This window comes from Haladaptatus sp. T7 (assembly GCF_026008575.1).
Taxonomy (GTDB): Archaea; Halobacteriota; Halobacteria; order Halobacteriales; family Haladaptataceae; genus Haladaptatus; species Haladaptatus paucihalophilus.
The window spans coordinates 674,856-728,191 of sequence record NZ_BROP01000001.1 but is presented as its reverse complement, the minus strand read 5'-3'; the positions used below and the strand labels follow the sequence as shown (position 1 = coordinate 728,191).

Sequence of the window (53,336 nt, the reverse complement as noted above, 5' to 3'; positions counted from 1 at the left end):
TGTTGTCAACTCCTCGACTGCTCTATCACCGGCTACAAGGCCGGAAACTGCGTCACGACGACGAGCGGGTGCTGTATCCACGAAGGCTGTGACTCCTTCTGCTGACGAACTCGGTCGTCAGCGGCGGTCTTTTTTGTGCGAGTTATCGTCGCGTTAGTCGTAATCGCGTCCTGTTCCCGTTGTAGGTGCTGTCTACTCCCGAAACGATGGTTCAATTATAACAGCAAGAGCGTCGAACCGGGGACGATGTTAGAACACCTCCAGCACGGCAAACGACGGCTCGCCGTGGAGATGGAGCGGCTACGGTTACGGCCGGACGCACAACCCAGGGACACGGCCGACACTGTGCGAACACTTCCACCCGAACCCGCGGTCCTCTTCCTCTGTCTCGGAAACATCTGCCGAAGCCCGATGGCCGAGCGCTATCTCCGGGACCGCCTGCAGGAAGCGGAGTACGACTGTTCCGCGGTTCGCTCCGCCGGGTTCATCGAAAAGGAAGGGCGGTCGAGTCCCGACGCCGCCGTGACCGTCGCGTCCGAGTTCGGCGTGGATTTGACCGACCATCGCTCGCAGTGCGTGGACGAGGACCTCCTCCGGGAGAGCGACCTCGTGTTGCTGATGGACGCGTGGAACTACTGGTACCTGAAGCGAAACCACCCCGATTCGCTCGGGAAGGCGTGTTTCGTCAGGTCGTTCGACGCGTCCCCGGAGTACGAAATCGAGGACCCGTACGACGCCGACGAGGACACCTTCCGCCGCGTGTACGGCGAAGTCACGGACGCGGTGGACGCGTTCCTGTCCGCGGTGGAGGACGAATGAGCGTCGTCGTCCCGGCCATCGCGGCGGGCAGCAGCCTCGCGTGCATCCGGTCGCTCGGCCGCAAGCGGATTCCGGTCATCGGGGCGGGCGAATCCCCCGACTCCCCCGCGTTCGCGTCGAAATACGTCACCGAGCGCGCCTCCCTCCCCGCGCCGAACGAAGACCTCGACGGCTACCGGGACGGCCTGCTCTCGCTCGCCGAGCGCCCGGACGTGGAGACCATCGTCCCGCTCCGGGAACCCGAGAGTTACGTCCTCTCCGAGAACCGGGCGGCGTTCGCCGAACACGTCGCAACGCCGTGGCCCGACGCCGAGACGATGGCGTCCGCCCGCGACCGAAGTCGGCTGTTCCGACGGGCGGAGGAAGTCGGCGTTCCCACCCCGAAAACGGCCCTGCTCACGGAGTGGGACGACTGGGACGACGAAACGGTCGTCAAATCCCGCTACACGGTGTGCGTGGAGGACGGCAAAACCGCGTACCCCGGCGTGCGCTTCCTCTCCGAGGAACCCGACGCGGACCGCATCGCCGACGAGATGGGACACGTCCCCATCGCACAGGAGTGCATCCCGGACGGGACCGAGTACGGCTTTTTCGCCCTGTTCGACCACGGCGAACCGGTCGTCACGTTCCAGCACCGGCGGATTCGAAGCTACACCTACTCCGGCGGGGCGAGCGTCTTCCGCGAATCCGTGTCGAAGCAGAAGCTCCGCGAGCACGGCGTCCGGCTCCTGTCGGCGCTCGACTGGCACGGCCCGGCCATGGTCGAGTTCCGGCGCGACCCGCGCGACCAGCGGTTCAAACTGCTCGAAGTGAATCCGCGCTTCTGGGGGTCGCTCCAACTCGCGGTGCACGCGGGCGTGGACTTCCCGTACCGCTACTACCAACTGGCGAACGGCGTTCGAAACCCCGACTACGGCTACACGGTCGGCACGGGCAGTCACATCCTCCGGGGGGAACTCGTCTACCTCGTCAGCCTCCTCCGCGACGACTACGAACACGTCGAGCGCCCGTCGGTCCCGCTGGAAGTCGCTCGCGTCCTCCGTTCGCTGCTCACCGACCCCAACTTCGACTACCTCTCGACGGACGACCCGGACCCGTTCCGGCGCGACGTCTCGAATCTCGTCTCGGAGTTCGCGCCGTCGGGGGCGAAGCCGGTTCGACGGGCGGTGTCGGCGGCCCTCGGAAAATAGCTCAGAACTGGTCGAGTCCCGCCTGCTCGCGGGCGGCCAGCGCGTCCTTGCTGGTCTGCCACGACGCCCGGGCACACTCCGGGAGTTCGCCGTGCGCTTCGACGTACTCGCGGAGGAACTCGCGGGTGTTTGGGTCGCTCGGATAGCCGCTGCCGACCCCGCCGTGTTGTTCGGCGAGTCGGGCGACGTGGGCGTCGCGCTCGACCTTGGCGACGATGCTCGCCGCGCCGACGATGGCGTGGGTTTCGTCCGCCCCGTGCTCCGCCTCGACCGTTATCTCGGGACCGACTGCCGCCGCGACACGCCGGGCGAACCGCGATTCGCTGGTGTCACAGGCGTCCACGATGCCCCGCTCGCCGCCGGAGACGATTCGGGAGATGGCCTTCCCGTGGGCCGCGACGGTCAGCGTGTTCATGTCCGTCTCCGGGTCGTCGATTCGCGTCGTCGTGATTTCCGCGACGCCGACCGCGACGGCCTCGTCCGCCCGGAGCGCCGCGGCCAATTCTTCCCGGCGCTCCGGCGAGAGGTTCTTCGAGTCGTCGATGCCGTCCGGCAGGTCGTCGGGGTCGTCGATGGCCACCGCCGCGGCGAACATCGACCCCAACACCGGCCCGCGTCCCGCTTCGTCTACCCCGAACACGCTCGGATGCTCGTCGTCGGGTCACATGGTCGTTACTACTCGGGGTCGGAACGTCGTGAAACGGCCGGACGATGGCGCGGAACGAGCGACAAAAACGCGGTTCGGCTCCCGTTCAGGGCCGATGCGGTCCCGACTGTCGCGGAACGAACGGCTTTCGCGGCTCGACGGAGATGCTGCTGACGGGCAAGCCCTGCTCGTCGAGGACGGCGTGAATCGAGCCGAGAAGCTCCTTGTCAACGTCGTCGGCGTCGATACCGCGGAACCGGAGGCCGACCTGTTTGATGGCGATACGCTTTTCCGAAGAAGGTTCGTTGTCGGACATGCTTCGTAGCTGACGAAGCAAACGGGGTCAGTGCCCTAACACTGGCCTTTCGGCCGATACCCCGATTTGCTTCATCCGACATATCAAACGGTAGGGAGTTAATTCTATTGGTTTGGTGGGTTGCGGATGAAAAGTTCGGTCGCCGGAATCGCAGACGTACGGCGTTACTCCAGCAAGAAATCGTCGTGGTCGAAGGGTTCGTCCTCGCCTTCCACCGCAACGACGTCCAGCGCGGTCACTTCCGCGCCGACGCCGAGCAGACCGGCCAAACTCGGTTCGGTTCGTCCCTCGTCGCCGCTGACGAGTTCCTTGATGTACAGGCCGCCCTGTCCGTGAATCTCGACTTCGCCGTGGCGCTCGTCGTCGAGGTGGCCGTCGATGTCGTACACCTCGCGGACGCGGGTGAGGCTGGCGCGGCGGTGGTCCACCCGGTTCGGGGTGAACTGTTCGACGGTCGCGCCGTCGAGTTCCGCCATCGCCTCCGCGAGGGCCGACTCCGTAACGGGGTCGTCGAACTCGACCTGCGCGCGGTAGGTCTTGCTGGCGTCGAGTTCCTTCACGCGCTCCACCATGTCGTGCGTGGCGAGGCGAAGCCCCTCGACTTCGGCTTTTCCGTCCGCGAACTCGTTGATTTCGCGTTCGAGTTCGTCCGTGTCCGGGTTCCGTCGCCGTGGCTTTTTCACCTCGATGGCGAACGGGCGACCCGTCCCGAGCATCAGCGCGTCCACGTCCTCCCGGCCAGCGCCGTGGAAGATGGCCTCCTTTCCCTCCATCGCGTCGAGGACCGGCGGGGTGGTGAGCTGTTCGACGCTCTCGTCGTAGAGGAAGCCGCTGCCGCCGCAGTAGTCACACGGCTCCTCGCCGCCGCCCTCGGCGAGTTGCTTGCCCGACCCGCCGCACTCCCGGCAGGGCCACTTCGTCTGGGGGATGTCCCGCTCCAGTTTGCGGTAGCGCCCGAAGACGAACGCCGGGTTCACCTGCACGTCCACGTCGCCGCGTTCGAGGTTGAGCAGCGCGAGCACGTCCGGGCGCTCGAAATCGACTTCCGTGTCCGTGAGCCGTCCGACGCGTTTGCCGACCTCGCGGTTGAACTCCGACTTGAACAGTTCGCCCGTGTCCTCGGGAAGGTCGGCCAACTCGCGGAGCAGGCGCTCGTTCTCCTCGACAAGCGGCGGTGCCCGCGTGCCGACTTGGTACGTCTCGAATCCGACGTCTGCAAGCGCCTCGGCGACCTGTTCCGCGTAGTCGTCGTACTCGTCGGTGAGGCCCTCACAGACCCAACACTCCTCGTCGGGGTCCTCGAAATCCTCGTCGTCTTCCAAGGCGACCGCGACCCGGAGGGAGCGCCCCCGTTCGTCGTTCGTCAACCCGAAACTCCGGTCCGCGAACTGCCGACCCAGACAGGCGTCGCACACCGGGTCCTCCGCGATGACCCGCCGCGCCGCCGAAAGTACGTCCATGTCTCACCCGTGGGAGTCACGCGGTAAACCGGTTTCCGATTCGAGCGGGCGGATACCGGACGTCTCGAACCCGACCCGTCGTCGTGTCACATCCCGCCAATACTTCTAGACTGATATAAATCCATCACGATGAACGTTCTCTCAAGGGCAAGAGTGTTGCAAACACATTTGTCAAGGCGTGTACGTTCGGTGTACGAGGAATCGAAGGGGCTATATGCGTGGTGACGCAGTGTGACGATATGCCTTTCGAGCCGCCGTCTGTCTCCGTTATCATTCCTGTCTACAACGACCCACGGGGCATTCGGATGACTCTCGACTCCGTTCTCGACCAGACGTATCCGGAGACGGACTACGAAGTGTTGGCCGTGGACAACGGCTCGACCGACGAGACGCGGGACGTCATCGGGACCTACTGCGAGGAGTATCCCGACCGCGTTCGGCTGTTGGTCGAGGACGAGATACAGGGTCCCGCCGCCGCCCGGAACAAGGGGGTCGCCGAGGCGAACGGCACGATTCTGGGGTTCATCGACGCCGACATGACCGTCGAGGAGACGTGGCTCGAACACGCGGTTCAGTCGATGGAATCCAACGACTGGAGCTACATGGGGTGTAACGTCGAGATATACGTCGAAGAGGACAAGGACACCCTCACCGCGACGTACAACCAGATATTCGGCTTTCCCATCCAGAAGTACATCGAGGAACAGCACTTCTCGGGAACCGGCTGTCTTTTCGTCCGTAGCGAGGTGTTCGACGAGGTGGGGAATTTCGACGACCGACTGTTCTCCGGCGAGGACCAGGAGTTCGGCAACCGGGTGTACGACGCCGGGTTCGACCAGCACTACCAGCCCGCGATAACGATGTATCACCCCGCCCGTTCGTCGCTCCCCGCGCTCCTGAAAAAGCACTTCCGTCACGGCCGCGGCCGAGCGCAGATGCAGCGCTATCACCCCAGTCGGGTACAGAAGCCGAGCGTTCTCAACCCGCGAAACTACCTTCCGCCCCATCCGATTCGATTCTACAAGAACGTCACCGACGTCGCGTCGCTCTCGTGGAGCGACATCATCCTCCTCTTTTTCATCGCGTACATGAAACGCCTCAGCGCCACGGCGGGCTGGGCCTACGAGCACTTCGGCGAAGGCGAATAGAGGTAAGCGGTGTCTCTCACCGAACCCCGGTTTCCCGTCGCTGTCACTACGGATATCCGCGGACCCTACGATTCATCGGACCCGTTCGACCCGCCCGAGCCGTCGCTCTCGTCGTCAGACTCGGTGACCGTCGGTCCGACCGGCTGGCCGTTTGCGGCGTACGTCGGGACCGACTGCGCTTCGAGTCCGACGTATCCGTCCGGACAGAGGTCCATGTCGTTGATGATGAAGGGCTGTCCGATCTCTATCTCCCCCTTCGACCCGTCCATGTAGAGGTCCGTCCGAACCGACTGCTGTGACGTGCTCTCCTTACCGATGTTGTCGACGAAGACGCCGTTGTACACCCAGGTTTCGTTCGCGCTCCAGTTCGGGAACTCGCAGGTCGTGACCGCATTCGGACTCGCCCGCTTCGTTTTCACGTCCGCGACGATGACGAACTGTCCGACGTAGTTGTTCTCGAATAACTTCGATTCGCGCGCGACCATCTGTCGCGTCGTCCTGTTCTGTGCCGTGTCACTGGTCGTTCGTGCCGATACTCCCGTCGATGCGAGGCCCGAACCGACGACCCCGCACGCGGCCGCGAGGTAGCCCCGTCTCGTGTATCGTGATTCCTCTGTCATGGTTTCCTCGAAAACGGCGGCGTAGATACCAAGGGAATCTAACAGGTAAACGCTGGGGCCGACGTGGACCACCCCGACGGTGCGAGCGGGCTGGCATCGGTGCGATTTCCGCCGCCGACGTTCAGAAGCGACTTACGCGCCCCGAAACGAGTGGGAGTATGCGACAGTTCATCGTTCTCGGTCACGACGCCCCGACGACGCCCGACTTCTCGCTGGACGACTTGGCGGGCGCGGCGGGGCGACTCGACGCCCTCTGTCGGTGCGTCAACAGCGCCTTCTTCCTCTCGCACGATTTCCGAAGCGACGTGCGCCTCTTTCTGGTCATGCAGGACGAACTGACGATTCGGTTCGAGGGGAGCGAACTCCGCCGTCTCAACCCGGACGAGCGAAGCACCGCGGCGCTCATCCGCAAAGCGCTGGAGGCGAAATCCGAAGCCATCGGCCACATGGAGGCCGAAAGCACGCCCGGCGTCTTCGTCTCGAAGCGCGACTTCGAGACTATCCTCGACGAGGCGAGTCGGCGGGCGACCGTGGTCGAACTCCACGAGGATGGAACCCCCGTGGTGGACCTCGAACCGCCGGAAGACCCGCTGTTCGTCCTCTCCGACCACGGCGACTTCACCGACGAGGAGGCCGACCTGCTGGCCGAGGCGTCCGACGAGCGGGTTCGACTCGGCCCGGCGCTCCTCCACGGCAATCACGCGATGACGGTTGCTCACAACTACCTCGATACGGACGGCTACACCGAGTATTGACGCCCCCGTTTCGCAACCGTTAAAGGGAGGTGTCTCCATCTTTCAATCGCGGGCCGGTGGGGTAGCCTGGTATCCTTCGGCCTTCGGGTGGCCGTAACCGCGATTCGAATTCGCGCCGGCCCATTCTTATCCCCACACTCAACCCCGACGAGCGGAGCGTTTTGCATGCGCTTACACACGAATTCGCGCTAAACCGTGTTCTACCGTTTCGATGCTCGAATACACACAAATGTCGGTCGCTTCAGCCGCTTGTCGTATGATCCCGGCTTTTTCTCCTCGAACGTCGCCGTCGGTGTGGGTTCGACCAGTTCATCCAGTTGAAAACCGGTTTCGACGAGCGGGTTGATGACCTCCGAGAACGGTCGGTGGTAGAACGGGACGTCGATGACCGTACCGGAGGCTGTCCACGTCATTCGCTCTCGTTCGGTTTCGAAGTAGTTCACGTCGTACGCGAGGTAGTCGTCGAGTGGATGATGGGCCGAAAACGCGAGGAACCCTCCCGGTCGGAGGAGACGGGAAAACTCCGTGAACGGTTGCCGCCAGTCCTCCACGTAATGGAGAGAAAGACCACTGACGATACCGTCGAACGTACCGTCGTCCGCGATGTCGAGAGGCCTCTCCAAATCGGCTTGGTGGACGGTCGCTCGGTCGCCGACTCGTTCTCTCGTTTGTTCGACCATGTTTTCGCTCGTATCGACGGCAACGACGTCCGCTCCGTTGTCGAGCAACCACTCCGTGTATCGACCGCAGCCACATCCCGCATCGAGGATTCGTTTTCCGTTCACCTCCGGAACGAGGTTTACCATCGCGGGGAATTCCAAATCCGTGCAGTATGGGTCGTCTTCGTGTTCCAGATACGCCTCCGCCAGTTCGTCGTATGCGTCCTCCGCGATGGGTTTCTCGTCGGATGGCATGGACACGATCGTTCGTTGTTTCTCACAGTAACTGTTCTGATTTATATTCGTTCGTGTTCACAGGTCGTCGAACGATACCGACGAGCGGGGCGGTTCGAACCACCGAGTCACCACGGTTAACCCTGCTCCATTCCTAACCCTACCAACATGACCGAGGGAATCGACTTCGAGGTCGCCGAAACCGAGGACATCGCCGGACAGCGGGACGAAGTTGTCGCGGCGGTCACGGACCACGCGGGGACCATCGCGCGCGAACTCGCGCTGTTACAGGGCGGTGATTACGGACAGGAGACGTTCAACACGAACGCCGGGGAGTGGACGCTCAAGTACGAGGCCGGGAACATCCAGTACCTTCGCTTCGAGGGGAAGGCGGGCGGCGAGACGTACGTCGTCTCCGCCAAGCAACCGCCGGACCCGGACGACCTCGCGGCGGCGATGCGGGATTACGACGCGTTCGTCGCGGCGTACAACGCACACGTCGAATCGAAGGAGGGCGTTCTGGACGACGTATCGACGGACTTCCCGGCGGTCGAATCGACCGATACCGTCGTCTCCGAGCGAAACCGCGTCGTCGGCCGGATTCGGGAGGTGTCGGACGTGATGGCGGGCGAACTGCACCGCTACGATGGGGTCGATTACGGCACGTTCACGGCCAGGGTCAACGGCAAGCGCTGGGAGCTGAAACGCGAGGAGAGCAGGGCGTCCTACCTCCGCGTCGGCGGACAGGGCGGCACGTACCTCGTCTCGCAGTACGAACCGCCGTCAGCGCCCGACGTGCGCGAACTCGCCGACGACTTCCGCGGGTTCGTCGAGGCGTTCAACGACTACGTGGACGAACTGGAAGCCGACCTCTCGAACGTCTCCCTCTAACGGTTCTCGCAACGCTTCTTTTTAATCCGCTTCCCCAACGCACAAATCCGTCGCCGGTGAGTATCGACTATGACCTCCGAAAAAGTGGCAATCGTGACCGCCGCCGGGCGCGGCATCGGCGAAGCGTGCGCACGACGACTCGCCGACGACGGGTACACGCCTGTCCTGCTCTCGAAATCGGGTGCCGCGGTCGACGTCGCCGAGGACCTCGGCGGCGTCGGGTTCGAAGGCTCCGTGACGGACACCGACGACCTCGCCGCGCTGGTCGAGGCGGCGACGGAGCGATACGGACGCATCGACGCGCTCGTGAACAACACCGGCCACCCCGCGACGGGCGACCTGCTCGACATCTCCGACGAGGAGTGGCACGCCGGACTCGACCTCGTGCTCCTGAACGCGGTTCGAACCGCGAGGCTCGTCACGCCGGTCATGCAGGAGCGAGGGCAGGGTTCCATCGTCAACATCTCCACCTTCTCGGCGTTCGAACCGAGCCACGAGTTCCCGGTCTCTTCCGTCCTCCGCGCCGGACTCGGCAGTTTCACGAAACTGTACGCCGACCGCTACGCCGCGGACGGTATCCGCATGAACGCGGTGCTCCCCGGCTTCGTGGACAGCTACGAAGTGGACGACGAGACGCGGGCGGAGATTCCGATGGACCGCCCCGCGGCCACGTCGGAAATCGCGGATACCGTCGCCTATCTCGTCTCGCCGTCGGCGAGCTACGTCACCGGGCAGAACATCCGCGTCGATGGCGGGTTGACGGATTCGGTCTGAGTTCGATTCGTTTCTGCTTCCGACAGCGACCCGTTTTACTCGCTTTCGTTGCCGCTCTCTCCGCTGCTCGTTCCGCTCGCTTCGCTCTCTCCCGTTCCTGCACCGCTCGTTCTACTTCCACTCCCGCTCGTCCCTCCTCCGCTCTCGCTCGACGTTCCACTCCCAGTGTCCGTCGCTTCGGCTGGGGTGTCGTTCGCCGTGCTCTCCTCCGGCGTGCTCGGTTCTCGTGACGTACGGGGTGCACCGTCGGTCGTCTCTCCCCGGTGCGCTGTCGTCGGTTCGGACGTCTGCCCGCTGGTCTCCGGTTCCCGCGTCGTTCTCCCCTGTGTTTCGGTCTCGGTCGTCTGACTCGTCGTTTCCGTCGTCTCGGTCGTTTCCGTCGTCGGACGAATCTTCCGGTTGCACGCTTCCGTGTTCGGGTTGCGCTTCGATATCGTCGGCTCGGCGCTCCCCGACTCGTAGGCGGCGATGGTGACGATGACGAACCCGGATTCCCCGATGTCGCCGACGTTCGACCTGTCGATTTGCGTCCGGCCGCTCACCGGACCGATTTCGTTGTACGAGGTGGCGAACCCGCCCGGCCCGTACCACGACGTATCGATAGTCACCCGTTCGAAGTCGCCCGTCACTACCGCCCGTTCGCAACCGAGGAATTCGATGCGCTTCGACGATTTTCCGTTCTTGTCGTCCATTTCGTTACCTCCCGTCTCGTCGCCGGTCCCGTTGTTTTCTCCACCGAGTTCGTCCGGGTTCACTCGCCGCCCGTTGAGGTAGACGGTCGCGTCGCCGTCGATTTCGAACGCGGTGATGTCGCCGGAGAATCGATAGGCGTCGCCACCCCCCGCGACCGCTCCACGGGCGCGGTTCCCGGACAGTTCGTCCTCCGCATCGACGGTGACGTAGCGGTCGGCGATGGGCGCGCCGTCGCTCCGCCCGCTCTTCCGTAGCCGACCGCTCACGGAGAACTGGTAGCGAACGGCGTTGCCCGGAGCCCCGCCGAAGATGACGAGGTGATTCGGCAGTTTCCCGTTCGGTGCTCCCGTCTCCCGACACCACGGTCCCGCGTACGGATTGTCCGCGGTGAACGTCGCCGGTTGCCCCGGCGTCTCCAGTTTCCGGGTGTCGAGGCTCACCGAGTCGATGGCGAACGGATAGGAGTCGTGTGCCGCCGCCGGATGCAGGACGGTGGTTCCGCTGATTGGACCCGGGAACAACCAGTTCGTGCCGAGTCCCGCCTCGTCCCAGAAGCTGGTGTGCATCCGAACCCCCCGGAACGTCCCGGTCACCCGCGCGGTGTTGCAGTCCAAAAACTCGACGGGCGTCTTGGCGGCGGGCGCATCGCCGAGTTCGTCCGGCCGAACCCGCCGACCGTCGAGATAAACCGAGACATCGTTCCGCCGGGCGGCCGAGAGGGAGACTCGAAATCGGGTGATGCGCCCGGTGAAGCGATACGCGTCGCCGCCGCCCGCGACGGCACCGCTGGCGTGCTGTCCCCGATTCGAGATGTCGTCCTCCCGGTCGACGGTGACGTACCGGTCGGCGATGGGTGCACCGCCGCTCCGCCCGCTCTTTTGTAGCCGACCGCTCACCGTGAGTCCGTATTCGATGACGTCGTTCGGACTCCCCCCGAAAATGACGATGTGGCTGATAGTTCCGTTTTGGTTCCCGTCCATTCCCGCCGCTTCGGCCGAGGATGTCGTCCGAACCGTTCCCGCCGTCCCGACCACTCCGGCCGTCGCCGCGAGTACCCCACGTCTGCTGACCCGCTCGAAATTCATGAATCCCCGAAAGAATTCGACGCCGAATCGAATAAAACACGACAACCGTTCTCTTCGGGATACGACGGCAACGACGGCTTAACGAGCGACCATCATGAAACCACAGTGAACTTTACAATATGTTGACGTTCGAAAACCGAAGTGCCTTTGCCGTCGCTCGAAACAACTCCGGTATGGCTCCCCAGAACGACTCCCTCGCGTGGGAGACGCTCGAATCAGGCGTCGCTTACTCGTGTCCGGGATTCGATGTCCGTAACGAAGACGTTCGACTGCCGGACGGCACCGAAACCGACTTCGACTACATCACGGAACCGGAGAGCGTGGTCGTCCTCCCCTTCACCGAAGACGGCGATGTCGTCATCATCGAGGAGTGGCGACAGGCGGTGTCGCGGGTTTCGCGGGGACTGCCGGTCGGCGGCGTCGAACCGGCCGACGACGATCTCGCGGCCGCGGCCCGGCGCGAACTCGTCGAGGAGACTGGCTACGAGGCGGCGCGGGTCAGCCACCTCACGACGGTCGAACCGGCGAACGGGTTCGCGGACAGCGTGCATCACTACTTCGTCGCGTACGACTGCGTGCCGACGGGCGAGCAGGAGTTGGACCACAACGAGACCATCCGACCAACGACGACGACCTTCGACGGCCTCCGCGAGGAAATCGCCGACGACGGCGTGTACGACGGTCGGACCGTGCTCGGCGTGCTCTACTACGAACTGCTCGGCGAATAGGGGCGCTGACACGAGCGGAGGGTTGAACAGGGAGGGCGCGGAACGAAACGGTATGTACAGCGTCGTGGGGTGTAACGGCTGTAGCAACCTGTGGATCGTCGACGGACGGCCCGAAACGACGCAGTGTCCGCGCTGTGGGAAACGCCGAACGTTCAAGAAGCTGAAGAAATTCGTCGAGACGGACGACGAGGATCACGCCCGCGAGATGCGCGCGTCCATGCTCGCCAACCGACAGGGCCACGGCGAGGCGTTCGCCGAACTCGACTCGTTCGCGGAGATGGATTCGCAAGCCGATTCGGCCGGAATGGACGACGAGGAGTTCCTCGACCGCTCCGGGGTCGATACCGAGGCGGTCAGCGCGGCCGCGAACCGCGATTCGAGCCAGAGCGCCAGCAAAAGCAAAAAACAGGTGGTTCTGGACGCGCTCGCAACCCTCGACAGGCCGACCGAAGCGGAAGTGGTCGGATACGCGGACGAGCGCGGGGTTTCGAGCGACTACGTGGAACGGGCACTCGACAAACTCGCTCGGCGCGGCGAGGTCAGCGAGAGTCGAGGACGCTACCGTCGCGTTTGAACCCACGGCCGATTTCGGGTCCGAAAGTCGGGGGGACGGTCCCGACTCAGGGGAGCGCACCGTTCAGCGCCTTCCAGACGGCGACGAGCAACGTGACGACGGTGAGCAACAGCTTCAGAAACTGGAGGACGTAATACGCTTGGGATTCCGTTATCGGTGCGTCCCCGTCGGAGGGTGATGTTGCCATCGGGAGTCACCATTGGGTGGCACGCCGCGGGGGGCGTCCCCGCGAGTGCCAACAAATAGTCGTCGTCCAGCATAATAAGTTTCCTACAAAAACAGTTTGGTCTTATGGACGAAATCGACACACCGATTTACAGCCGAGGACGGTTTACCGCCCCAGTTCCTCGTGCGCGCTGGAGAGGTGCCGGGACGCGAGGGCGGCGAGGAGGGAGAGTTCGCCCGCCAGCGCGCCGACCGTGATTATCTCCGCGAGCGCGTCGGCGTTGCTCCCGGCGGGGTCGCCGCCGCCGCGGAGTCCCAGCACGTCGAGCGCTTCCGCTTGCGTGGGCAGCTTCGTGCCGCCGCCGACGGTGCCGACTTCGAGGCTGGCGATGCTGACGCTGGCGTACAGTTCGTCTTCGCGGGCTTCGACGGTCGTGATGGCGTTGCTCCCCTCGACCACTTGCGCGGCGTCCTGGCCGGTCGCGAGGAAGGCGGCGGCGACGACGTTCGCCGCGTGGGCGTTGAACCCGAGTGCCCCGGCCTTCGCGCTGCCGACGAGGTTCTTTCGCGTGTTCGCCTCCTCGATGGCTTCCGGCGTCGTGTGGAGACGTTCCTCGACGACCTCGCGCGGAATCTTCACGTCGGCTGTGACGCTCCGGCCGCGGCCCTCGACCGCGTTGATGGCGGCCGGTTTCTTGTCGGAACAGAGGTTCCCCGACAGCGCGACGAGACTCGCGGGCGTCTCTTCCTCCACGAGCGAGGCCGCTTCGCGGGTGGCGATGGTCGCCATGTTCATCCCCATCGCGTCCTTGGTGTCGTAGACGAACCGCAGGAACACGGAGTCGCCGACGACGTAGGTCGTCACGTCCAGCAGTTCCCCGTGGTTGGTCGTGGATTCGGCGGTCTCGGCGAGCGCGTCACGGTTGTCTCGAACCCAGTTCACGACCTCCTCGGCCTCCGTGATTCCCTGCACGCGGAAGACGGGTGCGCGGGTCATCCCCTGTTTCGTCACCCGTACGTCCGCCCCACCCGCGGAATCGATGACGGAACAGCCACGGTTGACGCTGGCGAGGAGCGCCCCCTCCGTCGTGGCGAGCGGGAGGTAGTACTCGCCGTCGGCCGACCCGCCGCTGACGGCGACCGGCCCGGCCACGCCGAGCGGAACCTGAATGGTCCCGACCATGTTCTCGATGGCAGTCTCGGCGTCCTCGGCCGGGAAGGCGTACTGCCCGACGGTATCGAGCGTCGCATCCGTTTCCGATTCGAGGAGTTTCCGGCGCGCCGCCGCCGCCGTATCGTGGTCCGCGTGGTCTTCGAGTTCGTATAGGCGCAGGTCGCCCGCCAGTACCTGCTCTGCGAGGTCGTCTGCATCGGTCATGATTCGCCGGTTGTCGTCCCAACCCCTAACAGTTGCCCATTCGGTCGGGGCGGCCGCCGCCAGTCACCTGGCTCCCGAGCGTCCCCGAAAACTGGCCAGCAACCATTTTATTCGTCGTGGATGTTCTGTCCATATGGAAATCAGACCGGCGACGGTAGACGACGTGGACGACATCCGTCGTATCGTTCGTTCGGCGTGGGACCACACCTACGGCTTCCTCTCCGAACGGGAACAGGAGGTCGCGTTCGAAGAGTGGTACGGTTCCGACAGACTCGAAACGCAACTCAACGACGACGATGCGATATTCCTCGTTTCCGCCGCGGATAGTGAACCGGTCGGGTTCGCGTACGCCACCACCGACATCGACCCCGAACGCGTCGGAGAGAGTGAGATACGGAGCATCTACGTTGACCCCGACGAGTGGCGGACGGGCGTGGGAAGCGACCTCCTCACCGCGATAGAGGACGGCGTGAGCGACCGCGGGTTCACGCAGTTGTCGGCCCCCATCTTCACCGAGAACGAACGCGGACGCGCGTTCTTCGAGGCCAACGGGTTCGAACGAATCGAGGAGCGCGTCGTCGACCTGTTCACCGGCGGCACGTACGATGCAATCGTCTACTACCACCAGTTCTCGAAGTGACGAAAGCGAGTCGCTTCGGGTTCCCCCGGCGAACTCGTAGCGGCGAGAGGCTTAACACCCATCCACCCGTAGCGAAACCGTGCACAGGTCGCGTCTCTTGCTCGGCATTGCCGCCATCTTCGCCGGGATTACCGTTTCGATGGTTTCGTTGGGATTCGCGTACAACCTGGTTCTCGTCATCTTCGCCGTCCCGTTCGCCATCACGACCGGCATCCTCTGGTATCACGCTACGGGGCGACTCGCCAAGAAGGTCGAGCGGGAGGCGTACCGAGAATCGAGCCGCGGCTTCGGACCGTCTCCGGGTGCGGCACGCGAGCAGGCGCGACGGCAAGCGAGCGAGCGAGGGCGCTGGCAAGCCGCGGGACGACAGGAAGCGACCGGACAGGGCCGCGGACGAACCGGCGGTCGAGCGGCAGGCGGGCGCACTACCGTCAATGGGTCGTCCGGTCCGAGTCCGACGGAAGCCTACCGAATCCTCGGCGTCGATGCGGACGCCGACGAGGATGCGGTCCGGCAGGCGTACCGCGAGAAGGTAAAGCGCGTCCATCCCGACCGGGCGGACGGGAACGAGGAGGCGTTCAAGCGTGTCAACCGGGCGTACGAACGGGTTCGGAACGACCGCTGATTATCAGCCGCGGTACTGACGGACGAATTTATTACGGATGGTTCATAACACATCTCGTACTAAACCATGCCGACACTAACGCCACCGGCCATCAGGTCCCAGATGTGCCGGAATCTCGAACCTCACACCGAGAGGCCCATGTTCTGTCGTGAGGTTGTCAGCTGATGCGGGTCTCCAGAGCCGTTTCGCTGCTGGCCGTCACGGTCCTCCTCTGTTCGCTCGCCGTCGGTCCCATTTTGTCCGTCGGTGCGAGTAGCCAGAGCGCCAACTTCTCGTCGGATACGCCCTCGGACAATCGGGGAGATGTAATTCCGATAACCGTTCACGCCTCCAAATCGGCGACCGTCAACATCTGGTCGCCGGGACACGGATTTTGGGTCCAAGTCAACGTGACCGGGGGGACCACAACGCTCGACCTCAATACCTACCGGGCCGACGACCCGACCGAAGTCGTCTCGCTCGAAAAGGGTGGTATCAAGGGGTCACCGAAGGTCGCTCCGGCAGCGGGTCCGCTGCAACCCGGCGTCTACAACATGAACGTCACGGTAAACGGCGTCACGCAGGATATCAGTTCGTTCACGGTGGAAAAGCGTTCGACCGGGAACATGCGCACGTTCGTCCTTCCGGCGGCGACCGACGTCTCGACGTTCGAAACCCCGAAAGAACTGTCCAAAGCGGCGTCACCGGCGGAAAACGGGACGGTCGCGGAGGGCGACAAACTCGTGCTCGCGCTCAACGCGTCCGGCCTGTCTGGATTCCTGAAAAAGTCGATGCTCGACGGAAGCGATGAGAACGTCAGCATCCGTTTCCGTGAAACGAACGCCGAGCGGAACACCGTCCCGAACGAGTTCGACGGCGATACGGCGACGCGGTTGGTGATGGACGACGAGAACGACGTGCTCTATTTGGTCGTCGATACCGACGACCACGGAATCGAGGCGGGGGACAGGTACGAAGCGACGTTCGAAATCGGCGAGGAAAACGCGTTAGTTTCCAAACCGGAGCGAGCGACCACGAACGTCTCCGTCGAGAAACGCCGCGTCTCGCTCGATTACTCCGGTGACGTGCTTATCGTCGGGAAACATCCCACGATTGGTGGAACGACCAATCTCGCGCCGGGAACGACGGTCAACGTGACCGCGTACAAGGAGGGGTCCGGGTCGTTCTTCCAGCCGAAGACGCCGACGGTGACACAAGACCGGACGTTCGGTGCGACGTTCGATTTCGGCGGCGTCGAGCCGGGTACGTCGTTCTACGTCGAACTCCGCGACCAAGACACGACCGTTCCCGCCGTCGTCGCGTCGGCCCAGCCGCCGACGACAACGACGACCACGACGACCACGACGACGACCACCACTAACACGACCACAACGACCACCACTAACACGACCACCACGACCACAACGACGGCGACGAACGCGACGACGACCACGACGATGTCGCTTCCCTCCGTCGTGACAGAGCAGACCATCACCGCACAGTCGGTGTCCGAGGGCGGGCTGCCGGGATTCGGCGTTCCCGTCGCGCTCGTCGCGCTCGTGGCGACGGCCGTCCTCGTCCTCCGACGGGGCCGATAGACGTGTCCGATAATATTTATACGATGACTGAGCATACCTGCAGTAACCGGGAGCCCCGCTTCAGACCATGATACGACACATACCCGAGTCCGAATTTCCGGAGTTCGTCGCCGCCCTCTGGGGGAAACAGGGTTGGCAGACGACGGTGACGGAGAAATCCGGAAAGTCGTTCGTCGCCCTCCAACGCGACGGCGCGGAAGGGCTCATCTGGACCAAGCCGGGAACGGGGAACGCCGTTAGCGGACAGGAACTCCAGCAGTTCGTGGGAATCTGCAAGAAGTTCGGCGTCAACGAAGGTGCCGTGGTGACGCCGGGCACGTTCAGCGAGGACGCCGAGAAGCTCGGCTCACAGGCTGGCGTGCAGTTGGTGGACGGCGAGAAACTCCGGACCATCGTCGAGGCGCGCGAGCTCCACGACCTCGTGGAACGGTTCGCCGACGGCGGGGGCGACGAACCGGACTCCGACGAAGACGGCTTTTCCCTCCCGATTTCGATTCCGGAATCCGTTCCGCTCCCCGACGAGGTTCCCCGGAAAGCGGTGACCGTCGTCTTCGTCGCCATCCTCGCCATCGTGGCCGCGACGGTCGTCGCGCCGATGATCCTCGGCACCGGCGGTACGGTGCAGACGAACGGCGGATGGAACGTTACCGCGAACTCCACAGCCCCGACCGACGCGACAGGAGCGCTCGACGTGCGATGGAACGCGAAACGAGTCTCGAAGCTGAACCCGGAAAGCGGCGACGACGGTGTGTACAAGCCGGATGACGGTGAGGAGTTTCTGCTCGTTTCGATGAACGTCACGAACGCCGGGAGCGATTCGCTGGGTCTCAGACCACAGGCGTTCGCGCTCCGGTCGAACGGCACGCTTCACGGCCATCAGCCGCTCAAGAACGCGACCGGCTTTCAGCCGAGCGTCCTCGACGGCGGCGAATCGACGTCCGTGTGGCTCGTCTTCTCCATCGACGCCGACGCGCCGAACGCGACCATCGTTACGACGGGGCGGCTCCGACGTGACCACGTTCGAACCGAGTTCAGCCACGACGAGACGCTGACCGTCGAGACATAAATATAACTCCCGAGCGCATCGTATCGATTCGGTGCGAACCGGCCTGTAACGCGGGTAACCCTTTTGGCCTATCGTCCCTAATTCGCGCCCATGAGCGCCGACCGCGCCGCCTTACAGCGCGCTCTCGACCGGGGAGAGCAGGAGGGCGGCAGCGTGGAGTTCAAGGAACGACTCACGAGGGAAATCCACCTCGCCCACGGGCGGATGGAAAGTCTGGCCGCGCAACTACGACACCGCGTCCTTTCGGGCGACGGCGTGGCGACGTACGTCGTCGGAGTGACCGACGACGGCGGCTTGGCGGGTATCGACCCGGACGCCTTTTCCGAATCGATGGACGTGCTGTCGCTGCTCGCCGAGGAAGCGGGTGCGCACATCGAAGACGTACAGACGTGGGGTATCGACGAAAGCGAGACCAGCATTCGCGCTTCGACGCGGAACGGGAGCGGCGGGCTGGTCGGTGTCGCAACCATTCGGGAAGGGGCCGTCCTCGACATCGACAGCGAACACATCGTCGTCGGGACGGCGGGCCACGTGGACCACGGCAAGAGCACGCTGGTCGGTAGCCTCGTCACCGGGCAAGCGGACGACGGCGAAGGCGGAACGCGCGGCTATCTCGACGTCCAACCGCACGAAGTACAGCGCGGTCTCAGCGCCGACCTCTCCTACGCTGTGTACGGCTTCGACGACGATGACGGACCGGTTCGCATGGACAACCCGCATCGAAAGTCCGACCGTGCGCGGGTGGTCGAGGAGAGCGACCGCCTCGTCTCCTTCGTGGACACCGTGGGACACGAACCGTGGCTTCGAACCACGATTCGCGGCCTCGTCGGGCAGAAACTCGACTACGGCCTGTTGACAGTCGCGGCCGACGACGGCCCGACGAAGACGACGCGCGAACACCTCGGAATCCTGTTGGCGACCGAACTCCCGACCATCGTCGCCATCACGAAGACCGATGCAGTGAGCGAGGAGCGGGCCACGGAGGTCGAACGCGAAGTCGAACAGCTCCTCCGTGAGGTCGGCAAGGTACCGCTTCGCGTCGAACGCCACGGCGTCGACGTGGCAATCGAGGAAGTGGACGAGAACGTCGTCCCGATTCTGCTGACCAGCGCGGTCACGATGGACGGCCTCGACACGCTCGATACGATGTTCGAGCGGTTGCCGAAGACGACGGCCGACAGCGGCGAGTTCACGATGTACATCGACCGGAGCTACAGCGTGACCGGCGTCGGCGCGGTTGCCAGCGGCACCATCAACTCCGGGTCGGTCGAGGCTGGCGACGAACTACTCCTCGGCCCCATGTCGGACGGGCAGTTCAGGACCGTCGAAGTCCGTTCCATCGAGATGCACTATCACCGCGTGGACGAGGCCAAGGCGGGCCGAATCGTCGGCATCGCGCTGAAAGGAGTTCGAGAACCTGAAATCGAACGCGGGATGGTCCTGCTCCCGGCGGATTCCGACCCGGAACCCGTCCGCGAGTTCGAAGCCGAGGTGATGGTGCTCAACCATCCCACCCGAATCGGGACGGGCTACGAACCCGTCGTCCACCTCGAAACCATCAGCGAAACCGCCGTCTTCGAACCCGAGGGCGGCCACCTCTTGCCCGGAGATAAAGGCACGACGCGAGTCAGATTCAAGTTCCGCCCCTATCTCCTCGAGGAAGGCCAGCGGTTCGTCTTCCGCGAAGGACAGAGCAAGGGCGTCGGCACCGTGACCGACGTGAATCCGGGAAAGTAGGCTGTTTCGAATTCCCGGCGAAATCTACGGTGTCCGCCACGGGTGTTCCCCGAGCGGATGCAGCGTCTCGAACGCGAAATCCGGGGTCGGTTCCGGAGTCTCGTTCCGGTCGGCCGGAACCCACACCGTTCCGATTCCCGCCGATTTCGCGCCGGGAACGTCGGTCTCGAGCGAGTTACCGACGTGCAGGGTACGCTCGGATGTCGAGTCAAGTTCGGAGAGCGCGCGTTCGAACGGTTCGGGGTTCGGTTTCGCAGGCGTGTCGTGACCCGCAAACACGACCGTCTCTACGTACTGCCGGATACCAAGTGCGGCCATTTTCGTCCGTTGCATTTCGGGTGCCCCGTTCGTGACGATTCCCAGTGTGTACTCCCCAGTGAACGCTTCGAGCGTCTCCGAAGCCCCCGGTAGGTACCGTACCCGAGAGTGGTCCCGAACGTCGGCGAACGCGGTTGCGACCGCCCGTCCCGTTTCCTCGTCGTACCCCTCGTCTCGCGCAATCGCCGCGAAACAGTCGGCCCGCTGTTCATTGACGCTCAGTCCCGCTTGGAGAAACTCGTCGTAACGGTCGTGATACTCGGGAATATCGAAAAACGGGTCGATGCCAACACTATCGAACGACGCCGCGAGTACGTCCTCCGAGCGCTGTTCGTACTCCAACAGCGTGTCGTCCAAATCGAAGAGCAACGTGTCGATGGTCACTTTCCACTCTACGTATCGAGCGGGTAAAAGCGAACGTCTCGCGTACGCTTTCGACCCCGTGTTAGCAGGGTTACGAAATCGGTTCCTCGTGTTCCCGGCGCGAGAGACCCATCGACACCTGCTCTCCGCTCACCACTTCGGGGATTATCACCTCGTCGGCACCGGCCTGCCGAGCGAGGGCTTCGTACGTCTCGTCTCCGGCGCGGACGATGAGGTTCACCCCCGGTTCGAGTTGGATCGTGGCGATGATTATCTGGATGTTGACGTTGGAGTCGTCTATCGCGCCGACGACCGTCTCCGCTCGCTCGACGCCCGCCTCGGCGAGCACGGTTTCGCGCCGCGCATCGCCGTTGACCACCGAAAATCCGTCGTCGGTGGCCCGTTGACATCCCGTCTCCTTCGTTTCTATCACCACCACGTCGCGGTCCGCGTCGAGTCGGGCGGCGATGGTCTTTCCGAACGTTCCGTACCCACAGATGACGATGTGGTCTTCCAAGCGGTCGATTTCGCGTTGCATTTGCATGTGTCGTAGTTCCTCGTGTATCTGCCCGCCGAACGTCGCCGAAACGACCGTCTCGCCTATCCAGAGGCCGACGACGACGAGTCCCGAAAGGACGACGATGGCGTAGGATTTGACGAGGGTTTCCGGCCCCTCGTGCGTCTGAAAGTGAAGTTCGATGCTCGTGGGGTCCAACAACCAGAACAGCGCGTCCACGACGCCGACGCCGTGAACCATACTGAACCCCGCCACGCCCGCCACGACGAGAAACGCGAACGCCGCGACCGGTCGCAACAGTCGGCGCAACAGCGTTCTGTGAACGAACGCGCCGAGCGGAATGGACGTGGCCTTCATGACGCGTCGCCGGTGCTCTCGGGCGGACGCCCGACGGAATCCCCGGATTCGCCGGGCCGTCCTCCATCCGTGGCGGATTCGGCAGCGGGGACGGTCGTACCGATCTGGCCCAGTTTAATTCCAAATATGGATACTCTTGCCCAACTCTTCGGGACATTCGAACACTTATTCACGGTTTAGTTAGATGTATCGGATACATATAACGCTATTCGAAATAGTATTTGTATTCTATAACTGCGGTTAAACTGTATAATGTCGAACTCCTCGTTCGCCCCGTGATTTTATATACTAAATCGGGACCAATCCACGACATGACATACCTTCGTGACGCGGCGGCCGGACTCGCCGACGAAATCGTCGCGCCGGACGACGTTCTCGGTGTTCTGCTCCACGGTTCGGTCGCGCTCGGGCACGCGGACGACCACTCGGACGTCGAACTCCGCGTCGTCGCCACGCCGGACGCGGTTGCCGCCCGCGATAGCACCGGAGAAACGCGCCAACACGACGGCGTGTTCGTCGAACTCGACTGGACGACCCTCGACCGTATCGAAGCCGACCTCGCCGATTGGGACGACGACACCGCGCTGTACGTTCACGCGAACGCGGACGTGCTCGCCGACCCGACCGGTGTCGTGACCGACCTGCTCGGCCGATACGACGACTATCCGGCGACGGTGCGCGAGGAAAAGTGTTTCAGCTACTGGTATCACGCGACCGGCAACGCACCGTTGGATTCCGGATTGGCGTTCCGACGCGACGACCCACTGACGGCGGAACTGTCCCTCCGTCGGGCGGTCGAGGGGTACATGGCGCTCCCCTTCCTGCTCGACGGTCGATTCGTGCCCTACCGGAAGTGGCGACGCGCGGAACTTTCGACCCTCTCGTGGACGCCGACGGCGTTCGAATCTAGGCTCGAAACGGTCGTTCTGGGGGACGACGCGGAGGAAAAGCAAGCGGTGGTCTCGAAGCTCATGACCGACTTCGAACGTCGGTTACTCGATTTCGGCCTGTCGGAACGCCGCGTGCTGAAACCGTATCTGTTCGAACCGGAGTACGACCCCGTATGAGGACGACATCTGTCTCGCTCTCCGTCACGTCCGTCGATAGCCGTCCTCCGACCGCTCCGCGAGGCCCAACAGCACCGCCCACTCCAGCATGTTTCCGACGCGTTCGCGCCACACGTCCTCCACCCGCGTCGGGTCCTTGTACCGCTCCCACGTGGGAATCTCGTCGCTGAACCGCTCGAAGACGGCTTCGGATTCGAGCCACTCGTCCTCGGGAAGGACGTCGAGAACGGTCGAGACGCCGTACACGCGGGTTTGGAGTGCTTCGGCGAGCGCTTCCTCGTCCGGGTCGCGTCGAATACGGACGAATCCGCTGTCGGTCTCCTTTGCCAGTTCGAGCGCGCGCAAGAACGTGAGCCACGTTCGCGCGACGTCCCGGCTCTGGAACCCGATACGTCGCATCAACCGGGCACAGCAGTCGTCTTCCGTGCCGGGAATCAGCGGAACCGCACGCTGGACGTCGCTCACGAAGTCGAGGCCGTCGGGCGCTTCGGGGATGGGTTTGAACTTCACAGGTCGAAACTGGTCTTCAAGAGGTCGTCGTTCGTCTCCCCGAGGACGTGCGTCGGCCCGTTCACCACGTCCACCGTCACCTGTGCCGGGGCGAAGACGCTCTCCGGGATTTCCTCGAAGTTCCAGTCGGCGTCGTCGAAGAACGTCTCGAACGTCGTGCCGTACTCCTCGCTCGCGCTGGACGGCAGTTCGTCGAAGCGGTCGAACTCCTCGTTCACGGTGAGGTGGACTTTGCCGCCGTAGGCCAGCGCGTCGTTCGTCCGGCCGATGGCCGTCGCCTCGTCGTAACTGACGGGTGCGACCGGGGCGGACCCCATCGCCGACCGGATGTCGAGCGGGTCGTATCCGAGTTCCGTCAGGCGGAAGACGGCGAGTTCGGCGGCCCGCGACGCGACGGTGACGCTTCCCGCCATGCTCCCGGTTGCGAACGTCGGCAGGTAGACCGAGTTTGTTTTCACCTCCGCGAGGTCGGCGACGTGCTCCGCGACCTCCTCCGTCGGGAGCGTGTCGGATTCGACGGCGAGAACGGCGAAGTCGAACGCGTCCGTGTAGCCGACGCGGCGGTATTCGTCCTCTTCGGCGACCAGCGCGCGTGCGGGGCCGCTTCCGAGCCCCTCGAAGTCCTCGACGCCGAGTTCCCAGCCCGCCTTCTGCGAACAGAGCAGGGCGACCGCTGGGTTGTCGGTCGAGAGTTCGACGTGCGGAATCGGTGCACCCGCTACGTCGCCCATCCGGGTCTGTATCGTCGCCAGTCCGGCCGTCTGGAGTTCGGCGAGGAGGAGTCCCGCCTCCATTCCGCCGTTCGCTTCGACGCCGAAGTCGAGGACGGTTGCCTCGTTGTCCAGTTCGTACGCGGCGACGTTCAGTTCGTCCGCGAAGTCGATGGCCTCGTCAACGAGTTCGAGCGCCATCCGGTTGAGACTCTCCATATCACGGGATTGGTGGTCGTCCGGTAAACCGTTCCGGGTTCGGATCCGAATTCAGCGCTCGCGTTTCGCCTCCCGTCCCAGTTCGGCCTCGACGGCTTCGACCTTCTCGCGTGCGCGCTGGTCGCGGGCACGCTTATCGTCTATTTTAAGCACCGTACTCACGCGGTCGCCGTCAACGGCTTCGTGGGCGGCCTGTGCCGCCGCGAACAGTTCGTCCGTCGAATCGGCTTCGATAACGGTGCCCATCGGATTCGTCTCGTAGGAGACGTCGAAGTCGTCCAGCGCGGCCACCGCCTTTGAGACTTCGCTCGCCATGCTTCCCTCGATGACCGGTGCGACCGACAGCAGTGCGATTACCGTCATATGTCACGCGTCGGCTTCGATGCTCCTGTACGTGTGGGTTGCGCACCGAATGTATCCAGTTCCGCGTATTTGACCCGCTCGTTCCGGTCGTTCAGTCTTCGGACGGTACTTCCTTCCGACCCGACACCCGATTGGGAACGAGGCGGAACTGGTAGAACTCCACCTCCGAGGGCGGCTGTTCGAAGATATCCACGAGCGGAATCTTCACGCCCCACATTTGCTGGACAGCGGCCGAATCGTACGGCAAGTCGGCCACCTCTTCGAGTCGGCCGGTCGCGACGACGCTTCGATACCCCTCGTCCGTCTCCTCGTACGTGACGAACGACATGGGTCGGTCGATCCAATCCGTCTTTTCGCTGCTCGGCGGCACGGCGAGACGGAAGTAGAAATCGCCCGTCTCCCCGTAGTAGCCGTACGACACCGGCAGTGAGAACGGCGACTTCTCGTCCGCCGTCGAAAACGAAATGACGCCCGTTCCGCCGATTCCGAGGAAGTCGTTCAGCTCTTCGTCCGTCATCTGCACCCACCGAAGCCCCTGCATGCGAATCCGTACGACTCGATGGTAGAAAACGACTCGGCTGGATTTTCGCAGATAAGGTGGATGATGTTGCCCCGTCGCGCCGTGGATAGAATTCGTTCGCGCGAAATGGCAGTCACTTACGGGGTTGCGTCAGTGAAAAGTGGCGCTGGCTGGGATTGTGAACCGGGGCAAGACGGTCCGAGATGCTCACTTCCCTTCGGTCGTTGCGCTTCCGGGCGTGCGACTTGCAGGGTTCAAATCCAGTGCGATTTTTCTCACGGATGACTCGCACCGGAAGACGCTTTGCGTCTTCCGTGCTCTCGTTCGCGTTGCTCACGAGAACTGCCGCTCGTCATCATGAGTTCGAAAAATGCGCTGGCTGGGATTGTGAACGACGTCCAGACGGTCCTGCTCACCGTTCGCGGGCGTGCGTCTGGTCTACATTCAAATCCACAGAACGACTTTCGCACGCAGTCGAGCGAGAGGAACACCTCTCGCTCGACGTATTGTGCTCGGTAAAAGTGCGCTGGCTGGGATTTTGAACCCAGGTTGTGACCATGGCAAGGTCACGTGATACCACTACACTACCAGCGCGTTTCGTTCGTCGCCTGTTGCGACATTACAACCTTGCCACGGGTAGGTATAAATGCGTTACGCAAGCGAGGTGATAGGGTCGTCTCGGTCACACGATTTCGACGCGATAGGTCGTGCTTGACCGTGGGCAACACGATTCGGTGTCGATGCACCGCTTGCGCGACAGCAGTGGCTTGGAGAAGTGAGTCCGGTAAAAGTGCGCTGGCTGGGATTTGAACCCAGGTTGTGACCATGGCAAGGTCACGTGATACCACTACACTACCAGCGCAGGGTTGCTTGTACTTTTCCGTATTCCCGACTACTGTATAAGACTTGCGAGTCGGTGTGCCGTTCGTGTGAAACTCACTCACACACATCTCTTGATTCCGATGATTTGGGGCGTGTGAATACGTCACGCGCCCAAATACGAAGCGGCACTCTTTTAACCGTCACTACGAAAACTTCGCTACAGTCTAGTGATGAGGCGTCGAAGCGTAACGGTATGACCGTCAGCATACTCGTACCATCGTCCCTCGTCCGGGAAGCCGAAGACAAACGCGAGGCAACTCGCAAAATCGGCTACGTCGCCCGCGCGGCGACCGTATTCCGGGCGGACCGCTTGGTCGTCTTCCCCGACGGGGAAGGCGAACGCAAGTGGGGCGCTGGATTCGTCGAAACCATACTGAAGTACGCCGCCACACCGCCCTACCTTCGAAAGGAGGTATTCGGAAGGCGGGACGAATTGGAGTACGCGGGCATCCTACCGCCGCTCCGCGCCACATCACAGACCGGCTCCGAATCGGAGGGTTCGGGGTCGTTAAGACAGGGAATCGTGACCGAGGTCGGACCTGAAGGGCGCGTTCGGGTCAATTGCGGACTGCAACACCCGATCTCACTCGTCGTTCCGTCGCAAATGACGGTCGGCGAGGGAGAACGCGTTACCGTCAGGATCTCTTCGAGAAGACCGGTCCGTGCGAAGCTCGTGGACGCCCCCGTTCCGGGGCTCACAGTGACGCGCATGGACCTCTCGGCGGCCCTCGACCGCGACGATGCTGGCGTCAGAATCGCCACATCGCGTTACGGAGAACCGCTCTCCGTCGGACGGCTTGAAGAAGTCGTCACGCGAACGAACCGCGACGGAATGACCGTCGCGTTCGGTTCGCCGGGTCGAGGACTGCCGGAGATATTCGGGGTCCCCCCCGAAGGTATCTCCGCGGTCGAATCCGGCGTACCAGCCCGGTTCGACCTCTGGCTGAATACGGTTCCGAACCAAGGCAGCGAGGTCATACGAACTGAAGAAGCGATGTTCGCCTCCCTCGCAAGCCTTACCCTCAACATCGAGTGATACGATGCCAGAAACAAGCAGACCACGCAAAGGTTCGCTGGGCTTCGGCCCCCGTAAGCGCGCGACGAGCGAAGTTCCGCGCTTCAACTCGTGGCCCGACAGTGACGGTCAGCCGTCGCTGCAGGGATTCGCGGGTTACAAGGCTGGAATGACCCACGTGGTGATGGTCAACGACGAGGCAAACTCCCCCCGCGAAGGGATGGAGGAGACCGTGCCGGTCACCATCGTCGAAACGCCCCCGATGCGGGCCGTCGCTCTTCGAGCCTACGAAGACACGCCGTACGGGAAGAAACCAATGACGGAAGTGTGGGGTTCGGAGTTCCACGACGAACTCGACCGCACGCTCAACGTTCCGGAGAACCACGACGCCGACGCCGCGGAGGACGAACTCCGCGCGGCCATCGAGGCAGGCGACGTGGCTGACCTCCGGGTCATCACACACACCGTTCCCAGCGACCTCAAGAACGTGCCGAAGAAACGACCGGACGTCATGGAAACGCGAGTCGGCGGCGGCTCCATCTCGGACCGCGCCGATTTCGCCCTCGAACTACTCGAAGACGGCGGGGAACACGACATCACAGACGTGTTCCGCGCGGGCGAGTACCTCGATACCAGTGGCGTCACGAAAGGAAAAGGAACGCAGGGTCCCGTCAAGCGATGGGGCGTCCAGAAGCGGAAGGGCAAACACGCCCGCCAAGGCTGGAGACGCCGCATCGGTAACCTCGGCCCGTGGAATCCGTCGCGCGTTCGCTCGACGGTTCCGCAGCTGGGTCAGACCGGGTACCACCAGCGTACCGAACTCAACAAGCGTCTCATCTCCCTCGGCGACGACGACGAGGCCTCCGTCGATGGTGGCTTCGTCAACTACGGCGAGGTGGATGGTCCGTACGCGCTGATCAAGGGTTCGGTGCCGGGCCCGAACAAGCGCCTCGTGCGCTTCCGCCCTGCCGTTCGACCGACCGACCAACCGCGCCTCGACCCCGAGGTGCGCTACGTAAGTACGGAGTCCAACCAGGGATAATCCATGCAGGCAACAGTACGTGACCTGAACGGCGAGGACGCTGATACGGTCGACCTGCCGGACGTGTTCGACACGACCGTCCGCACCGACCTCATCAAGCGTGCCGTGCTCGCCGCACAGGCAAACCGGAAACAGGACTACGGTACCGACCCCCACGCCGGGATGCGTACGTCCGCCGAGTCGCCGGGAAGTGGCCGCGGTATGGCCCACATCCCGCGAACGAACGGCCGGGCCGCTCGTGTGCCCAGCGCCGTCGGTGGCCGACCCGCACACCCGCCGAAAGCGGAGAAAGACCGCTCCCTCTCCATCAACAAGAAGGAGCGCAAACTCGCAGTCCGCAGCGCCATCGCGGCGACCGCGGACGCGGAACTCGTCGCGGAGCGCGGACACGACTTCGACGAGGAGACGGAACTCCCCCTCGTCGTGAGCGACGACTTCGAAGACCTCGTGAAGACGCAAGAGGTCGTCTCCTTCCTCGAAGCGGTCGGCATCGACGCCGACATCGAACGCGCGGAGGAGAACAAGAAGGTTCGCGCCGGACGCGGGAAGACCCGTGGCCGCAAGTACAAGACGCCGAAGTCGATTCTGTTCGTCACCAGCGAGGAACCGTCGCGCGCAGCGCGGAACCTCGCCGGTGCCGACGTCGCGACGGCGCGTGAGGTCAACGCGGAAGACCTCGCCCCCGGGACGCAGGCAGGACGACTGACCGTCTGGACCGAGAGCGCACTCGAAGAGGTGGCAGACCGATGAGCGTCGTCGAATATCCGTGGGTTACGGAGAAAGCGATGAACGAGATGGACTTCGACAACAAGCTCCAGTTCATCGTCTCGCTCGACGCGACGAAGCCGGAAATCCGCGACGAGATCGAGGACCGCTACGATGTCACCATCGAGAAGATCAACACCCAAGTCACAATGAACGGGAACAAGAAGGCGACCGTCTCGTTGTCGGACGACGACGACGCACAGGACGTCGCCTCCCGAATCGGGGTGTTCTGATAATGGGACGCAGGATTCAGGGACAACGACGTGGCCGCGGTGGACCGACCTTCCGCGCACCGTCGCACCGATACAAGGCAGAACTGAGCCACAAGAACGCCGAAGACAGCGATCTGGTCACGGGAACGGTCGTCGGTATCGAACACGACCCCGCCCGCAGTGCACCGGTCGCGGCCATCGAGTTCGAGGACGGCGAGCAGCGTCTCGTCCTCGCACCCGAAGGCGTCGGCGTCGGAGAGGAAATTCAGGTCGGCGTTTCCGCCGAAATCAAGCCGGGCAACACGCTCCCGCTCGCCGAAATCCCGGAAGGGGTTCCGGTGTGCAACGTCGAGCGCCAGCCCGGAGACGGCGGCAAGTTCGCCCGCGCATCCGGCGTCGGCGCGAACCTCATCACGCACGACCGAGAGGCCGCCATCGTCGAACTCCCGAGCGGCGAAGTCCGACGACTTTCGCCCCAGTGCCGTGCCACCATCGGCGTCGTCGCCGGTGGCGGACGGACGGAGAAGCCGATGGTCAAGGCCGGTAACAAGTATCACAAAATGAAAGCGCGCGGCACGAAGTGGCCGAACGTGCGTGGTGTGGCGATGAACGCCGTGGACCACCCGTTCGGTGGCGGTGGCCGCCAGCACCCCGGACGCCCGAAGAGTGTCTCCCGAGACGCTCCGCCGGGACGAAAGGTCGGAGACATCGCGTCCAAGCGAACCGGACGTGGAGGTAACAAATGAGCGGAAGCGATTATCGAACAGGACGCGAGGGTGAGTTCACCTATCGCGGCTACGATCTCGACGAACTGCAGGACATGAGTCTTGAGGAAGTCGCGGAACTGCTGCCCGCACGAATGCGGCGAAGCATCCTTCGCGGGTTGACCGTCGAGCAGGAGAAACTGCTCGAAAAGGCCCGGAACACGACGGCACAAGAATCGGCGAACAGCCCGATTCGGACGCACCTGCGCGACATGCCGGTGCTCCCATCGTTCGTCGAAAAGACGTTCGCCGTCTACAACGGCAGCGACTTCGAGCGCGTGCGAATCGAGCCGGAGATGTTGGGACACTACCTCGGTGAGTTCCAGCTGACCCGTACCTCCGTCGAACACGGGCAAGCGGGAATCGGTGCGACCCGCTCCTCGAAGTTCGTGCCACTCAAATAAACCATGGGAATCAGCTACAGCGTCGATGCCGACCCGGAGACAACCGCCAAGGGGATGCTCCGAGATCGGCACATGAGCCACAAGCACAGCAAGGCGATTGCCCGCGAGATAAAGGGCAAGACCGCCGGGGACGCGAAAGCGTACCTCCAGCAGGTCGTGAACGAAGAGCGGTCGGTGCCGTTTAAGCAGCACAACAGCGGCGTCGGCCACCGTTCGGACATCGACGGCTGGGACGCGGGTCGCTACCCCGAGAAGGCGAGCAAGGCGTTCATCGAACTCATCGATAACGTCACCGCGAACGCGGACGCCCAAGGGTTCGACGGCGAATCGATGGAGATCATGCACGTCGCCGCCCACAAGGTCGGCGAAGTGCAGGGACGAAAACCCCGTGCGTTCGGCCGCGCATCCGCGTGGAACACGCCCGAGGTCGACGTCGAACTCATCCTTGAGGAGGTCGACAACTAATGGCAGACGAACATCAGTTCATCGAAGACGGGCTTCAGCGCTCGCAGATAGACGAGTTCTTCGCGGAAGAACTCGGCCGAGCGGGCTACGGCGGCATGGACGTCGCCAAGACGCCGATGGGGACCCAGATCGTCCTCAAGGCCGAAAAGCCCGGTATGGTCATCGGAAAGGGCGGGAAGAACATCCGGAAGATCACCCGAGAACTCGGTGAGCGGTTCAACCTCGACGACCCGCAGATCGACGTTCAAGAGGTCGACGAACCGGACCTGAACGCTCGTATCGTCGCGGATCGACTCGCCAACGCGCTCGAACGCGGATGGTACTTCCGCAAGGCGGGTCACACGACCATCGACCGAATCATGGACTCCGGCGCACTCGGCGCCGAAATCGTCCTCTCCGGGAAGGTCACTGGTGCACGCTCGCGCGTTGAGAAGTTCAACCGCGGCTACATCAAGCACAACGGCGAACCCGCCCAGACCATCGTGGACCACGGGCAGGGCGTCGCGGTGATGAAACTCGGCACCATCGGTGTCGACGTAAAGATCATCCCGCCGGGAGCGGACCTGCCGGACGACTTCCAGATCGAAGAGGGTGCGAACCCCGAAGAACTCGTTCCCGATGCCGTCGAGGCCAACGAGGCCGCCGACCTCATCGAGGAACCGAGCGAGGACGAACTCGAAGAACTTCGCGCCGACGAGGCCGAGGAATCGCCGGAACCCGGCGAGGCCGACGTCGACGAAGAGGTCGTCGAGGAAGTCATCGAGGACGAGTCCGAAGCTGACGCCGACGAATCCGAACCCGAGTCCGTCGAGGAAGAACTCGACGAACTCGAAGAGGAAGTCGAGGCGGAAGCCGAGGAACTCCTCGAAGAAATGGAGAGCGAGGAGCAGGGCTCCTCGGAAACTTCGAGCGGTGACGAACCGCGAGAAGACGAAGAGACGGACGAGGAGGCTGAAGAATAATGGCTATTCTTCACACCTCGGAAATCCGCGACATGACGCCCGCAGAGCGCGAATCCGAACTCGAAGAACTCGAGACGGAACTGCTCAACGCGAAGGCCGTCAAAGCCGCGGGTGGTGCGCCGGAGAACCCCGGCCGCATCAAGGAACTCCGTCGAACAATCGCTCGAATCAAGACGATTCAGCAAGAAGAAGGCGACCTCGAATAAGATGCCACTGACACCCGAGACGCTCACGAAACACGAACTCGTCGGCCTGCACGTGCGGGTCGTTTCGGCGACGAATCCGTCCCTCGAAGCCATCGAAGGGCGGGTCGTTTCCGAGACGATGCGTACGCTTACCGTCGAGTCCGCGTCTCGGTCGTGGCAGGTACCGAAGCAGGGCACGACGTTCGAATTCGAACTCACAAATGAAGCCGCCGCACCCTGTAAAGGGGCGGGGACCGCGTCCGAACTGCCAGCGGAAACTGCCGGAGGTCGCTCCGGTCAGTCTGGTGGTGTCTCCGGGAGTCATCCGGGGACTCGTCGGCATTCCGACGACGGCGAGGGCGTGGCTTACGTTACGGTGGATGGCACGAATTTGCTCTCACGACCCGCATTGCGTACCGAAACTGGAGGTAATTCGAAATGGCGTTAGGATTGAATGTATCAGAACCGGAGGGGACCTGCTCCCACGAGGACTGCCCGTTCCACGGATCGCTTTCCGTGCGCGGACAGATCATCGAGGGCGAAGTCGCCTCCACTGACATGGACAAAACCGTTGTCGTCGAGCGAGAGTACGACGTTACAGTGCCGAAATACGATCGGCAGATGAAGCGTCGCTCCCGCGTTCCGGCTCACGCGCCGGAGTGCATGACGCTCGAAGTTGGCGACACGGTTCGTATCGCAGAAACCCGACCGCTCTCGAAGACGAAATCACACGTCGTCGTCGAGAACCTGACCGAGGAGGGTGACGACTGATGGAAGCACTGAAGGCTGACGTGACCCAGGGCGTCGAGAAAGGCTCCCTGCTCAACTGTGCCGACAACACCGGCGCACGAGAACTGAAGGTCATCAGCGTTTCCGGCTACCACGGCACGAAGAGCCGCCACCCCAAGGCGGGTATCGGTGACAAGATCACCGTGTCCGTCACGAAGGGGACGCCGGAGATGCGCCGTCAGGTGCTCGAAGCTGTCATCGTTCGACAGCGCAAATCCATCCGTCGCCCCGACGGCACGCGTGTCAAATTCGAAGACAACGCGGCCGTCGTCATCGACGACGTGGAAGAGCCGCGAGGGACCGAAATCAAGGGTCCCATCGCGCAGGAAGTCGCAGAGCGGTTCGGAAGTATCGCAAGCACAGCTACGATGATAGTATGACTCGACAACCACGCAAACAGCGAAACCAGACCGAACGCGCACCGCTCCACGAGCGGCACAAGCAGGTCAAAGCCACGTTGTCGGACGACCTCCGCGAGGAGTTCGACCAGCGCAGCGTCCGCGTCAACGCGGGCGACACGGTCGAAGTCATGCGCGGCGATTTCGCCGGTGAAGAAGGCGAAGTCACCTCCGTCGACCTGAAGAAGGCAGTCGTCTTCGTCGAGGACGTTACCCTCGAAAAGGCCGACGGTGAGGACGTCCCGCGACCGCTCGAAGCGAGCAACGTCCGCGTGACCGACCTCGACCTGTCCGATGACCGCCGTGAGGCGCGTCTGGAAGGTGATTCCGAATGAGCAACCATCAGAAACGACTCTCCGTTCCGAAATCCTGGCCGGTCGAGCGAAAGACCGCCACGTTCACCGTGAAGGCCGGTGCCGGTCCGCACGGTCGTGACGGCGTTCCGCTCCTCATCATCATGCGGGACGTACTGGGCTACGCGGCATCGAAGAAGGAAGCCCGCTACGCGCTCAACCAGGATGCCGTTCTCGTGAACGGACAATCAGTGAGTGACGAACAGCGACCCATCGGTATGTTCGACATCCTCGCGTTCACCGAACGCGAAGAGTACTACCGCGTCTTCCCCGACGAGGGCGGTCGCCTCGCGCTGACCCCCATCGACGAGGATGCGGCGGACGGCCGACTGGCGAAAATCGAGGACAAGACGAACGTCCCCGGTGGCGAAACGCAACTCAATCTCCACGACGGCAGCAACCTTCGTGTCGAGTCCGATTCGGACTACAACACGAAAGACTCCATCGTCCTCGGGAACGAGGACAAGGACATCCTCGCACACTTCCCGTACGAGGAAGGCTGTCTCGTCACCGCCGTTCGCGGGCAGCACGCCGGCGAAATCGGCGAAGTCACCGACATCACGGTGACGCCCGGCAGCGGTTCGAACACCGTCGCCGTCGAAGGCGACGACACCGCGTTCGAAACCGTCGAGGAGTACCTCGTCGTCATCGACGAGAACTTCACGGGTGATGACGAATGAGCGAAGCCGAATTCCACGAGATGCGAGAGCCGAAAGTGGAGAAAGTCGTCGTCCACATGGGCGTCGGCGAAGGTGGTCGCGAACTCGCCAACGCCGAGGAGATCCTCGAAGACGTGACGGAACAACAGAGCGTCCGCACGTTGGCGAAGTCCACGCTCCCCGACTTCGGCATCCGTCAGGGCGACCCCATCGGTGCGAAGGTGACGCTCCGCGGCGAGGACGCACACGACTTCCTCGAAACGGCGCTCCCGCTCGTCAGCCTCTCGTCGAACCAGTTCGACGACACGGGCAACTTCAGCTTCGGTATCGACGAGCACACCGAGTTCCCGAGTCAGGAGTACGACCCGAACGTCGGAATCTACGGGCTTGACGTCACCGTCAACCTCGTTCGACCGGGCTACCGCGTCGCCAAGCGCGACAAGGTCACCCGCAAGATTCCGTCGAACCACCGTCTGACGGCCGAGGACGCGCTCGCGTTCCTGCAGGCCAACTTCGACGTTGAGGTGGATGAATGAGCGAAAGTGAGAACGACTCGACCGGCGAGCATTCGACCAAGCGCACTGGCCAACTCGAAACGTGCCAACGATGTGGTCGAAAGCAGGGACTGGTCGGAAAGTACGATATCAATCTGTGTCGCCAGTGCTTCCGCGAAATCGCACGCGACATGGGATTCAGGAAGTACCGATAACTATGGCAGGAAACGACCCCCTTAGCAACGCACTCTCCGGCGTGGACAACGCCGAAGGTGTCGGTCATCTGTCCCACACGGTACAGCCCGCCTCGAACGAGATCGGCAGCGTGCTCGAGGTCTTCTACGACCACGGGTACATCGACGGCTTCGACTTCGTCGACGACGGTAAAGCCGGTCGCTTCGAGATCGAACTAAAAGGCGCTATCAACGAATGTGGCGCGGTCAAGCCCCGCTATTCGGTGGGCAAAGACGACTTCGAGAAGTGGGAGAAGCGGTTCCTCCCCGCCCGAGACTACGGGGCACTCGTCGTCACGACCAGCCACGGCGTCATGAGCCACTACGAGGCCCGCGAGAAGGGAATCGGTGGCCAAGTCATCGCATACGTCTACTAGAATCATGCCACGAGTAGAAATAGAAATCCCGGACGAGGTGTCCGCCGATGTGGACCACCTCGACGTGACCATCGAAGGGCCGGAAGGGTCCGTCACGCGACGGCTCTGGTACCCGGACGTGAGTGTCACTGTCGAGGACGACGCAGTGGTCGTAGAGAGCGACGCCACCGACGCCAAAACGAAGGCGACGATGGGCACGTTCGAGAGCCACGTGCGAAACATGATCCACGGCGTCAGCGAGGAGTGGGAGTACAAGATGGAAGTCTTCTACTCTCACTTCCCGATGCAGGTACGTTCCGAGGGCGACGAAGTCGTCATCGAGAACTTCCTCGGTGAGAAAGCGCCGCGACGAACGGGTGTCCACGGGGACACCGTCGTCGAGGTCAACGACGAGGAACTGTTCCTGCGCGGCCCGAGCATCGAGGATGTCGGCCAGACCGCCGCAGACATCGAACAACTCACCCGCGTGTCGGGCAAAGACACGCGCGTGTTCCAAGACGGCGTTTACATTACGGAAAAGCCGTCCACGGGAGGTGCCTGATAGATGGCAGACGAACCAGAAGGAATCGAAGATATCAGCGGTGTCGGCGAGAGCAAGGCCGAGTCGCTCCGTGAGGCAGGCTACGAGTCCGTCGAGGACATCAAGGCGGCCAGTCAGGACGACCTCTCGGAAGTCGACGGCATCGGCAACGCGCTCGCTGCCCGTATCAAGGCGGACGTCGGTGGCCTCGAAGTCGAAGAGGAGACCGAAGCCGAGATCGAAGAGGAAGAACCGGAGGCCGAGGAAGAACCGGCCGAAGACGTCGAAACCGAACTGCAGCCGCGCGGTCTGACCGAGAAGACGCCCGAACTCGACGACGAGGAAGCGCGACTTCTCGAACAGCGACGACGCGTCGGCAAACCGCAGTTCAATCGACAGGACTACCACAAGAAAAAGCGCACGCCGGAATCGTGGCGCAAGCCCCGCGGAAACCTCAGCAAGCAGCGCCGAGGTATCAAGGGCAAGGGCGACATGGTTCAGGCTGGCTACCGCACGCCGAAGTCCGTTCGGGGCAAGCACCCGAGCGGCTTCGAGGAAGTTCGCGTTCACAACGTCGACGACCTCGACGGCGTGGACGGCGACGTCGAAGCGGTCCGAATCGCCTCGAAAGTCGGCGCTCGCAAGCGCGAGCGTATCGAGGAAGTCGCTGAAGAAGAAGGCATTCGCGTTCTCAATCCGACCTACGTCGAAGTGGAGGTAGAAGAATGAGTGACCTGAGTGCACAGAAGCGACTCGCCGCAGACGTACTCGACGTCGGAAAGAACCGCGTTTGGTTCGACCCCGACGCGCAGGGTGCCATCGCGGACGCGATCACCCGCGAGGACATCCGCGAACTCGTCGACGACGGGTCGATTCAGTCGAAGGACGCAAAGAGCAACTCCCGCGGTCGTGCCCGTGAGCGCAACGAGAAGCGCGCCTACGGTCACCGAACCGGCCCCGGCACCCGCAAGGGGAAGAAGGGCGGCCGCAAGGACTCGAAAGAGGAGTGGACGAACCAAATTCGCGCACAGCGACGCAAACTACGCGAACTCCGTGCCGAGGGCGAAATCACGCGGACGCAGTACCGCGCCCTGTACGATAAGGCCAAAGGCGGGGAGTTCCGTAGCGTGCAATACCTGCTGAACTACATAGAGAACAACTACTAACAATGGCAACTGGACCACGATACAAGGTGCCGATGCGCCGCCGCCGTGAGGTCCGGACTGACTACCATCAAAGGTTGCGCCTGCTGAAATCGGGCAAGCCACGTCTGGTCGCTCGGAAGAGCAATCAGCATGTCAGGGCACAGCTGGTCACGATGGGTCCCGACGGCGACAACACAGTTGCGAGTGCGTACTCCGGCGATCTGGAGGAGTACGGCTGGGAAGCCCCCACGGGCAACCTCCCCAGCGCGTACCTCACCGGATATCTGCTCGGCAAACGCGCACTCGACGCTGACTACGAGGAGGCAGTCCTCGACATCGGTCTGAACACGGCGACGCCCGGCAGCAAGGCGTTCGCAGTACAGGAAGGTGCAATCGACGCTGGCCTCGACATCCCGCACAACGAAAGCGTGATGGCGGACTGGTCGCGCAACCGTGGCGAGCACATCGCCGACTACGCTGAACAGCTGGACGAGCCGCTGTACAGCGGGGATTTCGACGCCACAGAACTACCCGAGCACTTCGACGAAGTGCTCTCGAACCTGCAGGAGGACGAATAATATGAGTAACAGAAACGGCTGGCAACCCCAGACCCGTCTCGGCCGCAAGGTCGCCGAGGGCGACATCGAGACGATGGAGGAAGCGCTGAACTCCGGGCTTCCGCTCAAGGAACCGGAGCTCGTCGACCAGCTCCTCCCCGGCCTCGAAGACGAAGTGCTGGACATCAACATGGTCCAGCGCATGACCGACTCCGGTCGGCGGGTGAAGTTCCGCTGCGTCTGTGCTATCGGCAACCGCGACGGCTTCGTCGGCTACGCGGAAGGCCGAGACGATCAGGTCGGTGGTGCCATCCAGAAGGCTATCGACATCGCAAAGCTGAACATCATCGACGTTCCCCGCGGCGCAGGGTCGTGGGAGGACCGAAGCGACCGACCGCACTCGCTCACCCACCGGACGACCGGCAAGGCGGGCAGTGTGGAAGTCGAACTCATCCCGGCACCCGCCGGACTGGGACTTGCGGCGACCGACACCGTCCGCAAAATCCTCGAACTCGCGGGCGTCGAGAACGCGTGGACGAAGAGCCACGGCAACACGCGAACGACTCTCAACCTCGCCAAGGCGACGTACAACGCGCTGGAGAACGCCTCCCAGGCGCGCGGCCCGCGGGCCCGTCCCGACGAGGAACCGGAGGTGGCTGACTGATGGAAGCAGTCGTCCAGATTCGCGGCGAGGTCAACATGGACCAGGACGTCCGTGACACCCTCTCGATGCTCAACATCCACAAGGTGAACCACTGTGCGCTGGTCCCGGAATCCGAGACCTACCGCGGCATGATCACCAAGGTCAACGACTTCGTTGCCCACGGGGAACCCGACCAGGACGTTCTGGAGACGGTTCTCTCGAAGCGAGCACAGCCGCTCGAAGGCAGCGACGACGTGGACGACGAGTGGATCGCAGAGAACACCGACTACGACGACATTGCCGACCTCGCGGGCGCGCTCCTCGACGACGAGACGACGCTCCGCGAGCAGGGCCTGACGCCGGTCCTCCGACTTCACCCACCGCGCGGTGGGCACGAGGGCATCAAACACCCCACGAAAGAGGGTGGCCAGCTCGGCAAACACACGACCGAGGAGATCAGCACGCTCCTCGAGGCGATGCGATAACCATGACGAGCAAGAAACGACGACAGCGTGGCTCGCGGACGCACGGGGGCGGAACCCACAAGAACCGTCGCGGTGCCGGTCACCGCGGTGGTCGCGGACGCGCAGGTCGCGCCAAACACGAGTTCCACAACTACGAACCGCTCGGAAAGCACGGGTTCTCCCGACCCGAAGACGCACAGGAGACGGTGCTCACCGTGTCCGTGCAGAAACTCGACGAAGACGCCGCGCTCTACGCGGCCGAGGGAGTCGCCGAGGAGACCGACGACGGCTACCAGCTCGACGCACGCGATGTCGTCGACGACGGCTGGGACGTCGACGCAGTGAAGGTGCTCGGCGACGGGCAGGTTCGCAACAGCCTCGACATCACCGCGGACGCCTTCTCGGCGAGCGCGGTCGAACTCATCGAGGAAGCCGGTGGCGACGCCGTGCTGAGCGAGCGAGCCGAAGAAGAGGAGTTCGGCGGCAGCGACGACGAAGACGACGCGGAATAATCCCGTTCGTCGGCCGTATTTTTTGCGACGTCGTTTCGGTCAGTGGCGACGCTCCGTGCGGTGTCGCGTTCGCTCATCTCGGTGTGGGCGACATGTCGAGCCACGCCGCTGACACGCCGACGAGCGAAAACGTGAGACCGGATTCTGTAGGTGTCTCCGTACTTTATAGTATCCATCTTCGTCGGTGACGCGAGTCGAAGGAGATACATGTAGGGAGCTTCGAATTGATGTTGAACATGGGTTGGAAAGAGACTGCTGAACCAGTCCTCACACGGATGCCTGCCGTCCAGCGCCCGGAGGGTCACATACCCTTCAAGCGCAAGCTAATGTGGACGGGAGGCGTGTTGCTGCTGTATTTCTTCCTGACGAACGTCTACCTCTACGGAGCGGACCAAAGTGCTGATATCTTCGGCAACTTCCGGTCGCTCCTCGCCGGTGGACAGGGAACCGTCCTACACCTCGGTATCGGACCGATAGTCACCGCGAGCATCGTCTTGCAGTTGCTCGGCGGTGCCGACCTGTTGGGACTGGACACCAGCGACCCCCGCGACCAGGTGCTCTATCAGGGCCTCCAGAAGCTGCTGGTCGTCGTGATGATCTGTCTCACCGGTCTCCCGATGGTCTTCGTCGGCGGCTTCCTGCCGGCCAACGACGCCGTCGCACAGAACCTCGGTATCGGTGAGTTCGGCGTCCAGTGGCTCATCTTCGCCCAGATCTTCGTCGGCGCGATCCTCGTCCTGTTCATGGACGAAATCGTCAGCAAGTGGGGCGTCGGGAGCGGTATCGGGCTGTTCATCGTCGCCGGTGTCAGTCAGCGCCTCATCGGGGGTCTCATCTCGCCGCAGGGCATCGGCTCCAACGTCGGTGTCATTCCGCAGTGGATCAGCATCATCACCGGAAGCGCACAAAACGTCCCGTCCCTGCTCACGTCGAGCGGGATTCAGTACATGCTGTTCGGCGGCGGCCAACTGCTTGCCCTCGCCACGACGGTGCTCATCTTCGTCATCGTCGTGTACGCCGAAAGCGTGCGGGTCGAGATTCCGCTGAGCCACGCGCGGGTGAAAGGTGCCCGCGGTCGCTTCCCCGTGAAGCTCATCTACGCGAGCGTCCTGCCGATGATCCTCGTCCGCGCCCTCCAGGCGAACATCCAGTTCCTCGGGCGCATCCTGAACAGCCAGCTCGGGGGTCTACCAGCGTGGCTCGGCACGTACAACCAGTACGGCAGTCCCACCGGTGGATTGTTCTACTACTTCGCGCCCATCCATAGTCCGAACGATTGGATGTGGTGGGCGGGCGGTGCGGGCGGGCACGCGGCGTGGGAGGTCCTGCTCCGCGTCGCCATCGACCTCGGCTTCATGGTTGTCGGCGGGGCCATCTTCGCCATCTTCTGGGTGGAGACGGCCGACATGGGTCCCGAATCGACCGCGAAGCAGATTCAGAACTCCGGGATGCAGATTCCCGGTTTCCGCCAGAACACCGGCGTCATCGAGAAGGTGATGGAGCGCTACATCCCGCAAGTCACCGTCCTCGGCGGCGCGCTGGTCGGCCTGCTGGCCGTCATGGCGAACATGCTCGGAACCATCGGTGGCACCTCCGGGACGTCGCTGCTGCTCGCCGTCTCCATCACGTACAAGCTGTACGAGGAGATAGCGGAGGAGCAGTTGATGGAGATGCATCCGATGATGCGCGAGATGTTCGGCGGATAGAACGAACCTCCTTCTCGGCGTATTGTGCGACCGTGACGCGGTGTTTTACGTCGCGTCGGCGATTGGGCGAGCGAATGCGAATCACTCGACGCCACTGACCCGTAGAACGGTCACTTTCTTGCGGAACGTCTCCCGAGGTTTCGGTTCGTCTCCGCGGAATCATCCGCTCTCTCGGCTCTCGTGACTCGCTTCCGCTCCGCTCTCGTCTTCGGAGGTGGAACCCTCACCGGTGTTGGAAATCGCGGAAGCTTCTTCATTCGCGGCCGAAATGCATGAAACATGGATTCGGAGGCCGCGTTTCGCACACGTCTTCGCGCCGCGATAGCGGGCGTCGTCTCGTCGCACGAAACGCGGTTCGAAACGCCGTGTGAGGAGTTGCCCGACGGCGGACTCCTCGTTCCCGCTTCGGAACGCGACGGTATCGTCCTCGAAACCACCGCGGCGGACCTGGACCCGCATTCACCGGCCGCCATCCGGCGCGGAAAGCGGCGCGCTCGGGAACACGGCACGTTCGCGTTCGTGACCGCCAATGAAACCGACGCGTTCCTGTTCCGCGGTGCCGAAACCGACGCTGACACCCCCGCTCCGAACTTCGACCGACGGTGGTACGATTTGCGGTCCTCGACGCTTGCGGAGTTCGGCGAGCGGGTCCTCGACGACGCGGTTGCGCTACGGGACGACGACGAGTCGCCGACCCGATACGAGGAGTTCGTCGTCGGTCGCCTCCGGAGTTTTCACGCCAGTCTTTGCCCGCGGTACGAGTCGTCCATCCGCGACGCGTTCGCGGAGGACGAGCGATTCCGCGATTCGTTGGTCTCGTGGGCGCGCGAGAACGGTTATCCGGTCGCGGAGCCGGACGTGGAGCGGACGGTTCGTATCGCCGCTCGACTGTCCGCGTATCTGGCGATGGCTCGGCTCGTGTTCGCCGAACGCCGCCGGGAGGGCGATTCCGACGAACCGGGAGCAATCGGCGCGCTGTTCGCGGGACGAACGGACGTCGGACTGGACGGTACCGAACTCTTCGACGCGGTCCCGACCGACGCGGAGACGAACGAGCGGTTGCGTGCGTTCGCGGACAGCATCGAGCGGGAACCGCTTTCGGAGGTCGATATCGACATCGCCGGGTGGGTGTACGAGCGACTCATCCCGGACGACGAACGGACGCGACTCGGCCAGTTCTACACGCCGGACGAAATCGGCCGCCTGCTCTCCCGGTGGGCCATTCGCTCCCCCGACGACCGCGTTCTCGACCCGGCGAGCGGTACCGGGTCGCTCACCGTCCACGCCTACGACCGGTTGGACGAGTTGGGGACGCGTTCGCACTGGGACCCGCTCGAACGTTTGACCGCGGTAGACGTGGACGGATTCTCGCTCCGACTGCTGGCGTTGAACCTCGCGTCCCGGGGCGGTCACGACCCGGCGAACGGCCCCTTCGCCGCCGACCGTTTCGCGTACCACCGCGATTTCTTCGATCTCGACCCGGATACCGTCGGAAGATTCGACGCGACGGTTGCGAACCCGCCCTACGTTCGACAGGAGTGCCTCGCCGCTGACCGCGAGCACTTCCGCGAACACCTCGCGGATTTCGGTCCGGGGTCGGACGGCATCTACGCCGACGGCGAGAAGGAAATCGACGGGCGAAGCGACTTGTACTGTTACTTCCTGACACACGCCACGGGGTTCCTCCGCGAGGGCGCTCGACTGGCGTGGGTGGTCCCGACGAAATGGATGGTCGCGGATTACGGTCCCTCGCTGCAGCGGTTCCTCTACGACCACTACACGGTCGAAGCCGTGGTCGGCTTTCGAAACCGGCTGTTCGACGACGCGCTCGTCGATACGGTGTTGTTGCTGTTGGAGCGGACGGACGACGAGGCGGTGCGACGGGCGACGGAGACGAACTTCGTCCGCATCAACGAGCGGATGGACTCGGACGACATCCTCGACGTCATCGACCGAACGTACGACATCGATGACGGCGATCACCTGACGATTCGGGGGGAATCGAGCCATCGGGTGGTCGCCGTGCGCCAGTCGCATCTGGCGGACCACCTCGGCGAGAAGCTCCACCGGTACATCACCGCTCCCGCGCTTCACACCGCCGTCGTGGAACACGACGCGACCGTCCCGCTATCCGAGGTCGCAACGATAACGCGCGGGAAGAAGACCGGCGCGAACCCGATTTTCGTCCTCGATGCGGACGACGTTCGCTCCCGAGACGTCGAGGAGCGGTTTCTCCGCCCGGCCATCAAGAGCGTACGGGAGATAGACGGCTACGAATACACGACGGACGACGCGGAGAAATGGATGCTCGACGTGGCCGACTACGTGGAGCGTGTCCTGTCGGACGCGGGCGGGGACGCGGATTCGGACACGGACGCGGACGACCGCGCGACCTTCGTCACGTCGGCGCTCGAACGGGACGGTTACAGCGGCGTTTCGTCGTACCTCCGGTGGGCGGAAACCCACCCCTCTCGGACGAACGCGTCGCTCGCCAGCAACGACCCGTGGTTCGACATGGGTTCGCTGGACTCGAAAACCGCACCCATCGTCTGCCCGCAAGCGATGGATACGCGCCGGTTTTTCGCCCGTACCGACGGGGAGGTCGTCGCCAGCAATCGGTTTCTGCTCGTCCGGCCGCGGACCGTCGATTCGACGCTCCTGCTCGGCCTGTTGAACGCCAGCCTCACGAAAATCGTCGTCGAGAGCCACGGCAGGGTCACCGGCGGCGGCGCGGTCAACCTCTCCAGTTCCGACCTTCGGACCCTGCGCGTCGTGGACCCGTCGTCGCTGACGGACGAACAGCGGACGGCGGTTCGGGACGGATTCGAATCGTTGGTCGCGGGCGACGGAGACGGGCAAAACGCCATCGACGGCGCGGTCATCGACGTCCTCGACCTCGACCTCGGTGTGGATGAACTGCAGGAGGTCGCCCGGACGCTGAAGCGAATCCGCCGGACGAAGGGACGCGAGGTCGAGTCGCCCGTTCGGAAACTGGACGCGCTGGAGGACCGCATCGAGATAGGTCTGGGAGAGTGACTGCTTTCGGATTCAGTCGTGCTGATTTATACGCCTCGGGTTCCATTTTCCGACATGAATCGGCAACGCGGATTTCTACTGTTTCTCATCGCCGTTTTCGGCGTCCTCGCAACCCTCCTCGTCAAACCGTTTCTCCAGTACGTGTTGGCCGCGATTCTGTTGGGGTACATCCTTCACCCGGTCCAAACGCGATTCGAATCTCGCGTCAGCGCCCGGGTTTCCGCGCTCTCGCTCATCAGCCTCACCACGCTCGTCGTTATCGTTCCGGTCGGAGCAATCGCGGTTATCGCGGCGCAACAGGCGTTCACGCTCGTTAGAGCCATCGTTCAAGGGGACCCACGGTTCGCCGAACTGATAGCCCTCGTCGAACGGTACACCGGCGTCACAATCCACGGACGCACGTTACAGGAACTGCTACCCGCGGGGAGTTCCTCGCGTCTGATCGAAAACGCGCTCGGCATCTTCGGCGGCCTCTCGGACGCGCTCATCGGTCTCACGGTGATGGTGTTCATCCTCTACTACCTCCTCACGGACGGCGAGGAGTTCGTGGCGTGGATTCGCCGCTGTACGCCGCTGCCCGACGACGTGCAGGACGAACTCTACTCCGAGATGGACCGGGTGATGTGGGGCGTGTTGGTCGGCAACCTCCTCGTCGGCATCGTTCAGGGGATTCTGACCGGCATCGGCTTCGTCATCGCTGGCGTTCCGGGCGTCGTGTTCTGGACCGTCGTGACGACGGTGCTCTCGTTGCTCCCGCTCATCGGTGCCTCCGTCGTCTGGCTTCCCGCCTCGCTCTACCTCTTCCTCGTCGACCGCCCGATTGCGGCGGCGTTTCTGTTCGTCTACGGTACCCTCGTCGTCAGCCTCTCGGACAACTATCTCCGGCCGCTGGTCAGCGGACACGAGGCGAAACTCAACCCCGGCATCCTCGTCGTCGGCATCTTCGGCGGCGTCTACGTGTTCGGCTTCATGGGGCTGTTCTTCGGCCCCATCGTCCTCGGCATCTTCCGGTCGCTCCTCACCGTCTTCGCCCGCGAGTACGCCGAGTAGTACCGATTTCACCGACGCGACTTCGCCGTCACGCTTCTCCCACCGAGTTGTTCGAGCGGACGTTCCCCGACGAGGATTTCGAGACGACGATTCCCCGTCTGTTTTCCGCTCCGCGATTGCCGACGACGCGGTTGTCGTCGCTCGAAATGAGGAGGATACCCGTGTCGCTGCTGTCCGTGACGCGGTTGCGGAGAACCGCGTTGCGGTCGCTCGCCCGCAACCGAACCCCGACCGAGTTGTTCACGGCGTCGTTAGATTCGACCGTGTTGTTCTCCGCGCCGTCCGCGAGGTACACGCCGTAAAACCGGTTCGAGACGCGATTCTTCCGGATTCGGTTGTCGCTGGCCGCGGACAGCCAGAGTCCGGCGATGTGGTTTCCGCTCGCCACGCTGTCGCGGACGACGTTTCCGTTCGCGCCCAACAGGGCGACGCCGAATTCGTTACCGCGGACCTCCGTTCCGACGACGGTCGTTCCCGTTGCTTCGACGAGTTGTACGCCGACCAACGCGTTCTCGCTCGCGGTCGTGTTCCGGAGCGTGTTGTTCGAACTGCTCCCGACGAGGAAGACGCCAGCGACCGCGTTCGAGCGGGCGACGTTGTTCACCGCTCTGCTATCGAGGAGCGACACGAGGGACAACCCGACGCGGTTCCGTGCGGTCGTCGTGTTCGCGGCGACGGCGCGGCGCGTGCCCACGAATCGTACCCCGTCGTCCCAATCGGTCGCTTCCACGTTCCGTACCGTCACGTTCGACCCGCCCTCCACGCGGACGCCGGTGGTACCGAAATCGCCGATGCCATCGACGAGATTGCCCCGCCCGTCGAGGGTTACGTCGCTTGCTGTGATGCGAAGGCACGTATCGACCGTCGCGTTTCGAACGTCCTCGGTGAGGACGTACCGACCGGACGACGAAATCGTCCGACAGGAGTCGATTTCGGTTCCGTTCGCCGGTTGGGACTGTCCCGCCGCAACGCCGATGGTCGGGTCGTGGAGGGTCATCGAGAGCGCCCCGCCGACCGCCGAAACGACGAGCAATCCGACGACCACTACGGTCGCAAGCGAGACCGCGGTCCGTGTCGGACGTTCGACGCGCATGCCCGCACCTCGTTTCGCTCATAGTTCGTTATTTACCCGTCACTCTACAGCAATCGTCCGTTGCGTTCGGGTTGTAGCGACAACCGATGCTCGAATCGCGATTCCAATATTCGAATCACTGTTCCGGCGCTGGAGTTCGGTTCCGATACTCGAATCACGGTCGTAATCGCTGGAGGAGCGGAATCTCCTCGATTTTCTCGTCGGGTAGCGCGTCCCAGTCGATACCCGTCGGGCGCTCGTAGGGGGATTCCGTCCTGACGACGCGTTCGGGCGTCACCACCACGTCCATCGGCACGTCGTGTGCTTCGACCGCCGGAGCCTCCTCGACGACCTGCACTTCGTGTACCGTCGTGGCAATCGTCGTCTCGTCGTCCACCGCACCCAGCGCCCGGAGAACGGCGAATTCGAGGTCGCTGTATCCCTCTCCTTTCCCGACGCGGGCACCGTCCTCCGTCACCGCGACGCTCCCCGAGACGACGAAATCCACGTCCGGCATCTCGTCCGGTGCGACCGGTTCGGCGTAGCGGTCCATCTTCGACACCGTTGCGGCGGCGTCCGTATCCTCGATTTCGGTCGGGTCGAGCTTCATGAACGGTTTTTCGTCCCGCAGCCGCGGCTGAGCCATGTAGACGACCTTCCCCTCGCGGAGCGCCCGCCGCCGAACCGGCAACTGGGGGGCGTCGGGGTTGGCCTTTATCACCGACGCATCCTTCCATTCGGGGAGTTCCGCGAGGCGGTCGGCCGCCTTCCCGGCGCTCGCGAAGTTCGGGATCCGTCCGTGCGGCGGGAACGGGAACCGAGCGATGCCCTCGTCCTCCAACCGCGACCAGATGCGGTCGCGGAGGTCGGCTTTGTCCATAGCGGGACTGGTGTGTCACGATATAAAAAGCGATGGTGAGCGGCTCGGAGGCGTTCGGCTTCGAACCAACTCTCGGTGGTAGATACGGGAAAGCGACCGACTACGCCGCGGTAACGACGATTTGACGTCCCGTTCCGTCGCCCTACTCTTGTCACCCGGTGTACTTATTGACGGTATCGCCGTCACTTCCGTGCGGTCGCTCGTCCGCAAGCTATCCGTTCCCGTGCGCAGGGAGGAGATAACAAAGCCCGTCCCTCGCGTCTCGCCGTGTCGTGTTCAGCCTCCGACGATTGCTCGCTAGCGTGGTCGCACTCCTTCTCGTCCTGAGCGTGCTCTTCGTCGCAACGCTGGGCGTCTGGCCGCCCGCGTACACCGTCATCAGCGGAAGCATGTCGCCGCACATCAACACGTCCGACGTGGTCGTGGTAATGGACAAACACCGCGTCACGCCGCCGGACAGCCGCGATGGGGTCGTCTCCGCACGAAACGGTAAACGGGACGGGTTCCAGACGCTCGGCGGTCCCGGCAACGTCCTCGTCTATCGACCCTACGGAAACGAGTCGGCGATTCCGGTCCTTCATCGGGCGCGATTTTGGGTTTCGTCGGGAGAGAACTGGTACGACGAGGGGGACCCTGCGTATCTCGCGGGTGCCGACAACTGCGCCGAACTCCGGAACTGTCCGGCACCGCACGCCGGATTCATCACGAAGGGGGACGCGAACGGCTACTACGACCAAGCGGTCGGTATCTCCTCGCCGGTTCGCCAGAGCTGGATTCTCGGGGTGGCGGTCGCCCGCGTCCCGGAACTCGGAAAACTCTCTCCGTCGATGGCTCACTCCTCGCGGAGTAGCGCGACGCTCAGCAACTTCCCGCCTCCGCAAACGGTCGATTCGCGGGTCAACGAGTACAGGATGCCGTCGCGGTCGGTTTCGACTTCCTGTCGAATCTCGTAGGTCGCCGGGTCGTACAGGGTTCCGACGCGCTCTCCCGCTTCGACGGAATCGCCGATTTCGTGACCCGATTCGACGACGAACAGCCCGGAATCGGCGGCATCGACGCGGCCGAGGTGGTTGCGCGCGAGCACCGGGTCGCCGTTCTCGACGGGTGCCGACGGGAGCATGTCGAGGTGGCGACAGACGTTGACGACGCCCGTCAGCCCGGTTTCGACCGCGCTTTCGACGATTTCCTTGTTGTGCGCGAGTTCCGGCGTGATGGACGGAATTCCTTCGCGCGTGGCCGCGACGCGGAACTTGCCGCCGAAGTCCCGTTCCTCCCACTCGACGTCGGCGTCGTCGCCCGCTTGCTCGGAGAGCAGGAGGTCGGTACCGAACGCCTCGGCCAGCGCGCGGGATTCCCGGTCGCCTTCCATGAACACGACGTGGGTCAGCATGTCGCGGCTGCCGGTGTGGAGGTCCACGATGGCGTCCGCTTCGCTCGCGTACTCCCAGAGCGCGGCCGCCATGCGCTCGTGGAGCGTTCCGTCCTCGTCGCCGGGCCAAACCCGGTTCATATTCGGATTGATGCTGTCTAGCTGTTCGGGCGTGGTGTAGGACACGCGGTCGAACGTGAGCGGGTCGGCGACGGGCACCGCGACGATTCGCCCGGCGAGGTGCTCGGTGTCGAGTTCCTCGTGGAACCGTCGGAGCACTTCGCTTCCGTTGATTTCGCGGCCGTGCTGTGCGGCCTGCACGTAGAGCGTCGGGCCGTCGTCCGCGCCGTCGTACGTGTGAACGGTCGTTTCGAGTTCGACGCCCGACGGCAGTCGAGCGAGCGTGATGCGTTCCGCGGTGTGACCTTCCATCGGGTGCAGGACTGTATGGGAGACACTATCAATCTAGCGAACCTCGATAGCGTGTCTTACGAGACCATTTCACACGGAATCTCGTAGTTATATAAATACCTACGCCAAATGGTGAAAGTGGTGGACGCCATCTTTTAGCCCTCCCGCCGTGTCGGATTCGAGCGATGTACTCGCGGGAACACTTCCTCATCGGCGCGGTCGCGTCCGCGCTCCTCCTCGTTCCGCTTTCGAGTCGGTTCGGGACGCCGCTGCTCGCCGCCCTGTTCGTCTACGGCGTGCTGTTGAGCGTCTTCATCGACTTGGACCACTTCGTCCTTACGCGCGTCGAAACCGGGAGTTGGCGACACCTCCGGGCGTGTCTGGCGAACCCCACCGATGCCTTCGGTGATCAAGACTGGGTGTTCGAGGACGTGGACAGCGCGGAACTGGAACACATGCGCATCCTCTCGCACGTCGCAATCGGCGGCGTCCTCGTCGGTGCCTTGGTCCTCCTGTGGCCGCCCGTCGCGGTTTTCACCGCGGTCGTGCTCTACTGTCACGTCCTCGCGGACCTCCTCCGGGACAACGGAGTTGCGTAATCCTTCCGGATGTTTTCGCCGCGAAAAGGGGATGAAACGACCGTTCTCCACGAATATTTCTACAGCTTTGGCAACAAATCTTTTGAACGCTCCCGATGTTGCCTGTGATGGAGAGATCGACGATGACATCCACGTACCAGCGATTGGAAGACGGTTTGGAAGAAAAGGGAGAGATAATGGTGAAGCTCGCTGGCGGCGAGGAACTCGAACTCCACACGCACAACGTCGAGTTCGAGGAGGAGCCGTACATCCGCATCGACGCGGACGACCAGGTTCACTGGGTCGATGCGTCTAAAATCGCTCACTACTGGATTCACGAGGAACTCTGACGACGTACTGACAGGGCGCTGAAGCGTGTCGTCTCAGCGCTCGAAACGCCTTCGTACGGTTCCTCCGATGGGACCGACCCTTACAATAATCATTCATGACAATGTTTGCTAACGATTACGGTAGAACTTTCCTTACTGGAATACGATGTGAGAGCGATGGACCATAGTTCGACAGAGGCAGAAGCGGGTGGCGGTTCGACGGGGGACGGCTCCGTCGAGACCGAACTCTCCCGCGACATGAGTCTGTTCGACATCACGTTTATCGGTGTCGGCGCGATGATAGGGGCGGGTGTGTTCGCCCTCACCGGGTTCGCGGCGGGTATCGCCGGTCCGGCCCTGACCATCGCGTTCATTATCAACGGATTCGTCGCGATGTTCACCGCCGTTTCGTATGCGGAACTCGGCGCAGCGTTCCCCGAGGCCGGTGGCGGTTACCTCTGGGTGAAAGAGGCACTCGTCGACCCGAACGGCTTCTACGCCGGGTGGATGAGCTGGTTCGCCCACGCGGTCGCGTGTGCGCTGTACGCCGTGACGTTCGGGACGTTCTTCGTCGAATTCCTGCGCATCGGATTCGGCCTCCCGACCGAGTTCGCTCTGTTGGGCTTCATCACGCCCATTATGGCCGAAAAGGGGCTGGCGGCGTTGGTCGTCGTCGCGTTCGCGTACATCAACTTCCGCGGCGCCGAAGAGACGGGAAAGGCCGGAGTCATCGTGACCGGTATCAAGGTCGTCATCCTCGGCATCTTCGTCGCCTTCGGATTGACGACGACGTTCAACAACCCGAACTGGACGGCGAAGTTCCTCGACAGTCCGAGTTTCGCACCGAACGGCTTCATCGGCATCGTCGGCGCGATGGGATTCACCTACATCGCCTTCGAGGGGTACGAAATCATCGTCCAGTCCGGTGAAGAGGTCGTCAACCCCGGGAAGAACGTCCCCAAGGCCGTCTTCTACTCGATGGCCATCGTCGTCCCGATTTACGTGCTGGTCGCGTTCGCGGCCATCGGCGGCATCACGCCGACCGCCGACCTCATCAGCAAGGCGGCCGGTGTCAGTGGCTCGGCCGCGAGCGTCCCGACGTGGGAACTGCTCGGCGGCCTCGGCGAACTCGGCATCATCGAGGCGGCGGGGCAGTTCGTGCCGTACGGCGCGTTCCTCCTGCTGTTCGCCGGACTCGCGGCGACCATGAGCGCGCTGAACGCCACGGTGTACTCCTCCAGTCGTGTCTCCTTTGCGATGGGCCGCGACCGGGCGCTTCCCGCGTTCTTCGACCGGATCCACCCCGACAAGCGAACGCCCCACTGGGCGATTTTGCTCTCGGGTATCCTCATCATCCTGATGGCGATTTCCTTGCCGATAGAGAGCGTCGCCGCCTCCGCCGACCTGATGTTCATCCTGCTGTTCGTGCAGGTGAACTGGACGGTCATCCGGATGCGCCAGACGCACCCCGACCTGCCGCGCACGTACAAGGTTCCGTACATGCCGTGGCCGCCGCTCATCGGCATCGGGTTGCAGTTCCTACTCACGCCGTTCCTCGTCTACGAACTCGGCCTGAAACCGGGTATCGGCCCGGGGTCCGAAGGGTTCGTGGCGCTCATCACGACCGCGGTCTGGATGATCATCGGGCTGGGCGTCTACTACGGTTACTCCAAGCAGAAGGAAGCCGAGCAGATGGAGGAGGAGACGCCGACCGTCGTCACCGAGCGCGTCCCCTCGGAAGCCGACAACCAGATCGTCGTCCCCATCGCCAACCCGGAGAGCGCGCCGCAGTTGATGCGGACCGCGACCGACATCGCGCGCGACCGGAACGGCGAAATCCTCGTCATGAGCATCGTCACGGTGCCACAACAGACGCCGCTGTCCGAGGGTCGGAAGTTCATCGACGACCAGCGTAACGTGTTGGACGAGGCGATGGCCATCGCGGAGGACGAGGACGTCCCCGTCAGCGGGACGATTCGTATCGGTCACGACGTGTCGAAGGCCATCCTCAACACCGTCGAACAGTACGACAGCGACGCGGTGTTGATGGGCTGGAAGGGCCAGCACAAGAGCCAACGACGGGATATCGTCCTCGGAAGCAACGTGGACGAAGTGGTTCAGAACGCCGACTGTGACGTGTTGGTCGAGCGCATCGGCCCGGACGAGGGTGCGGCCGAATCCATCCTCGTCCCGACGGCCGGTGGCCCGCACGCCGAACTCGCCGCCGAAGTGGCGGACAACATCGCCCGCTCGAACGGCGCGACCGTGGAAGTCATCCACGTCGTCGGTCCCGACGCGACCGAGAGCGAGCGCGCGGACGCACAGACCGTGCTCGACGAGGCGAAAGACGACTTCAACGAGGGGACGACCGTCACGACCGAACTACTGACCGGCGACGACGTTGTCGACACCATCGTCGAACGCACCGGCGAGCACGACCTGACCATCATCGGCGCGACCCGCGAGGGACTGCTCCAGCAGTTCGTCTTCGGCGCACTCCCCGAACAGGTCGGATGGCGCTCGAAGAGCACCATCATCATGGCGAAGCGCAACCTCGGTATCACCTCTCGCCTCTCGCGCTGGCTGAGATAGGCAACCGTCGATTTTTCGTCGTTACGGGTTTCCGGCTATCTGCTCGAAGAACCGTCCCGTCAGCACCTCGCTCACGAGTTCGACGAGCGCGTCGTCGCGGTCGTCGAGCGCGCCGAACAGGCCGAGAGAAATCGCCCCGCCCGCCATTGCTCGGTGGCCGCCGACGCTACCCATGTCGTCGAAGGCACCCACCAGAAGGTCGCCAGCGTGAACCCGAGGGTTGCGGGTCCGCGCGCTCAGGTGCACCGTGTCGTCGATGATGCCGAAGACGAGGGTGGTCGAAACCCCTTCGAGGTTGAGCAGGTAGTCGGCCGCTTGCGGGAGCGTGTCCCGCTCGGTGGTTCGCCCCGCGTGCGAGACGAGGTGCGAGCCTCGAACGACGCGATTTTGAATCGTGTCGGCGATGGAGTCGAGCGTCTCGTGAGTGAACAGCGAGTCCGAGAGCCGACGGAGGAGGTCCACGTCCGCGTGCGGGTGGAGGTGCCGGGCGTTCGTGTACTCCGCCTCGGTCGCATCCCGCGTGAATTCGAGCGTTTCACGACGGATTCCGAACAGCAGGGCGGTCGCCAGTCGAGTGTCGAGTTCGACGTCGAGTTCCACCAGATACTCCGTCAGCATGGAGGCCGTCGCGCCGACGTCTTCCCGGTGGTCCACGTGCACGCCTTCGACGTTCTCGTTCGGATGGTGGTCGATGACGATATCGGGGACGTATTCCGCGGGGACGCGGTTGTTCTGTCCCGGAATCGCGTGGTCCACGAATCCGACGATATCCGTCGAATCGAGACATTCCTCGGCGAACGGATGTAACTCCACGTCCAACAGGTTGACCATCGCCCGGTTTTGCTGGTGTGTTATCTCGCCGCCGTAGTAGAGGTCGGTTTCGGCGACGTCCGCGGACTCGGCGATGGCGGCGAGTGCGAGCGCGCTGCTGATGCTGTCCGGGTCCGGGTTGTCGTGACAGACGACCGCGAGCGAGTCGGCACCGCCGAGCACGGCGAGGAGCGAATCGCATCGGTCGGTCGGTCGATGGCGGGGCGTATCGAGGGACATCGTTCATCGGTGTCCCGACCGTTTCACCGCGGTCGAGAACGTGACCGACGCTATCGACGACGAGTCTTGTAGTTGTTATTGATTATATTATTGACACCGGCGGATTCAGCATCGGCCTACCACGCGCCGACGAACGGGTAGCGCTCCCCTTCTGACGGAGGTATTTCGGGATATCTCCCGACACGAGCCGTTTACTGGCTGTTTTTGCCATTCTCGTTTCGCATCGAACCGTGCGACGAAGAACGATAGCTTCTCGGTGGAGAGGAACGCGAGGAACGAACGAACTCATGCGAATCGTCATCGTCGGCGCGGGTGAAGTCGGCTCGTCCATCGCGGCCAGCCTCTCCGATACGCACGAAGTCGTGGTCGTGGACCGGGACGGTGAACGAGTGGAATCGCTCACGTACTCGCTCGACGTGCTTCCGATACAGGGGGACGGAACCTCGCTCGACACGTTGCGTGACGCGGGCATCGAACGCGCCGACATGGTTATCGCCAGCACCGACGACGACGAGACGAACCTCGTCGTGTGCGGGACGGCGAAGACCGTGGACGACCCGTTTACCATCGCGCGAGTGAAGAAGGTCGATTACCTTCAGACGTGGGAAAACGCGGACCCCGGCGCGTTCGGCGTGGATTTCCTGGTGTGTACGAACCTGCTCACGGCGACGGACATCGTTCGCGTCATCGGCCTCCCCG

General features: G+C 63.2%; 64 protein-coding genes and 3 tRNA genes (2 of these 67 cut by a window edge). 47 read left to right on the top strand and 20 right to left on the bottom strand.

Annotation, left to right across the window (positions count from 1 at the left end):
• From OPC11_RS04045 to OPC11_RS04035, 3 genes are all read left to right on the top strand, one after another.
• Positions 1-105 carry the end of a hypothetical protein gene (locus OPC11_RS04045; RefSeq protein WP_264781080.1) on the top strand. Its footprint begins 672 nt before the window's first position, so the window shows 105 of its 777 coding nt (coding positions 673-777); its start codon lies off the left edge, out of view; it ends in the stop codon at positions 103-105.
• 141 nt (positions 106-246) lie between these two features.
• The gene (locus OPC11_RS04040) at positions 247-819 is read left to right on the top strand and encodes a low molecular weight protein-tyrosine-phosphatase (RefSeq protein WP_264781079.1); all 573 of its coding nucleotides are present in this window, start codon (positions 247-249) and stop codon (positions 817-819) included.
• A complete protein-coding gene (locus OPC11_RS04035) occupies positions 816-2,009 on the top strand; it encodes an ATP-grasp domain-containing protein (protein ID WP_264781078.1) in 1,194 nt (397 codons plus the stop codon). The genes OPC11_RS04040 and OPC11_RS04035 overlap by 4 nt, the downstream gene beginning before the upstream one ends.
• 1 nt (position 2,010) lies before the next feature.
• On the opposite strand, the gene rnhB is transcribed toward OPC11_RS04035, so the two are convergent.
• The 3 genes from rnhB to OPC11_RS04020 all read right to left on the bottom strand — a co-directional run bounded on the left by rnhB (position 2,011) and on the right by OPC11_RS04020 (position 4,431).
• The gene (gene rnhB / locus OPC11_RS04030) at positions 2,011-2,649 is read right to left on the bottom strand and encodes a ribonuclease HII (RefSeq protein ID WP_264781077.1); all 639 of its coding nucleotides are present in this window, start codon (positions 2,647-2,649) and stop codon (positions 2,011-2,013) included.
• 112 nt (positions 2,650-2,761) lie between these two features.
• Complete coding sequence (locus tag OPC11_RS04025; RefSeq protein ID WP_264781076.1) at positions 2,762-2,971, bottom strand: hypothetical protein; 210 nt, start codon at positions 2,969-2,971, stop codon at positions 2,762-2,764.
• A 164-nt stretch (positions 2,972-3,135) separates the two neighbouring features.
• Positions 3,136-4,431, bottom strand: a complete 1,296-nt coding sequence (locus tag OPC11_RS04020; RefSeq protein ID WP_264781075.1) for a tRNA pseudouridine(54/55) synthase Pus10 — start codon at positions 4,429-4,431, stop codon at positions 3,136-3,138.
• A gap of 239 nt (positions 4,432-4,670) precedes the next feature.
• Here OPC11_RS04020 and OPC11_RS04015 point away from each other — a divergent pair, with 239 nt between their 5' ends.
• The gene (locus OPC11_RS04015; RefSeq protein ID WP_264781074.1) at positions 4,671-5,579 is read left to right on the top strand and encodes a glycosyltransferase; all 909 of its coding nucleotides are present in this window, start codon (positions 4,671-4,673) and stop codon (positions 5,577-5,579) included.
• A 65-nt stretch (positions 5,580-5,644) separates the two neighbouring features.
• Here OPC11_RS04015 and OPC11_RS04010 read toward each other — a convergent pair whose 3' ends face one another.
• On the bottom strand, positions 5,645-6,199 hold the full coding sequence (locus tag OPC11_RS04010; protein ID WP_264781073.1) for a hypothetical protein: 555 nt from the start codon (positions 6,197-6,199) through the stop codon (positions 5,645-5,647).
• A gap of 158 nt (positions 6,200-6,357) precedes the next feature.
• Between OPC11_RS04010 and trmY the strand changes: the two genes are divergently transcribed.
• Positions 6,358-6,954 (top strand): tRNA (pseudouridine(54)-N(1))-methyltransferase TrmY, encoded by a 597-nt coding sequence (gene trmY / locus OPC11_RS04005; RefSeq protein WP_007983555.1) that lies wholly within the window; start codon positions 6,358-6,360, stop codon positions 6,952-6,954.
• Between the two features lie 50 nt (positions 6,955-7,004).
• Positions 7,005-7,077, top strand: a tRNA-Pro gene (locus tag OPC11_RS04000).
• A 77-nt stretch (positions 7,078-7,154) separates the two neighbouring features.
• Here OPC11_RS04000 and OPC11_RS03995 read toward each other — a convergent pair.
• Positions 7,155-7,868: a class I SAM-dependent methyltransferase gene (locus tag OPC11_RS03995; RefSeq protein ID WP_264781072.1), complete on the bottom strand. Its 714-nt coding sequence runs from the start codon at positions 7,866-7,868 to the stop codon at positions 7,155-7,157.
• A 147-nt stretch (positions 7,869-8,015) separates the two neighbouring features.
• On the opposite strand from OPC11_RS03995, the gene OPC11_RS03990 reads away from it, so the two are divergent.
• Both OPC11_RS03990 and OPC11_RS03985 read left to right on the top strand, forming a co-directional pair.
• A complete protein-coding gene (locus tag OPC11_RS03990) occupies positions 8,016-8,738 on the top strand; it encodes a hypothetical protein (protein ID WP_264781071.1) in 723 nt (240 codons plus the stop codon).
• Between the two features lie 69 nt (positions 8,739-8,807).
• The gene (locus OPC11_RS03985; RefSeq protein WP_264781070.1) at positions 8,808-9,512 is read left to right on the top strand and encodes an SDR family oxidoreductase; all 705 of its coding nucleotides are present in this window, start codon (positions 8,808-8,810) and stop codon (positions 9,510-9,512) included.
• Positions 9,513-9,547: 35 nt separating this feature from the next.
• On the opposite strand, the gene OPC11_RS03980 is transcribed toward OPC11_RS03985, so the two are convergent.
• Positions 9,548-11,290, bottom strand: coding sequence for a hypothetical protein (locus OPC11_RS03980; RefSeq protein ID WP_264781069.1), 1,743 nt, complete (start codon positions 11,288-11,290; stop codon positions 9,548-9,550).
• 173 nt (positions 11,291-11,463) lie between these two features.
• Here OPC11_RS03980 and OPC11_RS03975 point away from each other — a divergent pair, with 173 nt between their 5' ends.
• Complete coding sequence (locus OPC11_RS03975) at positions 11,464-12,018, top strand: NUDIX hydrolase (RefSeq protein ID WP_007983546.1); 555 nt, start codon at positions 11,464-11,466, stop codon at positions 12,016-12,018.
• Between the two features lie 52 nt (positions 12,019-12,070).
• Complete coding sequence (locus OPC11_RS03970; RefSeq protein ID WP_007983544.1) at positions 12,071-12,592, top strand: DUF5817 domain-containing protein; 522 nt, start codon at positions 12,071-12,073, stop codon at positions 12,590-12,592.
• A gap of 46 nt (positions 12,593-12,638) precedes the next feature.
• On the opposite strand, the gene OPC11_RS03965 is transcribed toward OPC11_RS03970, so the two are convergent.
• Both OPC11_RS03965 and hmgA read right to left on the bottom strand, forming a co-directional pair.
• Positions 12,639-12,779, bottom strand: coding sequence for a hypothetical protein (locus OPC11_RS03965; RefSeq protein ID WP_007983542.1), 141 nt, complete (start codon positions 12,777-12,779; stop codon positions 12,639-12,641).
• A gap of 144 nt (positions 12,780-12,923) precedes the next feature.
• Positions 12,924-14,135, bottom strand: a complete 1,212-nt coding sequence (hmgA, locus tag OPC11_RS03960; RefSeq protein ID WP_264781068.1) for a hydroxymethylglutaryl-CoA reductase (NADPH) — start codon at positions 14,133-14,135, stop codon at positions 12,924-12,926.
• 133 nt (positions 14,136-14,268) lie between these two features.
• On the opposite strand from hmgA, the gene OPC11_RS03955 reads away from it, so the two are divergent.
• The 5 genes from OPC11_RS03955 to OPC11_RS03935 all read left to right on the top strand — a co-directional run bounded on the left by OPC11_RS03955 (position 14,269) and on the right by OPC11_RS03935 (position 19,780).
• The gene (locus OPC11_RS03955; protein ID WP_069450838.1) at positions 14,269-14,775 is read left to right on the top strand and encodes a GNAT family N-acetyltransferase; all 507 of its coding nucleotides are present in this window, start codon (positions 14,269-14,271) and stop codon (positions 14,773-14,775) included.
• A gap of 79 nt (positions 14,776-14,854) precedes the next feature.
• Positions 14,855-15,400: a J domain-containing protein gene (locus OPC11_RS03950; protein WP_232423745.1), complete on the top strand. Its 546-nt coding sequence runs from the start codon at positions 14,855-14,857 to the stop codon at positions 15,398-15,400.
• Between the two features lie 164 nt (positions 15,401-15,564).
• On the top strand, positions 15,565-16,977 hold the full coding sequence (locus tag OPC11_RS03945) for a BGTF surface domain-containing protein (protein WP_264781067.1): 1,413 nt from the start codon (positions 15,565-15,567) through the stop codon (positions 16,975-16,977).
• Between the two features lie 67 nt (positions 16,978-17,044).
• Positions 17,045-18,043 carry a restriction endonuclease gene (locus OPC11_RS03940; protein WP_007983532.1) on the top strand — a complete coding sequence of 333 codons (999 nt, stop codon included), beginning with the start codon at positions 17,045-17,047 and terminating at the stop codon, positions 18,041-18,043.
• Positions 18,044-18,133: 90 nt separating this feature from the next.
• Positions 18,134-19,780 (top strand): GTPBP1 family GTP-binding protein, encoded by a 1,647-nt coding sequence (locus OPC11_RS03935; RefSeq protein WP_069450842.1) that lies wholly within the window; start codon positions 18,134-18,136, stop codon positions 19,778-19,780.
• A gap of 24 nt (positions 19,781-19,804) precedes the next feature.
• Here OPC11_RS03935 and OPC11_RS03930 read toward each other — a convergent pair whose 3' ends face one another.
• Complete coding sequence (locus OPC11_RS03930) at positions 19,805-20,482, bottom strand: HAD-IA family hydrolase (protein WP_264781066.1); 678 nt, start codon at positions 20,480-20,482, stop codon at positions 19,805-19,807.
• A 70-nt stretch (positions 20,483-20,552) separates the two neighbouring features.
• Positions 20,553-21,335: an NAD(P)-binding protein gene (locus OPC11_RS03925; RefSeq protein WP_264781065.1), complete on the bottom strand. Its 783-nt coding sequence runs from the start codon at positions 21,333-21,335 to the stop codon at positions 20,553-20,555.
• Between the two features lie 311 nt (positions 21,336-21,646).
• On the opposite strand from OPC11_RS03925, the gene OPC11_RS03920 reads away from it, so the two are divergent.
• Positions 21,647-22,402: a DUF4037 domain-containing protein gene (locus OPC11_RS03920; protein ID WP_264781064.1), complete on the top strand. Its 756-nt coding sequence runs from the start codon at positions 21,647-21,649 to the stop codon at positions 22,400-22,402.
• Positions 22,403-22,426: 24 nt separating this feature from the next.
• On the opposite strand, the gene OPC11_RS03915 is transcribed toward OPC11_RS03920, so the two are convergent.
• The 6 genes from OPC11_RS03915 to OPC11_RS03890 form a co-directional block, all read right to left on the bottom strand.
• Positions 22,427-22,912 (bottom strand): hypothetical protein, encoded by a 486-nt coding sequence (locus tag OPC11_RS03915; RefSeq protein ID WP_264781063.1) that lies wholly within the window; start codon positions 22,910-22,912, stop codon positions 22,427-22,429.
• Positions 22,909-23,841, bottom strand: coding sequence for a methenyltetrahydromethanopterin cyclohydrolase (mch, locus tag OPC11_RS03910; protein WP_264781062.1), 933 nt, complete (start codon positions 23,839-23,841; stop codon positions 22,909-22,911). Before mch ends, OPC11_RS03915 begins: the two co-directional genes overlap by 4 nt.
• Positions 23,842-23,892: 51 nt before the next feature.
• Positions 23,893-24,204, bottom strand: a complete 312-nt coding sequence (locus tag OPC11_RS03905; RefSeq protein WP_007983516.1) for an MTH1187 family thiamine-binding protein — start codon at positions 24,202-24,204, stop codon at positions 23,893-23,895.
• Positions 24,205-24,295: 91 nt separating this feature from the next.
• A complete protein-coding gene (locus OPC11_RS03900; RefSeq protein WP_007983514.1) occupies positions 24,296-24,745 on the bottom strand; it encodes a pyridoxamine 5'-phosphate oxidase family protein in 450 nt (149 codons plus the stop codon).
• Positions 24,746-25,246: 501 nt separating this feature from the next.
• Positions 25,247-25,318, bottom strand: a tRNA-Gly gene (locus tag OPC11_RS03895).
• Between the two features lie 197 nt (positions 25,319-25,515).
• Positions 25,516-25,586: transfer RNA gene (locus tag OPC11_RS03890), tRNA-Gly, on the bottom strand.
• 213 nt (positions 25,587-25,799) lie between these two features.
• Between OPC11_RS03890 and OPC11_RS03885 the strand changes: the two genes are divergently transcribed.
• The 27 genes from OPC11_RS03885 to OPC11_RS03755 all read left to right on the top strand — a co-directional run bounded on the left by OPC11_RS03885 (position 25,800) and on the right by OPC11_RS03755 (position 44,356).
• A complete protein-coding gene (locus tag OPC11_RS03885) occupies positions 25,800-26,642 on the top strand; it encodes an RNA methyltransferase (RefSeq protein WP_007983512.1) in 843 nt (280 codons plus the stop codon).
• Between the two features lie 4 nt (positions 26,643-26,646).
• Positions 26,647-27,663, top strand: a complete 1,017-nt coding sequence (locus OPC11_RS03880; protein WP_007983511.1) for a 50S ribosomal protein L3 — start codon at positions 26,647-26,649, stop codon at positions 27,661-27,663.
• A gap of 3 nt (positions 27,664-27,666) precedes the next feature.
• Positions 27,667-28,413 (top strand): 50S ribosomal protein L4, encoded by a 747-nt coding sequence (gene rpl4p, locus OPC11_RS03875; protein WP_007983508.1) that lies wholly within the window; start codon positions 27,667-27,669, stop codon positions 28,411-28,413.
• Positions 28,410-28,661, top strand: coding sequence for a 50S ribosomal protein L23 (locus OPC11_RS03870; RefSeq protein WP_007983507.1), 252 nt, complete (start codon positions 28,410-28,412; stop codon positions 28,659-28,661). Before rpl4p ends, OPC11_RS03870 begins: the two co-directional genes overlap by 4 nt.
• Before the next feature lie 2 nt (positions 28,662-28,663).
• A complete protein-coding gene (locus tag OPC11_RS03865) occupies positions 28,664-29,386 on the top strand; it encodes a 50S ribosomal protein L2 (RefSeq protein WP_007983505.1) in 723 nt (240 codons plus the stop codon).
• On the top strand, positions 29,383-29,808 hold the full coding sequence (locus OPC11_RS03860) for a 30S ribosomal protein S19 (protein WP_007983503.1): 426 nt from the start codon (positions 29,383-29,385) through the stop codon (positions 29,806-29,808). Before OPC11_RS03865 ends, OPC11_RS03860 begins: the two co-directional genes overlap by 4 nt.
• Positions 29,809-29,811: 3 nt before the next feature.
• Positions 29,812-30,273: a 50S ribosomal protein L22 gene (locus OPC11_RS03855; protein ID WP_007983500.1), complete on the top strand. Its 462-nt coding sequence runs from the start codon at positions 29,812-29,814 to the stop codon at positions 30,271-30,273.
• Complete coding sequence (locus OPC11_RS03850; RefSeq protein ID WP_264781061.1) at positions 30,273-31,235, top strand: 30S ribosomal protein S3; 963 nt, start codon at positions 30,273-30,275, stop codon at positions 31,233-31,235. The genes OPC11_RS03855 and OPC11_RS03850 overlap by 1 nt, the downstream gene beginning before the upstream one ends.
• A complete protein-coding gene (gene rpmC / locus OPC11_RS03845) occupies positions 31,235-31,441 on the top strand; it encodes a 50S ribosomal protein L29 (protein ID WP_007983497.1) in 207 nt (68 codons plus the stop codon). The genes OPC11_RS03850 and rpmC overlap by 1 nt, the downstream gene beginning before the upstream one ends.
• 1 nt (position 31,442) lies before the next feature.
• A complete protein-coding gene (locus tag OPC11_RS03840; RefSeq protein ID WP_264781060.1) occupies positions 31,443-31,868 on the top strand; it encodes a ribonuclease P protein component 1 in 426 nt (141 codons plus the stop codon).
• Positions 31,859-32,191, top strand: coding sequence for a 30S ribosomal protein S17 (locus OPC11_RS03835; RefSeq protein ID WP_007983493.1), 333 nt, complete (start codon positions 31,859-31,861; stop codon positions 32,189-32,191). The genes OPC11_RS03840 and OPC11_RS03835 overlap by 10 nt, the downstream gene beginning before the upstream one ends.
• Complete coding sequence (locus OPC11_RS03830) at positions 32,191-32,589, top strand: 50S ribosomal protein L14 (protein ID WP_007983491.1); 399 nt, start codon at positions 32,191-32,193, stop codon at positions 32,587-32,589. Before OPC11_RS03835 ends, OPC11_RS03830 begins: the two co-directional genes overlap by 1 nt.
• A complete protein-coding gene (gene rplX, locus OPC11_RS03825; RefSeq protein ID WP_007983489.1) occupies positions 32,586-32,942 on the top strand; it encodes a 50S ribosomal protein L24 in 357 nt (118 codons plus the stop codon). The genes OPC11_RS03830 and rplX overlap by 4 nt, the downstream gene beginning before the upstream one ends.
• The gene (locus tag OPC11_RS03820; protein WP_007983488.1) at positions 32,939-33,640 is read left to right on the top strand and encodes a 30S ribosomal protein S4e; all 702 of its coding nucleotides are present in this window, start codon (positions 32,939-32,941) and stop codon (positions 33,638-33,640) included. The genes rplX and OPC11_RS03820 overlap by 4 nt, the downstream gene beginning before the upstream one ends.
• Complete coding sequence (locus tag OPC11_RS03815; RefSeq protein WP_007983486.1) at positions 33,637-34,155, top strand: 50S ribosomal protein L5; 519 nt, start codon at positions 33,637-33,639, stop codon at positions 34,153-34,155. Before OPC11_RS03820 ends, OPC11_RS03815 begins: the two co-directional genes overlap by 4 nt.
• The gene (locus OPC11_RS03810; RefSeq protein ID WP_007983484.1) at positions 34,152-34,328 is read left to right on the top strand and encodes a 30S ribosomal protein S14; all 177 of its coding nucleotides are present in this window, start codon (positions 34,152-34,154) and stop codon (positions 34,326-34,328) included. Before OPC11_RS03815 ends, OPC11_RS03810 begins: the two co-directional genes overlap by 4 nt.
• Before the next feature lie 2 nt (positions 34,329-34,330).
• A complete protein-coding gene (locus OPC11_RS03805) occupies positions 34,331-34,723 on the top strand; it encodes a 30S ribosomal protein S8 (protein ID WP_007983482.1) in 393 nt (130 codons plus the stop codon).
• 4 nt (positions 34,724-34,727) lie between these two features.
• Positions 34,728-35,264 (top strand): 50S ribosomal protein L6, encoded by a 537-nt coding sequence (locus OPC11_RS03800; RefSeq protein WP_007983481.1) that lies wholly within the window; start codon positions 34,728-34,730, stop codon positions 35,262-35,264.
• 3 nt (positions 35,265-35,267) lie between these two features.
• Positions 35,268-35,972: a 50S ribosomal protein L32e gene (locus tag OPC11_RS03795; protein WP_007983479.1), complete on the top strand. Its 705-nt coding sequence runs from the start codon at positions 35,268-35,270 to the stop codon at positions 35,970-35,972.
• Entirely contained in the window at positions 35,969-36,409 is a 441-nt protein-coding gene (locus OPC11_RS03790) for a 50S ribosomal protein L19e (RefSeq protein WP_007983477.1), read from the top strand. The genes OPC11_RS03795 and OPC11_RS03790 overlap by 4 nt, the downstream gene beginning before the upstream one ends.
• A gap of 2 nt (positions 36,410-36,411) precedes the next feature.
• Complete coding sequence (locus OPC11_RS03785; RefSeq protein WP_018128790.1) at positions 36,412-36,966, top strand: 50S ribosomal protein L18; 555 nt, start codon at positions 36,412-36,414, stop codon at positions 36,964-36,966.
• A 1-nt stretch (position 36,967) separates the two neighbouring features.
• Positions 36,968-37,609 carry a 30S ribosomal protein S5 gene (locus OPC11_RS03780; protein ID WP_007983473.1) on the top strand — a complete coding sequence of 214 codons (642 nt, stop codon included), beginning with the start codon at positions 36,968-36,970 and terminating at the stop codon, positions 37,607-37,609.
• Positions 37,609-38,073 carry a 50S ribosomal protein L30 gene (rpmD, locus tag OPC11_RS03775; protein WP_007983471.1) on the top strand — a complete coding sequence of 155 codons (465 nt, stop codon included), beginning with the start codon at positions 37,609-37,611 and terminating at the stop codon, positions 38,071-38,073. The genes OPC11_RS03780 and rpmD overlap by 1 nt, the downstream gene beginning before the upstream one ends.
• A gap of 2 nt (positions 38,074-38,075) precedes the next feature.
• Positions 38,076-38,564 carry an uL15m family ribosomal protein gene (locus OPC11_RS03770; protein ID WP_007983470.1) on the top strand — a complete coding sequence of 163 codons (489 nt, stop codon included), beginning with the start codon at positions 38,076-38,078 and terminating at the stop codon, positions 38,562-38,564.
• A gap of 236 nt (positions 38,565-38,800) precedes the next feature.
• On the top strand, positions 38,801-40,270 hold the full coding sequence (gene secY, locus OPC11_RS03765; protein ID WP_264781059.1) for a preprotein translocase subunit SecY: 1,470 nt from the start codon (positions 38,801-38,803) through the stop codon (positions 40,268-40,270).
• A gap of 279 nt (positions 40,271-40,549) precedes the next feature.
• A complete protein-coding gene (locus OPC11_RS03760; RefSeq protein WP_264781058.1) occupies positions 40,550-43,306 on the top strand; it encodes an N-6 DNA methylase in 2,757 nt (918 codons plus the stop codon).
• 54 nt (positions 43,307-43,360) lie between these two features.
• Positions 43,361-44,356, top strand: coding sequence for an AI-2E family transporter (locus OPC11_RS03755; protein WP_007983462.1), 996 nt, complete (start codon positions 43,361-43,363; stop codon positions 44,354-44,356).
• A 28-nt stretch (positions 44,357-44,384) separates the two neighbouring features.
• On the opposite strand, the gene OPC11_RS03750 is transcribed toward OPC11_RS03755, so the two are convergent.
• The 3 genes from OPC11_RS03750 to OPC11_RS03740 form a co-directional block, all read right to left on the bottom strand.
• Positions 44,385-45,449 (bottom strand): right-handed parallel beta-helix repeat-containing protein, encoded by a 1,065-nt coding sequence (locus tag OPC11_RS03750; RefSeq protein WP_264781057.1) that lies wholly within the window; start codon positions 45,447-45,449, stop codon positions 44,385-44,387.
• 154 nt (positions 45,450-45,603) lie between these two features.
• Positions 45,604-46,308, bottom strand: coding sequence for a 5-formyltetrahydrofolate cyclo-ligase (locus OPC11_RS03745; RefSeq protein ID WP_007983460.1), 705 nt, complete (start codon positions 46,306-46,308; stop codon positions 45,604-45,606).
• 832 nt (positions 46,309-47,140) lie between these two features.
• Positions 47,141-48,109 (bottom strand): succinylglutamate desuccinylase/aspartoacylase family protein, encoded by a 969-nt coding sequence (locus OPC11_RS03740; RefSeq protein WP_007983457.1) that lies wholly within the window; start codon positions 48,107-48,109, stop codon positions 47,141-47,143.
• A gap of 164 nt (positions 48,110-48,273) precedes the next feature.
• On the opposite strand from OPC11_RS03740, the gene OPC11_RS03735 reads away from it, so the two are divergent.
• From OPC11_RS03735 to OPC11_RS03725, 3 genes are all read left to right on the top strand, one after another.
• On the top strand, positions 48,274-48,687 hold the full coding sequence (locus tag OPC11_RS03735; RefSeq protein ID WP_007983456.1) for a hypothetical protein: 414 nt from the start codon (positions 48,274-48,276) through the stop codon (positions 48,685-48,687).
• Between the two features lie 122 nt (positions 48,688-48,809).
• Complete coding sequence (locus OPC11_RS03730; RefSeq protein WP_007983455.1) at positions 48,810-49,016, top strand: hypothetical protein; 207 nt, start codon at positions 48,810-48,812, stop codon at positions 49,014-49,016.
• Positions 49,017-49,172: 156 nt separating this feature from the next.
• Positions 49,173-51,587, top strand: a complete 2,415-nt coding sequence (locus tag OPC11_RS03725) for an amino acid permease (protein WP_264781056.1) — start codon at positions 49,173-49,175, stop codon at positions 51,585-51,587.
• Between the two features lie 21 nt (positions 51,588-51,608).
• Here OPC11_RS03725 and OPC11_RS03720 read toward each other — a convergent pair whose 3' ends face one another.
• Entirely contained in the window at positions 51,609-52,637 is a 1,029-nt protein-coding gene (locus OPC11_RS03720; protein ID WP_007983453.1) for a bifunctional oligoribonuclease/PAP phosphatase NrnA, read from the bottom strand.
• 287 nt (positions 52,638-52,924) lie between these two features.
• Between OPC11_RS03720 and trkA the strand changes: the two genes are divergently transcribed.
• On the top strand, positions 52,925-53,336 hold the beginning of the coding sequence (gene trkA / locus OPC11_RS03715; RefSeq protein ID WP_069452850.1) for a Trk system potassium transporter TrkA. Its footprint extends 929 nt past the window's final position; the window shows 412 of its 1,341 coding nt (coding positions 1-412); it begins with the start codon at positions 52,925-52,927; its stop codon lies off the right edge, out of view.

Excerpts from the sequence above, each read along its gene's own strand:
- OPC11_RS03980 (WP_264781069.1), bottom strand. The coding sequence starts at position 11,290 with ATGAATTTCGAGCGGGTCAGCAGACGTGGGGTACTCGCGGCGACGGCC.
- OPC11_RS03785 (WP_018128790.1), top strand. The coding sequence starts at position 36,412 with ATGGCAACTGGACCACGATACAAGGTGCCGATGCGCCGCCGCCGTGAG.
- OPC11_RS03770 (WP_007983470.1), top strand. The coding sequence starts at position 38,076 with ATGACGAGCAAGAAACGACGACAGCGTGGCTCGCGGACGCACGGGGGC.
- OPC11_RS03860 (WP_007983503.1), top strand. The coding sequence starts at position 29,383 with ATGAGCGGAAGCGATTATCGAACAGGACGCGAGGGTGAGTTCACCTAT.
- OPC11_RS03815 (WP_007983486.1), top strand. The coding sequence starts at position 33,637 with ATGAGCGAAGCCGAATTCCACGAGATGCGAGAGCCGAAAGTGGAGAAA.
- hmgA (WP_264781068.1), bottom strand. The coding sequence starts at position 14,135 with ATGACCGATGCAGACGACCTCGCAGAGCAGGTACTGGCGGGCGACCTG.
- OPC11_RS03735 (WP_007983456.1), top strand. The coding sequence starts at position 48,274 with ATGTACTCGCGGGAACACTTCCTCATCGGCGCGGTCGCGTCCGCGCTC.
- OPC11_RS03995 (WP_264781072.1), bottom strand. The coding sequence starts at position 7,868 with ATGCCATCCGACGAGAAACCCATCGCGGAGGACGCATACGACGAACTG.
- OPC11_RS04035 (WP_264781078.1), top strand. The coding sequence starts at position 816 with ATGAGCGTCGTCGTCCCGGCCATCGCGGCGGGCAGCAGCCTCGCGTGC.
- OPC11_RS03800 (WP_007983481.1), top strand. The coding sequence starts at position 34,728 with ATGCCACGAGTAGAAATAGAAATCCCGGACGAGGTGTCCGCCGATGTG.
- OPC11_RS03855 (WP_007983500.1), top strand. The coding sequence starts at position 29,812 with ATGGGAATCAGCTACAGCGTCGATGCCGACCCGGAGACAACCGCCAAG.
- OPC11_RS04040 (WP_264781079.1), top strand. The coding sequence starts at position 247 with ATGTTAGAACACCTCCAGCACGGCAAACGACGGCTCGCCGTGGAGATG.
- OPC11_RS03730 (WP_007983455.1), top strand. The coding sequence starts at position 48,810 with ATGACATCCACGTACCAGCGATTGGAAGACGGTTTGGAAGAAAAGGGA.
- OPC11_RS03725 (WP_264781056.1), top strand. The coding sequence starts at position 49,173 with ATGGACCATAGTTCGACAGAGGCAGAAGCGGGTGGCGGTTCGACGGGG.
- OPC11_RS03940 (WP_007983532.1), top strand. The coding sequence starts at position 17,045 with ATGATACGACACATACCCGAGTCCGAATTTCCGGAGTTCGTCGCCGCC.
- OPC11_RS03780 (WP_007983473.1), top strand. The coding sequence starts at position 36,968 with ATGAGTAACAGAAACGGCTGGCAACCCCAGACCCGTCTCGGCCGCAAG.
- OPC11_RS03750 (WP_264781057.1), bottom strand. The coding sequence starts at position 45,449 with ATGCGCGTCGAACGTCCGACACGGACCGCGGTCTCGCTTGCGACCGTA.
- OPC11_RS03830 (WP_007983491.1), top strand. The coding sequence starts at position 32,191 with ATGGAAGCACTGAAGGCTGACGTGACCCAGGGCGTCGAGAAAGGCTCC.
- OPC11_RS03970 (WP_007983544.1), top strand. The coding sequence starts at position 12,071 with ATGTACAGCGTCGTGGGGTGTAACGGCTGTAGCAACCTGTGGATCGTC.
- OPC11_RS03835 (WP_007983493.1), top strand. The coding sequence starts at position 31,859 with ATGGCGTTAGGATTGAATGTATCAGAACCGGAGGGGACCTGCTCCCAC.
- OPC11_RS03905 (WP_007983516.1), bottom strand. The coding sequence starts at position 24,204 with ATGACGGTAATCGCACTGCTGTCGGTCGCACCGGTCATCGAGGGAAGC.
- OPC11_RS03965 (WP_007983542.1), bottom strand. The coding sequence starts at position 12,779 with ATGGCAACATCACCCTCCGACGGGGACGCACCGATAACGGAATCCCAA.
- OPC11_RS04010 (WP_264781073.1), bottom strand. The coding sequence starts at position 6,199 with ATGACAGAGGAATCACGATACACGAGACGGGGCTACCTCGCGGCCGCG.
- OPC11_RS03870 (WP_007983507.1), top strand. The coding sequence starts at position 28,410 with ATGAGCGTCGTCGAATATCCGTGGGTTACGGAGAAAGCGATGAACGAG.
- rpl4p (WP_007983508.1), top strand. The coding sequence starts at position 27,667 with ATGCAGGCAACAGTACGTGACCTGAACGGCGAGGACGCTGATACGGTC.
- OPC11_RS04025 (WP_264781076.1), bottom strand. The coding sequence starts at position 2,971 with ATGTCCGACAACGAACCTTCTTCGGAAAAGCGTATCGCCATCAAACAG.
- OPC11_RS03820 (WP_007983488.1), top strand. The coding sequence starts at position 32,939 with ATGAGCAACCATCAGAAACGACTCTCCGTTCCGAAATCCTGGCCGGTC.
- OPC11_RS03975 (WP_007983546.1), top strand. The coding sequence starts at position 11,464 with ATGGCTCCCCAGAACGACTCCCTCGCGTGGGAGACGCTCGAATCAGGC.
- rpmC (WP_007983497.1), top strand. The coding sequence starts at position 31,235 with ATGGCTATTCTTCACACCTCGGAAATCCGCGACATGACGCCCGCAGAG.
- secY (WP_264781059.1), top strand. The coding sequence starts at position 38,801 with ATGGGTTGGAAAGAGACTGCTGAACCAGTCCTCACACGGATGCCTGCC.
- mch (WP_264781062.1), bottom strand. The coding sequence starts at position 23,841 with ATGGAGAGTCTCAACCGGATGGCGCTCGAACTCGTTGACGAGGCCATC.
- OPC11_RS03920 (WP_264781064.1), top strand. The coding sequence starts at position 21,647 with ATGACATACCTTCGTGACGCGGCGGCCGGACTCGCCGACGAAATCGTC.
- OPC11_RS03810 (WP_007983484.1), top strand. The coding sequence starts at position 34,152 with ATGAGCGAAAGTGAGAACGACTCGACCGGCGAGCATTCGACCAAGCGC.
- OPC11_RS03790 (WP_007983477.1), top strand. The coding sequence starts at position 35,969 with ATGAGTGACCTGAGTGCACAGAAGCGACTCGCCGCAGACGTACTCGAC.
- OPC11_RS04015 (WP_264781074.1), top strand. The coding sequence starts at position 4,671 with ATGCCTTTCGAGCCGCCGTCTGTCTCCGTTATCATTCCTGTCTACAAC.
- OPC11_RS03805 (WP_007983482.1), top strand. The coding sequence starts at position 34,331 with ATGGCAGGAAACGACCCCCTTAGCAACGCACTCTCCGGCGTGGACAAC.
- OPC11_RS03850 (WP_264781061.1), top strand. The coding sequence starts at position 30,273 with ATGGCAGACGAACATCAGTTCATCGAAGACGGGCTTCAGCGCTCGCAG.
- OPC11_RS03745 (WP_007983460.1), bottom strand. The coding sequence starts at position 46,308 with ATGGACAAAGCCGACCTCCGCGACCGCATCTGGTCGCGGTTGGAGGAC.
- OPC11_RS03720 (WP_007983453.1), bottom strand. The coding sequence starts at position 52,637 with ATGTCCCTCGATACGCCCCGCCATCGACCGACCGACCGATGCGATTCG.
- OPC11_RS03795 (WP_007983479.1), top strand. The coding sequence starts at position 35,268 with ATGGCAGACGAACCAGAAGGAATCGAAGATATCAGCGGTGTCGGCGAG.
- OPC11_RS03925 (WP_264781065.1), bottom strand. The coding sequence starts at position 21,335 with ATGAAGGCCACGTCCATTCCGCTCGGCGCGTTCGTTCACAGAACGCTG.
- OPC11_RS03945 (WP_264781067.1), top strand. The coding sequence starts at position 15,565 with ATGCGGGTCTCCAGAGCCGTTTCGCTGCTGGCCGTCACGGTCCTCCTC.
- OPC11_RS03935 (WP_069450842.1), top strand. The coding sequence starts at position 18,134 with ATGAGCGCCGACCGCGCCGCCTTACAGCGCGCTCTCGACCGGGGAGAG.
- rpmD (WP_007983471.1), top strand. The coding sequence starts at position 37,609 with ATGGAAGCAGTCGTCCAGATTCGCGGCGAGGTCAACATGGACCAGGAC.
- OPC11_RS03880 (WP_007983511.1), top strand. The coding sequence starts at position 26,647 with ATGCCAGAAACAAGCAGACCACGCAAAGGTTCGCTGGGCTTCGGCCCC.
- OPC11_RS03985 (WP_264781070.1), top strand. The coding sequence starts at position 8,808 with ATGACCTCCGAAAAAGTGGCAATCGTGACCGCCGCCGGGCGCGGCATC.
- OPC11_RS03760 (WP_264781058.1), top strand. The coding sequence starts at position 40,550 with ATGGATTCGGAGGCCGCGTTTCGCACACGTCTTCGCGCCGCGATAGCG.
- OPC11_RS03900 (WP_007983514.1), bottom strand. The coding sequence starts at position 24,745 with ATGCAGGGGCTTCGGTGGGTGCAGATGACGGACGAAGAGCTGAACGAC.
- OPC11_RS03755 (WP_007983462.1), top strand. The coding sequence starts at position 43,361 with ATGAATCGGCAACGCGGATTTCTACTGTTTCTCATCGCCGTTTTCGGC.
- OPC11_RS03865 (WP_007983505.1), top strand. The coding sequence starts at position 28,664 with ATGGGACGCAGGATTCAGGGACAACGACGTGGCCGCGGTGGACCGACC.
- OPC11_RS04020 (WP_264781075.1), bottom strand. The coding sequence starts at position 4,431 with ATGGACGTACTTTCGGCGGCGCGGCGGGTCATCGCGGAGGACCCGGTG.
- OPC11_RS03885 (WP_007983512.1), top strand. The coding sequence starts at position 25,800 with ATGACCGTCAGCATACTCGTACCATCGTCCCTCGTCCGGGAAGCCGAA.
- trmY (WP_007983555.1), top strand. The coding sequence starts at position 6,358 with ATGCGACAGTTCATCGTTCTCGGTCACGACGCCCCGACGACGCCCGAC.
- OPC11_RS03990 (WP_264781071.1), top strand. The coding sequence starts at position 8,016 with ATGACCGAGGGAATCGACTTCGAGGTCGCCGAAACCGAGGACATCGCC.
- OPC11_RS03740 (WP_007983457.1), bottom strand. The coding sequence starts at position 48,109 with ATGGAAGGTCACACCGCGGAACGCATCACGCTCGCTCGACTGCCGTCG.
- rplX (WP_007983489.1), top strand. The coding sequence starts at position 32,586 with ATGACTCGACAACCACGCAAACAGCGAAACCAGACCGAACGCGCACCG.
- OPC11_RS03840 (WP_264781060.1), top strand. The coding sequence starts at position 31,443 with ATGCCACTGACACCCGAGACGCTCACGAAACACGAACTCGTCGGCCTG.
- OPC11_RS03955 (WP_069450838.1), top strand. The coding sequence starts at position 14,269 with ATGGAAATCAGACCGGCGACGGTAGACGACGTGGACGACATCCGTCGT.